53 protein-coding genes (2 of these 53 only partly in view) are annotated in these 55,193 nt (G+C 71.5%); 36 read left to right on the forward strand and 17 right to left on the reverse strand.

The genetic code is table 11. From position 1 onward, the window contains the following. From ACFQZY_RS04450 to ACFQZY_RS04495, 10 genes are all read left to right on the forward strand, one after another. A protein-coding gene (locus tag ACFQZY_RS04450) for an RBBP9/YdeN family alpha/beta hydrolase (protein WP_377413145.1) crosses the window boundary here: on the forward strand, nt 1-447 show its 3' portion. The gene continues 132 nt to the left of window position 1, outside the view; the window shows 447 of its 579 coding nt (coding positions 133-579); its start codon lies off the left edge, out of view; it ends in the stop codon at nt 445-447. A gap of 10 nt (nt 448-457) precedes the next feature. Beyond that, nucleotides 458-2,251, forward strand: a complete 1,794-nt coding sequence (locus ACFQZY_RS04455) for an acyl-CoA dehydrogenase (protein WP_377413147.1) — start codon at nt 458-460, stop codon at nt 2,249-2,251. A gap of 76 nt (nt 2,252-2,327) precedes the next feature. Next, nucleotides 2,328-3,512 (forward strand): beta-ketothiolase BktB, encoded by a 1,185-nt coding sequence (gene bktB, locus ACFQZY_RS04460; RefSeq protein WP_377413149.1) that lies wholly within the window; start codon nt 2,328-2,330, stop codon nt 3,510-3,512. Between the two features lie 5 nt (nt 3,513-3,517). After that, nucleotides 3,518-4,444, forward strand: a complete 927-nt coding sequence (locus tag ACFQZY_RS04465; RefSeq protein ID WP_377413151.1) for an SDR family oxidoreductase — start codon at nt 3,518-3,520, stop codon at nt 4,442-4,444. An 18-nt stretch (nt 4,445-4,462) separates the two neighbouring features. Further along, entirely contained in the window at nt 4,463-5,674 is a 1,212-nt protein-coding gene (locus ACFQZY_RS04470; protein WP_377413153.1) for an acyl-CoA dehydrogenase family protein, read from the forward strand. A 20-nt stretch (nt 5,675-5,694) separates the two neighbouring features. Next, a complete protein-coding gene (locus tag ACFQZY_RS04475) occupies nt 5,695-6,723 on the forward strand; it encodes a phosphotransferase (protein WP_377413155.1) in 1,029 nt (342 codons plus the stop codon). A gap of 29 nt (nt 6,724-6,752) precedes the next feature. Continuing rightward, the gene (locus ACFQZY_RS04480; protein ID WP_377413157.1) at nt 6,753-7,547 is read left to right on the forward strand and encodes an SDR family NAD(P)-dependent oxidoreductase; all 795 of its coding nucleotides are present in this window, start codon (nt 6,753-6,755) and stop codon (nt 7,545-7,547) included. Nucleotides 7,548-7,574: 27 nt separating this feature from the next. Continuing rightward, a complete protein-coding gene (locus ACFQZY_RS04485; RefSeq protein ID WP_377413159.1) occupies nt 7,575-9,695 on the forward strand; it encodes a 3-hydroxyacyl-CoA dehydrogenase NAD-binding domain-containing protein in 2,121 nt (706 codons plus the stop codon). A 171-nt stretch (nt 9,696-9,866) separates the two neighbouring features. Continuing rightward, entirely contained in the window at nt 9,867-11,654 is a 1,788-nt protein-coding gene (locus ACFQZY_RS04490) for a DUF1302 domain-containing protein (RefSeq protein WP_377413163.1), read from the forward strand. Nucleotides 11,655-11,685: 31 nt separating this feature from the next. Next, nucleotides 11,686-12,666 carry a Bug family tripartite tricarboxylate transporter substrate binding protein gene (locus ACFQZY_RS04495; RefSeq protein ID WP_377413165.1) on the forward strand — a complete coding sequence of 327 codons (981 nt, stop codon included), beginning with the start codon at nt 11,686-11,688 and terminating at the stop codon, nt 12,664-12,666. A gap of 25 nt (nt 12,667-12,691) precedes the next feature. On the opposite strand, the gene ACFQZY_RS04500 is transcribed toward ACFQZY_RS04495, so the two are convergent. Further along, on the reverse strand, nt 12,692-13,798 hold the full coding sequence (locus ACFQZY_RS04500) for an AraC family transcriptional regulator (RefSeq protein ID WP_377413167.1): 1,107 nt from the start codon (nt 13,796-13,798) through the stop codon (nt 12,692-12,694). A 118-nt stretch (nt 13,799-13,916) separates the two neighbouring features. Here ACFQZY_RS04500 and ACFQZY_RS04505 point away from each other — a divergent pair, with 118 nt between their 5' ends. From ACFQZY_RS04505 to ACFQZY_RS04575, 15 genes are all read left to right on the forward strand, one after another. Then, nucleotides 13,917-14,897, forward strand: a complete 981-nt coding sequence (locus ACFQZY_RS04505; protein WP_377413169.1) for a quinone oxidoreductase family protein — start codon at nt 13,917-13,919, stop codon at nt 14,895-14,897. Between the two features lie 36 nt (nt 14,898-14,933). After that, nucleotides 14,934-15,782 carry a TauD/TfdA dioxygenase family protein gene (locus ACFQZY_RS04510; RefSeq protein WP_377413171.1) on the forward strand — a complete coding sequence of 283 codons (849 nt, stop codon included), beginning with the start codon at nt 14,934-14,936 and terminating at the stop codon, nt 15,780-15,782. Nucleotides 15,783-15,812: 30 nt separating this feature from the next. After that, entirely contained in the window at nt 15,813-16,883 is a 1,071-nt protein-coding gene (locus tag ACFQZY_RS04515) for a 3-keto-5-aminohexanoate cleavage protein (RefSeq protein ID WP_377413173.1), read from the forward strand. A gap of 158 nt (nt 16,884-17,041) precedes the next feature. Continuing rightward, a complete protein-coding gene (locus tag ACFQZY_RS04520) occupies nt 17,042-17,845 on the forward strand; it encodes a GntR family transcriptional regulator (protein WP_377413175.1) in 804 nt (267 codons plus the stop codon). Nucleotides 17,846-17,855: 10 nt separating this feature from the next. Then, nucleotides 17,856-19,058: an ABC transporter substrate-binding protein gene (locus ACFQZY_RS04525; protein ID WP_377413178.1), complete on the forward strand. Its 1,203-nt coding sequence runs from the start codon at nt 17,856-17,858 to the stop codon at nt 19,056-19,058. 22 nt (nt 19,059-19,080) lie between these two features. Further along, complete coding sequence (locus ACFQZY_RS04530) at nt 19,081-19,953, forward strand: branched-chain amino acid ABC transporter permease (protein WP_377413180.1); 873 nt, start codon at nt 19,081-19,083, stop codon at nt 19,951-19,953. Then, nucleotides 19,950-20,924, forward strand: a complete 975-nt coding sequence (locus ACFQZY_RS04535) for a branched-chain amino acid ABC transporter permease (RefSeq protein WP_377413182.1) — start codon at nt 19,950-19,952, stop codon at nt 20,922-20,924. Before ACFQZY_RS04530 ends, ACFQZY_RS04535 begins: the two co-directional genes overlap by 4 nt. Beyond that, nucleotides 20,921-21,676, forward strand: coding sequence for an ABC transporter ATP-binding protein (locus ACFQZY_RS04540; protein WP_377413184.1), 756 nt, complete (start codon nt 20,921-20,923; stop codon nt 21,674-21,676). Before ACFQZY_RS04535 ends, ACFQZY_RS04540 begins: the two co-directional genes overlap by 4 nt. Continuing rightward, the gene (locus ACFQZY_RS04545) at nt 21,673-22,383 is read left to right on the forward strand and encodes an ABC transporter ATP-binding protein (RefSeq protein WP_377413186.1); all 711 of its coding nucleotides are present in this window, start codon (nt 21,673-21,675) and stop codon (nt 22,381-22,383) included. Before ACFQZY_RS04540 ends, ACFQZY_RS04545 begins: the two co-directional genes overlap by 4 nt. 16 nt (nt 22,384-22,399) lie before the next feature. Beyond that, nucleotides 22,400-23,374 (forward strand): tripartite tricarboxylate transporter substrate binding protein, encoded by a 975-nt coding sequence (locus ACFQZY_RS04550; protein ID WP_377413188.1) that lies wholly within the window; start codon nt 22,400-22,402, stop codon nt 23,372-23,374. A gap of 34 nt (nt 23,375-23,408) precedes the next feature. Next, complete coding sequence (locus tag ACFQZY_RS04555) at nt 23,409-24,701, forward strand: 3-isopropylmalate dehydratase large subunit (protein WP_377413191.1); 1,293 nt, start codon at nt 23,409-23,411, stop codon at nt 24,699-24,701. Next, nucleotides 24,698-25,204, forward strand: coding sequence for a 3-isopropylmalate dehydratase (locus ACFQZY_RS04560; protein WP_377413193.1), 507 nt, complete (start codon nt 24,698-24,700; stop codon nt 25,202-25,204). The genes ACFQZY_RS04555 and ACFQZY_RS04560 overlap by 4 nt, the downstream gene beginning before the upstream one ends. After that, entirely contained in the window at nt 25,201-26,673 is a 1,473-nt protein-coding gene (locus tag ACFQZY_RS04565; protein ID WP_377413195.1) for a dihydroorotase family protein, read from the forward strand. Before ACFQZY_RS04560 ends, ACFQZY_RS04565 begins: the two co-directional genes overlap by 4 nt. Before the next feature lie 5 nt (nt 26,674-26,678). After that, nucleotides 26,679-28,031 carry an FAD-dependent oxidoreductase gene (locus tag ACFQZY_RS04570; protein ID WP_377413891.1) on the forward strand — a complete coding sequence of 451 codons (1,353 nt, stop codon included), beginning with the start codon at nt 26,679-26,681 and terminating at the stop codon, nt 28,029-28,031. Further along, nucleotides 28,028-28,903 carry an oxaloacetate decarboxylase gene (locus ACFQZY_RS04575; RefSeq protein ID WP_377413197.1) on the forward strand — a complete coding sequence of 292 codons (876 nt, stop codon included), beginning with the start codon at nt 28,028-28,030 and terminating at the stop codon, nt 28,901-28,903. Before ACFQZY_RS04570 ends, ACFQZY_RS04575 begins: the two co-directional genes overlap by 4 nt. Before the next feature lie 21 nt (nt 28,904-28,924). Here ACFQZY_RS04575 and ACFQZY_RS04580 read toward each other — a convergent pair whose 3' ends face one another. The 5 genes from ACFQZY_RS04580 to ACFQZY_RS04600 form a co-directional block, all read right to left on the reverse strand. Continuing rightward, nucleotides 28,925-29,509, reverse strand: coding sequence for a hemerythrin domain-containing protein (locus ACFQZY_RS04580; protein ID WP_377413200.1), 585 nt, complete (start codon nt 29,507-29,509; stop codon nt 28,925-28,927). An 80-nt stretch (nt 29,510-29,589) separates the two neighbouring features. Continuing rightward, the gene (locus ACFQZY_RS04585) at nt 29,590-30,399 is read right to left on the reverse strand and encodes a sugar phosphate isomerase/epimerase family protein (RefSeq protein ID WP_377413202.1); all 810 of its coding nucleotides are present in this window, start codon (nt 30,397-30,399) and stop codon (nt 29,590-29,592) included. Nucleotides 30,400-30,409: 10 nt separating this feature from the next. Further along, entirely contained in the window at nt 30,410-31,036 is a 627-nt protein-coding gene (locus ACFQZY_RS04590) for an NIPSNAP family protein (RefSeq protein WP_377413204.1), read from the reverse strand. A 34-nt stretch (nt 31,037-31,070) separates the two neighbouring features. After that, nucleotides 31,071-32,810 carry an FAD-dependent oxidoreductase gene (locus tag ACFQZY_RS04595; protein ID WP_377413206.1) on the reverse strand — a complete coding sequence of 580 codons (1,740 nt, stop codon included), beginning with the start codon at nt 32,808-32,810 and terminating at the stop codon, nt 31,071-31,073. Then, nucleotides 32,810-33,640 carry an IclR family transcriptional regulator gene (locus ACFQZY_RS04600; protein ID WP_377413208.1) on the reverse strand — a complete coding sequence of 277 codons (831 nt, stop codon included), beginning with the start codon at nt 33,638-33,640 and terminating at the stop codon, nt 32,810-32,812. The genes ACFQZY_RS04595 and ACFQZY_RS04600 overlap by 1 nt, the downstream gene beginning before the upstream one ends. Nucleotides 33,641-33,760: 120 nt before the next feature. Between ACFQZY_RS04600 and ACFQZY_RS04605 the strand changes: the two genes are divergently transcribed. From ACFQZY_RS04605 to ACFQZY_RS04635, 7 genes are all read left to right on the forward strand, one after another. Then, nucleotides 33,761-34,576 (forward strand): shikimate dehydrogenase family protein, encoded by an 816-nt coding sequence (locus tag ACFQZY_RS04605; RefSeq protein ID WP_377413210.1) that lies wholly within the window; start codon nt 33,761-33,763, stop codon nt 34,574-34,576. Nucleotides 34,577-34,578: 2 nt separating this feature from the next. Next, nucleotides 34,579-36,402, forward strand: coding sequence for an FAD-dependent oxidoreductase (locus ACFQZY_RS04610; RefSeq protein ID WP_377413213.1), 1,824 nt, complete (start codon nt 34,579-34,581; stop codon nt 36,400-36,402). Between the two features lie 66 nt (nt 36,403-36,468). Next, nucleotides 36,469-37,599: an ABC transporter substrate-binding protein gene (locus ACFQZY_RS04615; protein WP_377413216.1), complete on the forward strand. Its 1,131-nt coding sequence runs from the start codon at nt 36,469-36,471 to the stop codon at nt 37,597-37,599. An 81-nt stretch (nt 37,600-37,680) separates the two neighbouring features. Beyond that, the gene (locus tag ACFQZY_RS04620; protein ID WP_377413219.1) at nt 37,681-38,556 is read left to right on the forward strand and encodes a branched-chain amino acid ABC transporter permease; all 876 of its coding nucleotides are present in this window, start codon (nt 37,681-37,683) and stop codon (nt 38,554-38,556) included. After that, nucleotides 38,553-39,545, forward strand: a complete 993-nt coding sequence (locus ACFQZY_RS04625) for a branched-chain amino acid ABC transporter permease (RefSeq protein ID WP_377413223.1) — start codon at nt 38,553-38,555, stop codon at nt 39,543-39,545. The genes ACFQZY_RS04620 and ACFQZY_RS04625 overlap by 4 nt, the downstream gene beginning before the upstream one ends. Continuing rightward, nucleotides 39,542-40,318: an ABC transporter ATP-binding protein gene (locus ACFQZY_RS04630; protein WP_377413226.1), complete on the forward strand. Its 777-nt coding sequence runs from the start codon at nt 39,542-39,544 to the stop codon at nt 40,316-40,318. The genes ACFQZY_RS04625 and ACFQZY_RS04630 overlap by 4 nt, the downstream gene beginning before the upstream one ends. Nucleotide 40,319: 1 nt before the next feature. After that, nucleotides 40,320-41,072, forward strand: coding sequence for an ABC transporter ATP-binding protein (locus tag ACFQZY_RS04635; protein WP_377413229.1), 753 nt, complete (start codon nt 40,320-40,322; stop codon nt 41,070-41,072). Between the two features lie 48 nt (nt 41,073-41,120). Here ACFQZY_RS04635 and ACFQZY_RS04640 read toward each other — a convergent pair whose 3' ends face one another. Both ACFQZY_RS04640 and ACFQZY_RS04645 read right to left on the reverse strand, forming a co-directional pair. Then, the gene (locus tag ACFQZY_RS04640) at nt 41,121-41,879 is read right to left on the reverse strand and encodes an IclR family transcriptional regulator C-terminal domain-containing protein (protein ID WP_377413232.1); all 759 of its coding nucleotides are present in this window, start codon (nt 41,877-41,879) and stop codon (nt 41,121-41,123) included. A gap of 13 nt (nt 41,880-41,892) precedes the next feature. Beyond that, complete coding sequence (locus ACFQZY_RS04645; protein ID WP_377413234.1) at nt 41,893-42,318, reverse strand: DUF1345 domain-containing protein; 426 nt, start codon at nt 42,316-42,318, stop codon at nt 41,893-41,895. A 157-nt stretch (nt 42,319-42,475) separates the two neighbouring features. Between ACFQZY_RS04645 and ACFQZY_RS04650 the strand changes: the two genes are divergently transcribed. Both ACFQZY_RS04650 and ACFQZY_RS04655 read left to right on the forward strand, forming a co-directional pair. Continuing rightward, nucleotides 42,476-42,796, forward strand: a complete 321-nt coding sequence (locus ACFQZY_RS04650; RefSeq protein WP_377413236.1) for an XRE family transcriptional regulator — start codon at nt 42,476-42,478, stop codon at nt 42,794-42,796. Then, nucleotides 42,789-44,006, forward strand: a complete 1,218-nt coding sequence (locus ACFQZY_RS04655) for a type II toxin-antitoxin system HipA family toxin (RefSeq protein ID WP_377413239.1) — start codon at nt 42,789-42,791, stop codon at nt 44,004-44,006. The genes ACFQZY_RS04650 and ACFQZY_RS04655 overlap by 8 nt, the downstream gene beginning before the upstream one ends. Before the next feature lie 10 nt (nt 44,007-44,016). Here the strand turns inward: ACFQZY_RS04655 and ACFQZY_RS04660 are convergent, their stop codons facing one another. The 4 genes from ACFQZY_RS04660 to ACFQZY_RS04675 all read right to left on the reverse strand — a co-directional run bounded on the left by ACFQZY_RS04660 (nt 44,017) and on the right by ACFQZY_RS04675 (nt 48,648). Next, on the reverse strand, nt 44,017-45,240 hold the full coding sequence (locus ACFQZY_RS04660; RefSeq protein ID WP_377413242.1) for an MFS transporter: 1,224 nt from the start codon (nt 45,238-45,240) through the stop codon (nt 44,017-44,019). Between the two features lie 68 nt (nt 45,241-45,308). Then, the gene (locus tag ACFQZY_RS04665) at nt 45,309-46,196 is read right to left on the reverse strand and encodes a polysaccharide deacetylase family protein (protein WP_377413245.1); all 888 of its coding nucleotides are present in this window, start codon (nt 46,194-46,196) and stop codon (nt 45,309-45,311) included. Further along, on the reverse strand, nt 46,197-47,222 hold the full coding sequence (locus tag ACFQZY_RS04670) for a tripartite tricarboxylate transporter substrate binding protein (RefSeq protein ID WP_377413247.1): 1,026 nt from the start codon (nt 47,220-47,222) through the stop codon (nt 46,197-46,199). A 64-nt stretch (nt 47,223-47,286) separates the two neighbouring features. Next, on the reverse strand, nt 47,287-48,648 hold the full coding sequence (locus ACFQZY_RS04675) for an amidohydrolase family protein (RefSeq protein WP_377413250.1): 1,362 nt from the start codon (nt 48,646-48,648) through the stop codon (nt 47,287-47,289). Between the two features lie 131 nt (nt 48,649-48,779). On the opposite strand from ACFQZY_RS04675, the gene ACFQZY_RS04680 reads away from it, so the two are divergent. Together ACFQZY_RS04680 and ACFQZY_RS04685 are read left to right on the forward strand one after the other, a co-directional pair. Continuing rightward, complete coding sequence (locus ACFQZY_RS04680; protein WP_377413252.1) at nt 48,780-49,562, forward strand: GntR family transcriptional regulator; 783 nt, start codon at nt 48,780-48,782, stop codon at nt 49,560-49,562. A 21-nt stretch (nt 49,563-49,583) separates the two neighbouring features. Beyond that, nucleotides 49,584-50,234: an aspartate/glutamate racemase family protein gene (locus ACFQZY_RS04685; protein WP_377413254.1), complete on the forward strand. Its 651-nt coding sequence runs from the start codon at nt 49,584-49,586 to the stop codon at nt 50,232-50,234. A 10-nt stretch (nt 50,235-50,244) separates the two neighbouring features. Here ACFQZY_RS04685 and ACFQZY_RS04690 read toward each other — a convergent pair whose 3' ends face one another. From ACFQZY_RS04690 to ACFQZY_RS04710, 5 genes are all read right to left on the reverse strand, one after another. Continuing rightward, nucleotides 50,245-51,078 carry an ABC transporter ATP-binding protein gene (locus tag ACFQZY_RS04690; protein WP_377413256.1) on the reverse strand — a complete coding sequence of 278 codons (834 nt, stop codon included), beginning with the start codon at nt 51,076-51,078 and terminating at the stop codon, nt 50,245-50,247. Nucleotides 51,079-51,082: 4 nt separating this feature from the next. Then, entirely contained in the window at nt 51,083-51,898 is an 816-nt protein-coding gene (locus ACFQZY_RS04695; RefSeq protein ID WP_377413259.1) for an ABC transporter permease, read from the reverse strand. A 4-nt stretch (nt 51,899-51,902) separates the two neighbouring features. Then, nucleotides 51,903-52,898 carry an ABC transporter substrate-binding protein gene (locus tag ACFQZY_RS04700; RefSeq protein WP_377413262.1) on the reverse strand — a complete coding sequence of 332 codons (996 nt, stop codon included), beginning with the start codon at nt 52,896-52,898 and terminating at the stop codon, nt 51,903-51,905. A gap of 129 nt (nt 52,899-53,027) precedes the next feature. Continuing rightward, a complete protein-coding gene (locus tag ACFQZY_RS04705; RefSeq protein WP_377413265.1) occupies nt 53,028-53,795 on the reverse strand; it encodes an aspartate/glutamate racemase family protein in 768 nt (255 codons plus the stop codon). 40 nt (nt 53,796-53,835) lie between these two features. After that, nucleotides 53,836-55,193, reverse strand: the 3' portion of a protein-coding gene (locus tag ACFQZY_RS04710) for an amidase (protein ID WP_377413267.1). Its footprint extends 58 nt past the window's final position; only the last 1,358 of its 1,416 coding nucleotides appear in the window; its start codon lies beyond the right edge, outside the window; it ends in the stop codon at nt 53,836-53,838.

A 55,193-nucleotide genomic window follows, 5' to 3' on the forward strand; every position in this document is an offset into this window, starting at 1 on the left:
CTCGACTGCGCGGCCCGCGTCGCCGCGATCGAACGCGCGATGGACGCCACCGAGGGCCCGGTGGTCCTGGTCGCCCACAGCGGCGGCTGCGTGATGGTGGCGCACTGGGCCCGGGTGACGCGCCATGCGGCCCGCGTGCGCGGCTGCCTGCTGGCCACGCCGCCCGACTTCGACCGCCCCCTGCCCGAGGGCTACCCCACGCTGGCCATGCTGGACGCCGGCGGCTGGCTGCCGGTGCCGCGCGAGCGGCTGCCATTCCGCAGCCTGGTGGCCACCAGCCGCAACGACCCGCTGGGCGACCACGACCGCGTGGTGGTCCTGGCCCGTGACTGGGGCAGCGAGATCGAGGACCTCGGCGAGGTCGGCCACCTCAATCCCGCCTCCGGCTTCGGCGAATGGCCCGCGGCCGACGCCCTGATCGATCGCCTGTCCCACCCCACCGCCTGAACCCGACACCATGAGCTACGTCGCCCCCCTCAAGGACATCCTGTTCAACCTGCGCCACCTCGCCGGCCTCGACGACCTCGCCGCGAGCATCCCCGAGTTCGCCGATGCCGGCCTGGACACCGCGCAGGCGGTGCTGGAGGAATGCGCCCGCTTCGCCCAGGACGTGGTGGCCCCCCTGAACACCGTGGGCGACCGCAACCCGCCGCGCCTGGAAGGCGGCCGCGTCACCACCGCGCCGGGCTTCGTGCCCGCCTACCGCCAGATGGCCGAGGGCGGCTGGCAGGGCCTGGAGCATCCGGCCGAATTCGGCGGCCAGGCCCTGCCCAAGTCCATCGGCGGCGCCTGCCTGGAGATCTTCAACAGCGCCAACGTCGCCTTCGCCCAGTGCGCCTCGCTCACCGACGGCGCGATCGAGGCGCTGCTGGTGGCCGGCTCGCCCGAACTGAAGGCGCGCTACCTGCCGCGCATGGTGCGCGGCGAGTGGGTCGGCACCATGAACCTCACCGAGCCCCAGGCCGGCTCCGACCTGGCCCTGGTGCGCACCCGCGCCGAGCCCGCCGGCGACGGTACCTACCGGATCTTCGGCACCAAGATCTTCATCACCTTCGGCGACCACGACATGGCGGACAACATCGTCCACCTGGTGCTGGCCCGGGTGAAGGGCGCGCCCGAGGGCGTCAAGGGCATCAGCCTGTTCGTGGTGCCCAAGGTGCTGGTCAACGAGGACGGCAGCCTGGGCGCGCGCAATGACGTGCGCTGCGTCGGCCTGGAGCACAAGCTCGGCATGCATGGCAGCCCCACCGCGGTACTGCAGTACGGCGACGAGGGCGGCGCGGTCGGCTACCTGGTGGGCGAGGAGAACCGCGGCCTCGAGTACATGTTCGTGATGATGAATGCCGCGCGCTACCAGTGCGGCATGCAGGGCATCGCCCTGGGCGAGCGGGCCTACCAGAAGGCGGTGCAGCATGCGCGCGACCGCGTCCAGTCCCGCCCGGTCGACGGCTCCTCGGCGAATGCCGTGGCCATCATCCAGCACCCCGACGTGCGCCGCATGCTGATGACGATGCGCGCCCTGGTCGAGGGCTGCCGCGCCATGGCCAGCGTGGCCGCCGCGGCCTGCGACGCCGCCCGCCACCACCCGGACCCCGAGGTGCGCCGCGAGCAGCAGGCCTTCTACGAATTCCTGGTGCCGCTGGTGAAGGGCTACAGCTCCGAGACCGGCCTGGAGGTCACCTCGCTGGGCGTGCAGGTGCATGGCGGCATGGGCTTCATCGAGGAGACCGGCGCCGCGCAGTACTACCGCGACGCCCGCATCGTGCCGATCTACGAGGGCACGACCGCGATCCAGGCCAATGACCTGGTGGGCCGCAAGACCCAGCGCGATGGCGGCGCCTTCGCGAAGTCGGTGGCGCGCCGCATCGCGCAGACCGAGCAGGCGCTGCGCGAGTCCGGCGACGCCCAGGCCCTGGCCGTGGCCGCCCGGCTCACCGAGGCCCGGGGGCTGTTCGAGCGCGCCGTGGACCATGTGGCCGAACACGCCAAGGCCCGGCCCAACGAGGTCTACGCCGGCAGCGTTCCGTACCTGATGCTGGCGGGCAACCTGGTCGCTGGCTGGCAGCTGGCGCGCGCCCTGCTCGCGGCCCAGGCCGCCGCCGCGCGTGGCGAGGACACCGCCTTCATGCAGGCCAAGGTCCACACCGCCCGCGCCTATGCGGACCAGATCCTGCCCCGCACCCATGCCCTGCATGTGGCCCTGGTGGGCGGTCACGCGGGCGTGCTGGGCATGGCGCTCGACGCCTTCTGAGGCCTGCCCGCAACCGATTCGAGAGCGGCGCCCACGCCGCCACCCCTTTCTTCCCTCCCACACAGGAACCCTTCCCATGACCCGTGAAGTCGTCGTCGTCAGCGGTGTGCGCACCGCCATCGGAACCTTTGGCGGCAGCCTCAAGGACACGCCCCCCGCCGAGCTCGCCGCTCGGGTGGTGCGCGAGTCGCTGGCCCGCGCCGGCGTCGCCGGCGCCGATGTCGGCCATGTGGTGTTCGGCCACGTGATCAACACCGTGCCGCAGGACGCCTACCTCTCGCGCGTGGCCGCCCTCAACGCCGGCTGCCCCGAGGGCACGCCCGCCTACAACGTGAACCGCCTGTGCGGCTCGGGCCTGCAGGCCATCGTCTCGGCCAGCCAGTCCATCCTGCTGGGGGACTGCGATGTCGCCGTCGGCGGCGGCGCCGAGAACATGAGCCGCGCGCCCTACCTGAGCGTGAACACCCGCTGGGGCGCCCGCATGGGCGACACCACGCTGGTGGACATGATGATCGGCGCGCTGCACGACCCGTTCCACAGCATCCACATGGGCGTGACCGCCGAGAACGTGGCGCGCGAGTACGGCATCAGCCGCGAGGACCAGGACGCCCTGGCCCTGGAGAGTCACCGCCGCGCCGAGCGCGCCTGGGCCGAGGACCGCTTCCACGGCCAGATCGCCCCGGTGACGCTCAAGACCCGCAAGGGCGAGGTCGCCTTCGACAAGGACGAACACTTCCGCCCCGGCGCGAAGCTGGAGGACTTCCAGAAGATGAAGCCGGTCTTCGTCAAGGAGAACGGCACCGTCACCGCCGCCAACGCCTCCGGCATCAACGACGCCGCCGCCGCCGTGGTGCTGATGGAAGCCGGCGCGGCCCGCGCCCGCGGCGCCCAGCCGCTGGCCCGCCTGGTCGGCTATGCCCACACCGGGCTGGACCCCAAGCTCATGGGCGTGGGCCCGATCTCCGCCACCCGCGCGGTGCTGAAGAAGACCGGCCTCACGGTCAACGACCTCGACGTGATCGAGGCCAACGAGGCCTTCGCCGCCCAGGCCTGCGCGGTCACCCGCGGCCTGGAGCTGGACCCGGCCAAGGTCAACCCCAACGGCTCGGGCATCTCCCTGGGCCACCCGGTGGGCGCCACCGGCGCGCTGATCACGGTGAAGGCGCTGCACGAGCTGCAGCGCGTCCAGGGCCGCTACGCCCTGGTCACCATGTGCATCGGCGGCGGCCAGGGCATCGCCGCGATCTTCGAGCGGTGCTGAGCGCCGTGGCGGCGACGCTCGAGGCGGCCGGGCCCCTGCGGGCCGGCAACACCGCCGTCATCACCGGCGCGGGCTCGGGCCTCGGGCTCGAGCTGGCCCGCCTTGCCGCGCGCCATGGCCTGCGCCTGGTGCTGGCCGACGTCCAGCAGGACGCGCTGGACCGCTGCGCCGAGGCGATGCGCGCCGCGGGCTGCGAGGTGCTGGCGCGCCGGGTCGACGTCTCCGACGCGGCCGACATGCAGGCGCTGGCCGATGCCGCCTTCGAACGCTTCGGCGCGCCGAACCTGGTGTTCAACAACGCCGGCGTGGCCTTCAGCGGCCTGGTCTGGGAAGCCTCTGCGGCCGACTGGGAGTGGGTGCTGGGCGTCAACCTCCGGGGCGTGGTCCATGGCGTGCGCCTGTTCACGCCGATGATGCTGGCGGCCGCGCGGCGCGACCCGGCCTGGCGCGGGCGCATCGTCAACACCGCCAGCATGGCCGGCCTCGTGACACCGCCCAACCTGGGCCTGTACAACGTGAGCAAGCACGCGGTCGTGGCCCTGAGCGAGACGCTGCACCACGACCTGTCCCTGGTCACCGACCAGGTGCGCGCCAGCGTGCTGTGCCCCTACTTCTTCCCCACCGGCATCCACCAGAGCCAGCGCAATCGCGCTGACGCGCCCGCCGCGCCGCCCACGGCCAGCCAGCGCGTGGGCCAGGCCATGTTCGACAGCGCGGTCCAGGGCGGCCAGGTCTCGGCCGCCGAGGTGGCGCAGCGGGCCTTCGAGGCCGTGGCGCAGGACCGCTTCCACGTCTTCAGCCACCCCGGGCTGCTGCAGCCGGTAGCCGACCGCGCCGAGGCCCTGGTGGCCGGGCGCAACCCGCCCGACCCGTTCGCCGCGCGCCCCGAGGTCGGTGCGCGCCTGCGCGCCGCCCTGCGCGGCGCCGAGTAACCCCTTCACGGACGATCCATGGACTTCCAGCACTCCCCGCGCGTGCAGGCGCTGCAGCAGCAGCTCACCGCCTTCATGCAGGACCACGTCTACCCGAACGAGCACCTGTTCGCCGAGCAGCTCCAGCAGGAACGCTGGAAGACGCCGCCGATCATGGAGCGCCTCAAGGCCCTGGCCCGCGAGCAGGGCCTGTGGAACCTCTTCATGCCGGGCCGCGAGCATGGCGGCGCGGGCCTGAGCAACCTCGAGTACGCGCCCCTGGCCGAGATCATGGGCCGCGTGTTCTGGGCGCCCGAGGTGTTCAACTGCAGCGCCCCCGACACCGGCAACATGGAAGTCTTCGCCCGCTACGGCACGCCGGCGCAGCAGGAGCGCTGGCTGAAGCCGCTGCTGGCGGGCCGCATCCGCTCCGCCTACGTGATGACCGAGCCGGCCGTGGCCTCCAGCGACGCGACCAACGTGGAACTCTCCATCCGCGCCGAGGGCGACGAGTACGTCATCGACGGCCGCAAGTGGTTCGCCACCGGCTCCATGCGCGAGACCTGCGAGGTCTTCATCGTCATGGGCAAGACCGACCCGGACAACCCGAACCGCCACCTGCAGCAGTCGCAGGTGCTGGTGCCGCGCGGCACGCCCGGCCTGAGCATCGTGCGGCCCCTCAGCACCTTCGGCTACTGGGAGGAGCCGGGCGGCCACGCCGAGCTGGTGTTCGACCAGGTGCGCGTGCCGCGCGCCAACATCCTCCTGGGCGAGGGCCGGGGCTTCGAGATCGCCCAGGGCCGCCTCGGCCCGGGCCGCATCCACCACTGCATGCGCGTGGTCGGCGCGGCGCAGCGGGCGCTGGAACTGGCCTGCAAGCGGGTGGAGGGCCGGGTCGCCTTCGGCAGGAAGCTCAGCGAGCAGGGCTCGGTGCGCGAGAGCATCGCCGTCATGGCCTCGAAGGTGGAGATGTGCCGCCTGCTCACGCTGCGCGCCGCCGACAAGATGGACCGCGTCGGCAACAAGGCCGCCATGGACCTGATCGGCATGGCCAAGATCATGGTGCCGCAACTGGGCTCGGAAGTGCTCGACATGGCGATCCAGATGCATGGCGCGGGCGGCCTCACCGGCGACTACTTCATGGCCGAGGCCTTCAACTACGCCCGCTGGTGCCGCCTCGCCGACGGCCCGGACCAGGTCCACATGATGGCCCTGGGCAAGCAGGTGATCCGCGAGCTGTCGGCCGCGTGAGCCCGGGGCCCGAGACCCGCATGGCCCACGCACCGAGCGACCCCCACGCCCTGGACCTGCCGCGCCTGCAGGCCTGGCTGCAGGCGACGCTCCCGGGCTTCGGGGACATCCAGTCCTGCGAGAAGTTCGCGGGCGGGCAGTCCAACCCCACGTACCGGCTCCAGACCCGCGAGGCGCAGTACGTGCTGCGCCGCAAGCCGCCGGGGCAGCTGCTGAAGTCCGCCCACGCGGTGGACCGCGAGTACCGCGTGATGCAGGCCCTGGCCGGCAGCGGCGTGCCGGTGCCGCGCGTCCACGCGCTGTGCGAGGACGAAGCCGTCATCGGCTCCCCGTTCTTCCTGATGGCGTTCGTCGATGGCCGCATCTTCTGGGACGGCGCACTGCCCGGGCAGGACCCCGCCTTCCGGGCCCGGGCCTACGAGGCGATGGTGGAGGTGCTCGCCGCCCTGCACCGGGTGAATGTGGACGCCGCCGGCCTCGCCGACTACGGCCGCCCCGGCAACTACTTTGCGCGCCAGGTGGCCCGCTGGAGCGAGCAGTACCGCGCCAGCGAGACCGGCCCCAACCCCGCGATGGAGGCGCTGATCGACTGGCTGCCGCGCCACCTGCCCGCGGACGACGGACGCGTGGCCCTGATCCACGGCGACTACCGCATCGACAACCTGGTGTTCCACCCCGCCGAGCCTCGCGTCCTCGCGCTGCTCGATTGGGAGCTGTCCACCCTCGGTCACCCCTGGGCCGACCTGGCCTACCAGTGCATGCAGCTGCGCCTGCCGCACGACGCGGCGATCCCCGGCCTGGGCGGCCTGGACCGCGCGGCGCTGGGCATTCCTTCCGAGGAGGCCCATGTGCGCCGCTACTGCGAACTCACCGGGGTGGACGCCATCCCCGACTGGAATTTCTACCTCGTGTTCAGCTTCTTCCGGCTGGCCGCCATCCTGCAAGGCGTGAGGAAGCGGGCCCTCGCGGGCAACGCCTCCAGCCGCCAGGCGACCGCGTACGGCGAGCTGGCGCGCCCGGTCAGCGAGATGGCGCTGCCGCTGCTCTGAGCCCCCACTGCCTTTCCTGGAGCCATGCCATGACGACGAACGAATCCCCCGTGCCGCCCCTGGCGGCCTTCTCCCTCCACGGCCGCCGTGCCCTGGTCACCGGCGCCTCCAGCGGCCTGGGCGAGCACATGGCCCGCACCCTGGCCGCGGCCGGCGCCACGGTGGTCCTGGCGGCGCGCAGCACCGAGCGCCTGCAGCTGGTGCTGCGCCAGGTGCGCGAGGCCGGCGGCCAGGCCGAGGCCCTGGCCCTGGACGTGCGCGACGCCGACCAGGTGCAGGCCGCGATGGCCGACCTGCACGATCGCGTGGGCGCGCTGGACATCGTGATCAACAACGCCGGCGTCGCCCGTTACCGCCCGATGCTGGACCAGTCCCCGGACGACTGGGACAGCGTGCTCGACACCAACCTGCGCGGCGCCTGGCTGGTGGCCTGCGCCGCGGCCCGCGCCATGGTCGCCGCCGGCCGGGGCGGGGCGGTGGTGAACATCGCCTCCATCCTGGGCGAGCGCGTGGCCGCCGGCGTCGGCCCGTACGCGGCCTCCAAGGCCGGCCTGATCCAGCTCACGCGCGCCATGGCGCTGGAGTGGGCCCGCCACGGCATCCGCTGCAACGCCATCCTCCCGGGCTACTTCGCCACCGACATGAACCGCGACTTCCTGGCCGGCGAGGCCGGCGAGCGCATGCGCCTGCGCGTGCCTTCGCGCCGTTTCGGCGCGCCCCAGGACCTGGACGGCCCGCTGCTACTCCTGTGCTCCGACGCCGGCCGCCACATCAATGGCGCGGCGCTGCCCGTCGACGGCGGCCACCTGGCCAGCACCCTCTGACAACCCCCACCCGCACGGAAGAACGACATGACCGCACGCTATGAACTGAAACACGACGTGGCCGTGATCCACCTCGACAACCCGCCCATGAACGGCCTAGGCCTGGCCACGCGCCAGGGCGTCATGGCGGGCCTGCGCCGCGCGCTGGAAGACCCGGCGGTGCGCGCCCTCGTGCTGGCCGGGGACCACGGCGTCTTCTCCAGCGGCGCCGACATCAAGGAGTTCGGCTCGCCCAAGGCCTTCGAGGAGCCGTTCCTGGGCAGCGTGATCGCGGCGCTCGATGCCTCGCCCAAGCTGGTCGTCGCGGCGATGCAGGGCGTGGCCATGGGCGGCGGCCTGGAGCTGGCCCTGGGCTGCCACTACCGCCTGGCCGCCCCCGGCCTGCGCGTGGCCCTGCCCGAGGTGAAGCTGGGCCTGATCCCCGGCGCCGGCGGCACCCAGGCCCTGCCGCGCGTGATCGGCGTCGAGCGCGCGCTGGACATGATCCTGGACGGCGAGCCGGTCACCGCCGAGGCCCTGGCCGCCATCCCCGGCCAGCAGCTGTTCGAGCGCATCGCCTCCGCGCCGCAGTTCCTGCTGGAGGAAGCCATCGCCTTCGCCCGCGAGCGCGCCGCCCGCCATGCCGCCGACGGCAGCGCCTTCCCCCGTGTGCGCAACCTGACGTGCCCCTCGCCCGGCGAGGCCTTCTTCCAGCAGGCCCGCGAGCGCGCCGCCGCCGCCGGCCGGGGCCGGCCGCTGCCCGCGCCGCGCCAGTGCGTGGAGGCGGTGGAGCGCGCCACCACCCGGGCCTTCGACGACGGCGTGGCGCGAGAGCGCGCGGCCTTCGTCGGCCTCATGGACACGCCCGAGTGCCAGGCCCTGCGCCATGTCTTCATGGCCGAGCGCGCGGCCTCGCGCATCCCCGACGTGCCGGCCGGCACGCCGCGGCGCGAGGTGCGCGCGGTGGCCGTGGTCGGCGCCGGCACCATGGGCGGCGGCATCGCCATGAACTTCCTCAACGTCGGCCTGCCGGTGAAGCTGCTGGAGATGAAGCAGGAGGCGCTGGACCGCGGCCTGGCCACCATCCGCAGGAACTACGAGGCCCAGGTGAAGAAGGGCAAGCTCGCGCAGGAGGCCTGCGAGCGCCGCATGGCCCTGCTGTCCACCACCCTGGCCTACGAGGACCTGGGCGAGGCCGACCTCGTCATCGAGGCCGTGTTCGAGGACCTGGGCGTCAAGCAGCAGGTGTTCGAGGCGCTGGACGCGGTGATGAAGCCCGGCGCCATCCTGGCCACCAACACCTCCACGCTCGACGTGGACCGCATCGCCGCCTTCACGAAGCGACCGCAGGACGTGGTGGGCCTGCACTTCTTCAGCCCCGCCAACGTGATGAAGCTGCTGGAGGTAGTGCGCGGCGCGCAGACCGCGAAGGACGTGCTGGCCACCGTCATGGCCCTGGCCCGCACCATCCGCAAGACGGCGGTGGTCTCCGGCGTGTGCGACGGCTTCATCGGCAACCGGATGGTCGAACAGTACCTGCGCCAGGCCTTCTTCCTGCTGGACGAAGGCTGCACCCCGGCCCAGGTGGACCGGGCCATCGAGTCCTTCGGCTTCGCCATGGGCCCGTTCCGAATGAGCGACCTGGCGGGCAACGACATCGGCTGGGCGATCCGCAAGCGCCGCTATGTCGACTACCCCGGCATGAAGTACAGCCGCATCGGCGACCTTCTCTGCGAGCAGGGCCGCTTCGGCCAGAAGACCGGCGCAGGCTGGTACGACTACCAGCCCGGCCAGCGCGAGGCGCTGCCCAGCGAGGCGGTGGCCACGCTGCTCGCGCAGCACCGCGCCGCGCTGGGCATCACGCCCCGCGCGGTGCCCGACGAGGAGATCGTGCAGCGCCTGCTGTTCGCCCTGGTCAACGAAGGCGCGCGCATCCTCGAGGAAGGCATCGCCGGCAAGGCCGGCGACATCGACGTGGTCTACCTCACCGGCTACGGCTTCCCCGCCTGGCGCGGCGGCCCCATGCACCACGCCGACAGCGTGGGCCTGGCCCGCGTGGCGGAGGCGATGGAGCGCTTCGCCCGCAACCCGCTGGACGACGCGGCCTTCTGGCAGCCCGCGCCGCTGCTGGCTCGCCTGGCCGCTGAGCACGGAAGTTTCAACGCCTGAACGCCGCCTCGGTGCGTGGCGCATAAAGGCAAATGAATGTCGTGAATGGATAAGTCGCGCCACGGCCATTTCAGAAGAATCGCGCTGGCCACGAAGGCGCACGGGCGTGCGCCGGTGCAAGTGCATCAAGTCCAACGAGTGAAGTCGGACCCATCCAACAGGAGACAACAGATGAAGTTCAACCAGAAGGCCTGGGCGCTGTCCGCGATCGCCGCGGCCTGCCTGCAGGCGCAGGCGTACGAGGTGAAGCTGGACAACGGCGTGCAGGTGAAGGTCAATGGCCTGGTCACCCTGGGCACCCAGATCCGCGCCAACGATCCCAGCCCCGACGGCTATTCCGCCGCCGTGTCCCCGTTCGTGGCCGGCGTGCCGCGCGGCAACCTGGCGGGCCAGAACGGCGGCCCCAACCTGAACTTCTCCAAGGGCGACCAGATCTCCACCGTCCTCAAGGGCGTCGTCGACGTGGACGTCAAGAAGGACAACATCGGCCTGTTCGTGCGCGCCGCCGCCTGGAAGGACTTCGCGCTGGGCGAGAAGAACGTCGCCTATGGCAACTACGTCAACGGCTTCACCCAGGGCGCGCCCCTGGGCGACACCGGCTTCGCCTCCAGCAACCAGTTCAGCAATGCCGAACTGCGCGATGCCTTCGTCTACGGCTCCACCACGCTCGAGGGCGGCAAGACCCTGTCAGGCCGCTTCGGCCGCCAGGTCCTGGCCTGGGGCGGCTCGCAGCTGTTCGCGGGCGGCATCGGCTCGGCCACGAACCCGGCGGACTTCGCCTCGCAGCTGCGCCCCGGCGCCCAGCCCATCGACGGCAGGCTGCCCCTGGGCATGCTCAGCGCCCGCCTGGCCGCCGGCACCGCCTGGAGCCTGGAGGGCTTCGCCGCCTACGAGCACCGCAACAACGTGTACCCGGGCTGCGGCACCTATTTCGACGTGGCCTCCTTCATCGCCGATGGCTGCAACATGATCTCGTTCGCCGGCGCTTCCGAGGCGCAGCGCCTGGCCACCGACCAGTACGTGCACCGCACGCCCGACATCGCCCCCGGCGTGCCCAAGCACTACGGCCTGGCCTTCGGCTTCAAGGCCGACCCGCTGGACGCCGACGTGAAGCTGTACGCGATGAACACCACCGCCTTCGCGCCGACCTACCGCATGACGGTCAATTCGACCACCCCGGGCGTCGCCTCCAACAGCAACTACGGGATGATCTACCCGGACAACGTGCAGGTCTTCGGCGCCTCGTTCACGAAGAAGGTGAACCCGCAGCTCACCACCTTCGGCGAGCTGGCCCTGCGCCACGGGCAGCCCCTGTCCTTCAACGCCTCGGACCTGCTGGGCGCGTTCTTCGGCCGCAGCCCCAATTCGCTGCTGGCCCTGCGCAAGAACATCACGGCCATTCCCGCGGGCGGCACCTTCGACGCCTACGACCGTTTCGACGTCGTCACCGGCAGCCTCGGCGGCACCCAGGTGTTCACCAAGGCCCTGGGCGCCGACCGCATCGCGCTGACCGGCGAGGTGGGCTTCAGCCACATCAACGGCCTGCCCAGCGCGGAGATGATCCGCTTCGGCCGCGGCACCGCCTACGGCGCCGCCGCCTACGTGGGCGCCAACGGCGCGCTGACCGCCTGCGTGGACCAGGTCACGGGCAAGACCTGCACCACCGACGGCTACACCACCAGCAACGCCTGGGGCGTGCGCATGGTGGCCTCGGCCACCTACTCGGGCCTGCCCACCGGCGCCACGATCACGCCCTCGCTGGCGGTGTTCAAGGACGTCAAGGGCTTCTCGTACGACGGCACCTTCTCCGAGGGCCGCACCATGGTCAGGCCTGCCGTGCGCGCCGAGTGGCGGCAGAAGTACTTCGCCGACCTGCAGTACAACCGCTTCTCCGGCGGCCGCTACAACCTGCTGGTCGACCGCAGCTACTGGGCCCTGACGGCCGGCCTGCGCTTCTGACGGCGGCTTCGCCCATCGTGGAGACAACGCCATGAACCCGATCCTGGACAAGCGCCAGTTTCGCAAGGCCCTGTGCGCGGCCCTCCTGGGGCTCGCGCTGCCGGCGGCCTTTGCCTGGACGGACAAGCCCGTCAAGCTCGTGGTGCCGGCGCCCGCCGGCGGCACCATGGACGTGATTGCCCGCCTGGTGGGCGAGCAGCTCGCCGCCGACATCGGCCAGCCGGTGATCGTCGAGAACCGCCCCGGCGCGGGTGGCGGCATTGGCGTGCAGGCGCTGCGCGCCGCGCCCGCCGACGGCCAGACGCTGCTGGTCACCGCCAGCAACGTGCTGACCGAGATCCCCCATGTGCTGAAGTCCGGGTTCGACCCGCTCAAGGACGTCAGGCCGCTGGGGGTGGTCGGCCGCTCGAACCTGGTGCTGGTGGCCGCGCCGAACGTGCCGGCCAAGGACCTCAAGGCCTTCGTGGCCCATGCGCGCAGCAACCCGGGCAAGCTCAGTTTCGCCTCGTACAGCGCGGGCTCCGCTTCGCACTACGCGGGCATGATCCTGAACCAGAAGGCGGGCCTGGACCTGCAGCACGTGCCGTTCCCCGGCTCGCCGCCGGCGCTGGCCCAGGTGCTGGGGGGGCAGATCCCGCTGATGTTCGATGGCTACGTCACCTCCCGCGCCATGATCAGCGCGGGCAAGCTGCAGGCCTATGCGGTCGCCGGCAAGAGCCGCCTGACCCAGTTGCCCGACGTGCCCACCATGACCGAGCTGGGCTACCCGGACGTGAGCTTCTCCAACTGGGTCGGCGTGGTGGCCTCCGCCGCCGTGCCGAACGAGGTGGCGGAGAAGATCCACGACGCGGTGGCGAAGGTCGCCCGCAACCCGAAATTCCGCGGGCGCATGTTCGCCGTGGGCTTCGAGGCGGGCGAGGAGCTGTCGCTCGACCAGTTCGCGCAGTCGGTGCGCACGGAGTACGAGCGCAATGCGGGGATCGTCAGGCAGTTCAACATCCAGTTGAACTGAGGCGGAGGCGGGGTCAGGTCTTGCATCAACGCGGCAGTCGCGCCGCCCGACCGGCCCCGGCCGGGACGGGTGCGCTCAGTGGCCGCCGCCGCGATGCAGCCTGGGCAGGTGGGTCCGGTCGCGTTGATGCAAGACCTGACCCCGTGCCCCGTGCCCGCCACCGCTGCGGCGGCTCGCCGAACTGCGTGGTGAACCAGCGCGTGAACGCGCTGGGCGAGCTGTACCCGAGCATCTGCGAGACCCGAACCAGGGAGTTGCGCGGGTTCTCGATGTAGCGCTGCGCCAGTTCGCGGCGCACTTCATTGAGCATGTCGGTGAAGCTGGCGCCGGCCTCGTCGAGCCGGCGCTGCATGGTGCGCACGCTCAGGCCCAGGCCCTGGGCGACATAGGCGCTGCTGGCATTGCCGCTGGCGAGCATCAGGTAGATGGCCTTGCGCACCTCCTGCACCAGCGAGGCGTCGCCGGCCTGGGGCAGGGTGTCCACGAAGCGCTGCGCGTGGCGGGCCAGGGCGGGCGCGGCCGCGGGGTTGGGCGCGTCGAGGTCGCCGGCACGGCACACCAGGCCGTTGAACTCGCTGCCGAACTCCAGCCGGCAGTCGAACACGCGCTTGTGCAGCGCCAGGTCCCTCGGCGCCGCATGGGTGAAGTTCACGCTGTAGGGCCGCCAGCCGGCCCCCAGCACCGCGGAACACAGGCGCATCACCACACCCAGGGCCAGCTCGATCGACTGGCGCGAGGCCAGCCCCCCCACCAGCTCCGCACGCACGGTCACGAAGGCGCCGGCCTCCTCCAGGTCCAGGGCCAGTGAATCGTTGATCAGGTGGCGGTAGGCGATGGTGGCGCGCAGCGCCTCGCGCAGCGTGGGCTGGTGCGAGATCAGCAGGCTCACCGCGCCGAAGTCCGAGACCTGCCGCGACTGCGCCAGCCGCAGGCCGAACTGCGGGTCCCCGCTGGCCTGCGCGGCCAGCTCCAGCAGGCGGATGGCCGCCTCCGCGGGAATGCGCTGGTCCGGGTCCTCCAGCAGCGCCCGGCTCAGGCCCACCTGCCGCAGCAGCGGCACCGGATTGAGCCCGCGCGTGCGCGCCACCTCGAAGAAGTTGGTCAGGGATGCCGCGCGGACCGAAATGCTCATGGCATGAAATGGTAAGGGCCTGGCGTCAACGGGAAAGCGGGGAAAACCCGTCCTGCCTACATTGCCCCATCGGCCGCCCGTACCGGCGCGGCCCCATTCCAGGACGAAGAGACAAGCCATGGCCACAGTGATTCGCATGCACCGCACCGGCGGACCGGAGGTGCTCCAGGTCGAGACGATGGAGGTCGGCGCGCCCGGCCCCGGCCAGGTGCTGCTGCGGCATGCCGCGGTGGGCCTGAACTACGCCGACACCTACTTCCGCAACGGCACCTACCCCGTGCCCCTGCCTGCCGGCATGGGCGTGGAAGGCGCCGGCACCGTGCTGGCGGTGGGCGAGGGCGTGGACAACGTGGCGCCCGGCGACCGCGTCACCTACACCGGCTTCCTCAACACCCTGGGCGCCTACAGCACGGAGCGCCTGGTGCCCGCCGCTCCCCTGATCAAGCTGCCCGACGCCATCGGCTTCGAGACCGCCGCCGCCATGACCATGCGCGGCCTGACCTCGGCCTACCTGATGCGCCGCATCCACCCGTTCAAGGCCGGCGACACCGTGCTGCTGCACGCGGCGGCCGGCGGCGTGGGCCTGATCGTCTCGCAGTGGGCGAAGCTGCTGGGGATCACCGTGATCGGCACCGTCTCCACCGAGGAGAAGGCCGCCGTCGCCCGCGCCCACGGCTGCGCCCACACCATCAACTACAGCCACGAGGACGTGGCCCAGCGGGTGCGCGAGATCACCGGGGGCCGCGGCGTGGACGTGGTCTTCGACAGCGTCGGCAAGAGCACCTTCATGGCCTCGCTGGACTCGCTGCGCCGGCGCGGCCTGATGGTCAGCGTGGGCACGGCCAGCGGCACCATCGACGGCTTCAACCCCAACCTGCTGGCGCAAAAGGGCTCGCTGTACCTCACGCGCCCCGCGCTGGCCGACTACATCGCCGACCCGGCGGAGAAGGCCGAACTCGCGGCCGAGGTCTTCGGCCATGTCGCCGCCGGCCGCATCCGCATCGAGATCAACCAGCGCTACGCGCTGGAGGACGCTGCCCAGGCGCACCGCGACCTGGAGTCGCGCAAGACCACCGGCTCGTCGATCTTCGTGATCTGACGCGCGCCCCCCGACGAGAGAACGAGGAGACACCCGATGAAGATCGAGCAACTGACCTGCGCCATCGGCGCCGAGCTGGTGGGCGTGAGCCTGGCCGACGCCGCCCGCGACGACGGCCTGTTCCAGGAGATCAAGGCCGCCCTGCTGAAGCACAAGGTGCTGTTCCTGCGTGACCAGGACATCAGCCGCGCCGACCACGTGGCCTTCGCCCACCGCTTCGGCCAGCTCGAGGACCACCCGGTCGCCGGCAGCGACCCGGACCACCCCGGCCTGGTGCGCATCTACAAGAACCCCGACCAGCCCAACGACCGCTACGAGAACTCCTGGCACACCGACGCCACCTGGCGCGAGTCGCCCCCCATGGGCTGCGTGCTGCGCTGCGTGGAGTGCCCGCCGGTGGGCGGCGACACCATGTGGGCCAACATGGCCCTGGCCTACGAGAAGCTGCCGGCCCAGGTGAAGGCCCAGATCGACGGCCTGCGCGCGCGCCACAGCATCGAGGCCACCTTCGGCGCGGCGATGCCGACCGAGAAGCGCCTGGCGCTGAAGGCCCAGTACCCGGATGCCGAGCACCCGGTGGTGCGCACCCATCCCGAGACCGGCGAGAAGGTGCTGTTCGTCAACGGCTTCACCACCCACTTCACCAACTTCCACACGCCCGAGAACGTGCGCTATGGCCAGGACTTCACGCAGGGCAGCGCGGCGCTGCTGCAGTACCTGATCAACCAGGCCATGGTGCCCGAGTACCAGGTGCGCTGGCGCTGGAAGCCCAACTCCGTGGCGATCTGGGACAACCGCGCCACGCAGCACTACGCCGTGATGGACTACCCGCCCTGCCACCGCAAGATGGAGCGCGCGGGAATCATCGGCGACAAGCCCTTCTGAAACCGAACGACCCCGAACCCGAAGCAAGCGATGAACTTCCTCGACGGCCACCTGTTCCCCGAGAACCAGCAACCCCTGATCATCACCGCGGCGCCCTACGCGCCCTCGTGGATGCCCTCCGACTTCCCGCAGGACATTCCGGTCACGATGGAGCAGCAGATCCAGAAGGCGGTGGACTGCTACAACGCCGGCGCCACCGTGCTGCACCTGCACGTGCGCGAGCTCGACGGCCGCGGCTCCAAGCGCCTGTCCAAGTTCAACGAGCTGATCGCCGGCGTGCGTGCCCGCGTGCCGGCGATGATCATCCAGGTCGGCGGCTCGATCAGCTTCGCCCCCGAGACCGACGGCGCCAAGGCCAAGTGGCTGTCCGACGACACCCGCCACATGCTCGCCGAGCTGGACCCCAAGCCGGACCAGGTCACGGTGACCATCAACACCTCGCAGATGAACATCCTGGAGCACATGGAGGACGGCGACCTCCAGGGCACCTCGATGGAGGACCCGGCGGTGTTCCAGGCCTACAAGGAGATGACGGTGCCGGCCCAGCCCGGGTGGGCCGAGGAGCACATTCGCCGACTCAGCGAGGCCGGCATCCAGAGCGCCTTCCAGTGCTACAACATCAACAGCTTCGAGTCGGTGGAGCGCCTGATGCGCCGCGGCGTCTACAAGGGCCCGCTGGTGATGAACTGGGTCGCCATCAGCGGTGGCATGGACGCCCCCAACCTGTACAACCTCTCCAACTTCGTGCGCGCCACGCCCGACGGCGCGGTGCTCACGGTGGAAAGCTCCATGCGCAACGTGCTGCCGATCAACATGATGGGCCTGGCCCTGGGCCTGCACGTGCGCTGCGGCATCGAGGACAACCTGTGGAACCAGGCCCGCGACGCCAAGATGTCCACGGTGGAACAGGTCGAGCAGCTGGTGCGCATGTCGCGCGAGTTCGGCCGCCCCATCGCCACCGCGAAGCAGGCGCGCGAGATCTGCAAGATCGGCGTGTTCTACGACACCGTCGAAGAGACCCTGGCCGCCAACGGCTTCGCCCCCAACCGCCCGGGCGCCAACCAGGGCTTCCTGCGCCGCACCGACAAGTCCATGGCCTGAGGCCCCCGAGGCGCGCCGCCGCCCGCGCACCCGCGTGAGGCGGCGCGCACCGGATCCGGGATTACCCGCACCCTATCCGGGCCGATTCCCGACAGGACATTCACGATTTCAAATGTCCTATTGACAGTACATTAAGACCGCGCCCATCATCCGCGGCCATGAAGTCCGCTCGCGCCGGGTTGCCGCTGCCGAAGTACCACCGGGTCTACCTGGTGCTGCGCCAGCACCTGGAGGAAGGCCGTTTCGCCGACGGCCTTCCGGGCGAGCACGCGCTGGTCGAGGAGTTCGGCGTGGCCCGCGTCACCGTGCGCCGCGCCCTGGAGCAGCTGGCGGCCGAGGGCCGCATCACCCGCCACCCGGGCCGCGCCACGCAGCCCACGCGGCCGACGGCGGCCGAGGCCGGGGCCGAGCCCCAGGCGGCTGCCCGCACCTCGCTGGGCGGCCTGTTCGAGAACCTCGTGAGCATGGGCCTGCGCACCTCGGTGCAGGTGGTGTCGCTGGCCACCCTGGCCGCGCCCGCGCCGGTGGCCGAGGCCCTGCGCCTGGCGCCCGGCGACAAGGTGCAGAAGGCGGTGCGCGTGCGCAGCACCGGCGAGGGGCCGCTCTCGTGCATCACCACCTGGGTGCCGACCGCGCTGGCCGGCCCCTTCACCAAGAAGGACCTGGCGAAGAAGCCGATCCTGGTGCTGCTCGAGGAGGCCGGGGTGAAGGTGGGCCGCGCCGAGCAGACCCTCACCGCGGTCCTGGCCGACGCCGAAGTCGCCGCCCGCCTGGACGTGCCGGTGGGCGCCGCGCTGCTCGCGGTGCGCCGCCTGATCCTCGACGCCGACGACCGCCCCGTGCAGTGGCTGCACGGCCTCTACCGGCCCGACCGCTATGAATACCAGATGCAGCTCTCGCGCGTGGGCGGCATCGACGCCAAGGTGTGGGTCAACAAGGAATTGTCCGCTCAGTTTCACTAAGGAGAACGCCATGAGCACTCGTCGCCACTTCATCTCCCAGACGGCCGCGGCCGCTTCCGCGATGGCCTTCCCGCTGGTGGGCGGGGCGCAGCCCAAGCCGATCAAGGTCGGTGTGCTGCACCCGGTCACCGGCGCGCTGGCGTACTCGGGCCAGCAGTGCCGCGAGGGCGCGCTGATGGCGATCGAGGACATCAACAAGGCCGGCGGCATCAAGTCGCTGGGCGGCGCCAAGATCGAGGCCCTGCTGGCCGACGCGCAGTCCACGCCGCAGGCCGGCGCCGCCGAGATCGAGAAGATCAACGAAGCCGGCGCCAGCGCCGTGGTGGGCGCCTTCGCCTCCGCCATCTGCCTGGCCACCACGCAGGCCGCCGCCAAGTACAACCTGCCGCACGTGGTGGACGTGGGCGTGGCCGACCAGATCGTCGAGCGCGGCCTGAAGAACACCTTCCGCTTCGGCCCCGGCTACCGCAAGTGCGCCGAGGTCGCGGTGGCCAACCTGCACGTGCTGAACACCGCCGCCGGCAAGCCCGCCAAGAGCGTGATGATCATCCACGAGGAGTCCCTCTTCGGCACCGGCACCGCCAACCTGCTCTCGCGCGAGCTGCCCGGGTACGGCTACGAGGTGAAGGAGGTGATCAAGCACGCCAACCCCACGCGCGACTTCAACAACATCGTGCTGCGCATGAAGTCCGTGAACCCGGACATCGTGATCCCCGCCAACTACTACAACGAGTACGCGCTGCTGGTGCGCACCATGCAGCAGCAGAAGGTGGTTCCCAAGGCGATCTACTCGGTGCTGGGCGGCGCGGCCTCCAGCTACAAGTTCGTCAAGGAGTTCCCGGACGCGGCCAACGGCATCATCGACTGCAACCACTGGTTCAACCCGAAGGACAAGCGAAGCGCCGAGCTGAAGAAGCGGGCCGAGGCCAAGGGCCTGTTCTTCTCATACGAGCTGTTCATGACGTACACCGCGATGCGCCTGCTGGCCGACGCGATCGAGCGCGCCAAGTCGTCCGACCGCGCCGCGATCATCGCGGCCCTCGAGTCGAGCACCTTCGCCGACCACATCATGCCGTACGGCCCCACCAAGTTCGTGAACGGCCAGAACACCGGCGCGCAGCCGCTGATGACGCAGGTGCACAAGAACGACATCAAGGTCATCATCCCGCGCGACTACCGCGAGGTCGACCCGATCTTCCCGCTGAAGGCCTGAGCGCCGGAGGACCGACCGCGCGATGTTCGACCTGTCCATCCTGTTCCCCGCCGTCCTGAACGGGCTGACCACGGGCGCGGTCTACGCGCTCGTGGCCCTGGGGCTCACCCTGATCTACGGGGTGCTCCACATCATCAACTTCGCGCACGGCGCGTGCCTGATGATGGCCCTGTACGGCGTCTACTTCCTCAAGCAGTCCCTGGGGGTGGACCCGTACCTGGCCCTGCCGGTCATGGTGCCCGCCATGTTCGCGGCGGGCTATGCGCTGCAGCGCGGCGTGGTGGAGCGCGCCAGCCATGGGAAGGACGAGAACATCCTGCTGGTCACCCTGGGCATCTCGATCGTCCTGGAGAACGTGGCGCTGCTCGCGTTCCGCTCCGACACCCGCACCATCGACACCGCCTACACCCTGGCCACGGTGGCGATCGGCCCGGCCATGATCTCGCTGCCCAAGGTGGTGGCCTTCTTCGGCGCCCTGGCCACCTCGGCGGCCCTGCTGTGGATCATGAAGCGCACCGACCTGGGCCGTGCGATCCGCGCGGTGGCCAAGGAGAAGCAGGGCGCCCGCCTCATGGGCATCAACGTCGAGCATGTCTACGCCATGAGCTTCGGCATTGGCCTGGCCTGCCTGGGCGCGGCGGCCTGCTTCCTGCTGCCGGCGTACTACGTGAACCCGCAGGTGGGCGGCGGCTTCGTGCTGGTGGCCTTCACCATCGTCGTCCTCGGCGGCATGGGCAGCTTCCCCGGTGCGCTGGTGGGCGGCCTCCTGATCGGGGTGGTCGAGTCGCTGGGCGGCCTGTGGTTCGGCGAGTCGCTGGGCCAGATCGGCATCTTCCTGATCTTCATCGCGGTGCTGCTGCTGCGGCCCCAGGGCCTGTTTGGAGCCAAGGCATGACGCTCGGCAAGGACCTCCTGTCGATCGCGGTGTTCGCGCTGGTGGTGGCGTGCATCCCGCTGGCCACGGCCTCCGGCGTGGCCCTCAACTTCGTGATGATGGTGCTGTTCGGCGCCCTCATGGCCCAGGCCTGGAACCTGCTGGGCGGCTTCGGCGGCCAGTTCTCCTTCGGCCACGCGCTGTTCTTCGGCACCGGCGCCTACGTGCAGGCCATCGCCCAGATGCGGTGGGGCCTGAACCCCTGGCCCGCCCTGGCCCTGGCGATGGCCGTGGCGGCGGGCGCCGGCCTGTTCTTCGGCGCGCTCTCCTTCCGCTACGGCCTCAAGGGCTCCTACTTCGCGCTGGTCACGCTGGCCTTCGCCGAGGTGCTGCGGGTGCTGGCGCTGTCGGTGGACTTCACCGGCGCCGGCGTCGGGCTGATGCTGCCGCTGCGCGAGGGCGCGGGCAACATGCAGTTCCCCACCCGCGCCGGCTACCTCTGGCTGGCCCTGGGCCTGCTGGTGGCGGCGCAGCTCGTGGCGGCCTGGCTGCGGCACTCGCGCTTCGGCGCCTGGCTGCAGGCCGTGCGTGACAACGAGGACGCGGCCCGCGCCATCGGCGTGGACCCGTTCCGGGTGAAGCTCGGCGCGATCGCCGTCTCGGGCGCGCTGATGGGCGCCGCCGGCGCGTTCTACGTGCAGGTGTTCCAGTACATCGACCCGGCCATCGCCTATGGCCCGCATGCCTCGGTGGAGGCCCTGGTGGCGGCCATCGTCGGCGGCCTGGGCACGCTGTGGGGGCCGCTGCTCGGCGCGGCCACGCTGCATCTGCTGTCCGACCTGACCCGCAACCTGTTCGGCAGCCTGCCGGGCATCAACATGATCATCTATGGCTGCGTGCTGGTGCTGATCGTCATGTTTGCGCCGCGCGGCGTGGCGGGCGTGGGGCGCTCCGTGATCTCGCTGTGGCGCTCGCAAGGAGAACGCAAATGACGACGGAGATGCTTCGCCTCGAAGGCGTCTCCAAGGCCTTCGGCGGCCTGCGCGCGGTGCAGGACGTGAGCCTGTCGCTGCCCGCCGGCCAGTTGAGCGCCCTCATCGGCCCCAACGGCGCGGGCAAGACCACGCTGTTCGCGCTGATGTCCGGCTTCCTGCGCCCCGACACCGGCCGCGTGTTCCTGGAGGGCGCCGACATCACCGGCCAGCCGCCGCACGCCAACGCGCGCCGCGGCATGACCCGCACCTTCCAGATCGTCCAGCCCTTCGCCGCGCAGACCGTGCGCGAGAACATCGCGGTGGGCGCGCACCTGCACTGCGCCAGCCGCTCCGAGGCGCTGGCGCAGGCCGAGGCGGTGGCGCAGCGCGTGGGCCTGGGGCCCCAGCTGGACAAGCCCGCCGGCGACCTCACCGTGGCCGGGCGCAAGCGCCTGGAGCTGGCGCGCGCGCTGGCCACCCGGCCGCGCCTGCTGCTGCTCGACGAGGTGCTGGCCGGACTGAACCCGCAGGAGGTGGCCGAGATGATTCCCGTGGTGCGCGGCATCGCCGGCGAGGGCGTGACCGTGCTGATGATCGAGCACGTGATGCAGGCGGTGATGAACCTGGCCTCGCACGTGTGGGTGCTGGCCCAGGGCCAGCTGATCGCCGAGGGCAGCCCGCAGCAGGTCACGCGCGATGCGCGGGTGATCGAGGCCTACCTGGGGCACGGCACCGCGAAGCGGCTGGCGGGGCAGGGGGCCGGGGCATGACGCAATTGCTGAAAGTCACTGGCCTGCGCAGCGGCTATGGCAGCGTGGAGATCCTGCGCGGCGTGGACCTCACGGTGAATGCCGGCGAGATCGTCGCCCTGCTCGGAAGCAACGGCGCCGGCAAGTCCACCTTCAACAACACGCTGTGCGGCATCGTCCCCGCGCGGGCCGGCGAGATCGGCTTCGACGGCCAGGCCATCGCGCACCGCCACTACCGCGACATCGTCGCCGCCGGCCTGGTCCAGGTGCCCGAGGGCCGGCGCATCTTCCCCAACCTCTCGGTGCTGGAGAACCTGGAGCTGGGCAGCTTCACCCGCGCGCGCGAGCGCCGGGCGCAGAACCTGGAGCGGGTGTTCGGCATCTTCCCGCGCCTGAAGGAGCGGCTGTCGCAGCTGGCCGGCACCATGAGCGGCGGCGAGCAGCAGATGCTGGCGATCGGCCGCGGGCTGATGGCCGAGCCGCGCCTCTTGATCCTCGACGAGCCTTCGCTGGGCCTGTCGCCCCTGCTGGTCGAGGAGATGTTCGGGCTGATCGGGCAGTTGAACCGGCAGGGCCTGTCCATCCTGCTGGTGGAACAGAACGTCGGGCAGTCGCTGGAGATCGCGCAGCGTGCCTACGTGATGGAGAACGGCGCGATCGAGTTCTCCGGCACCCCCGGCGAGCTGCTGGCGAGCGACCGCCTGCGCCGCGCCTACCTGGGCCTGTGAGGAAGGTCGTGACGCCATGAGCATCCGTTCCCCCTCCTTCTCGCGGCGAGATGCGGTGGTGCGCACCGCGCTCCTGGTGGCCGCGGCCCGGGCCCACGCGCAGGCCCAGCCGCCGGTGCGCATCCTGGTGGGCGCCCCCGCCGGCGGCACCAGCGACACGCTCGCCCGCATCCTCGCCACGGAGATGGCCAAGGCCCTAGGCCGCACCGTGGTGGTGGAGAACCGCCCGGGCGCCGGCGGGAACCTCGCCGCCGAGGCGGTGGCCCGCGCCGCGCCCGATGGCAACACGCTCCTCATGAGCTTCACCAGCCACGCGATCAACGCGTCGCTGTACCCCTCGCTGCCCTTCGACCCCGCGCGTGACTTCACCCCGCTCACGCTGGTGGCCACCTCGCCCGCGGTGCTGGTGGCGCACCCCTCGGTGCCGGTGGCCCATGCGGGCGACCTGATCCGGCTGGCCAAGGCGCAACCGGGCCGGCTGAACTTCGCCATCGGCGCCCTGGGCTCGTCGATCCACCTCGCCGGCGAGGCCTTCAAGATGATGGCGGGCGCCTACATCGTGAACATCCCCTACCGCGGTACCGCGCCGGCGGTGCAGGACGTGCTGGCCGGCCAGGTGGAGCTGATGTTCGCCAACATCGGCAACGTGCAGGCCCACATCCGCGCCGGCAAGCTCAAGGCGCTGGGCGTGACCAGCCCGAGGCGCCTGCCCGCCTTCCCGGAGGTGCCGGCGATCGCCGAGTTCCTCCCGGGCTATGAATCCAGCGCGTGGTTCGGCCTTTTCGGGCCGGCGCGCATGCCGCCCGAGCTGGCGCGCCGCGTCGCCGACGCCGCGCGCCAGGCGATCGCCACGCCCGAGGTGCGCCGGCGCATCGAGCTGGAGGGCGCCACGCCGGTGGGCAATGCGCCGCAGGAGTTCGCCCCCTTCGTCAGCGCCGAGATCGCGCGCTGGGCGAAGGTCGTCAAGTACTCGGGGGCGAAGCCGGAATGAGCCGGCCGCCCGCAATGACCTGGAGGGGCCGCACATGGCATCCGCACGCATGGCGATGACACTGGCGCAGAAGCTCGTGGCCCGCGCCGCCGGCCGCGACTTCGTGACCCCCGGCGAGGTGGTGACCTGCGAGGTCGACCTCGCCATGTTCCACGACTCCTCCGGCCCGCGCCGGCTCAAGCCGATGCTGGACCAGCTCGGCGCGAAGATCTGGGACCCGCAGAAGGTGGTGCTGGTGATGGACCACTACGTGCCCGAGCGCGACGACGAGGCGCGCCGCATCGTGCGCATCGCCCGCGACTGGGCGCGCGACGAGCGCCTGCCCCATGTCTACGACAGCCAGGGCATCTGCCACGTGGTGGTGCCGCAGCACGGGCACATCCGCCCCGGCATGTTCTGCGTGGGCGGCGACTCGCACTCGCCCACTGGCGGCGCCTTCGGCGCCTACATGTTCGGCGTCGGCAGCACCGAGATGCTGGGCGTGGTGGTCACCGGCGAGATCTGGCTGCAGGTGCCGCGCACCATCTCCATGGAGTGGTCGGGCCGGCTGCAGCCGGGCGTGACCGCCAAGGACATGATGCTGCACATGATCGGCCGCGTCGGCATGAATGGCGGCGCCTACCAGGCGGTGGAGTTTTCCGGCGATGCGGTGCGCGCGCTGTCGATGAACGAGCGCATGACCCTGTCCAACATGAGCGCCGAGATGGGGGCGCAGGCCGGCCTGGTGGCGCCCGACCAGGTCACCGTCGACTGGCTGCGCGCCGCCGGGGTGGACCCCGCGACGCTGGGCGACCTCTCGCACTGGCGCACCGACTCGGGCGCGCCGATCGAGCGCCATGCCTTTCACGCGCCGCTGCTGGCGCCGCAGGTGGCGGCGCCGCACAGCCCGGCCAACGCCGGCCCGGTGTCGAAGCACGAGGGCACGCCGGTGGACGTGGCCTACATCGGCGCCTGCACCGGCGCCAAGATCGACGACCTGCGCGCCGCCGCCTCGGTGCTGCGGGGGCGCCACGCGGCGCGGGGCGTGCGGCTGATCGTCGCTCCGGCCAGCATGCGCGACCAGCAGCAGGCCGAGCGCGAGGGCCTGATGCAGGTGCTGCGCGACGCCGGCGCCGAGGTGGCCGCCACCAGCTGCGGCGCCTGCGCCGGCTACGGCGACGCGCTGACCCACGCGAAGAACGTGATCTCCAGCACCGCCCGCAACTTCCGCGGCCGCATGGGCGCGGCCACGACCGATGTCTACCTGGCCTCGCCCTACACGGTGGCGGCCTCGGCGGTGACGGGCCGCATCCATGACCCGCGCGACATGCTCAAGGAGGTCGCATGACCACGACCCACCGCGTCTGGAAACTGGGCAAGGAGATCGACACCGATGCCCTGGCCCCCGGCGCCTACATGAAGCTGGGCCTCGAGGGCATCGCCCCGCACTGCCTGGAATCGGTGCGCCCGGGGTTCGCCGCGCAGGTGCGCCCGGGCGACGTGATCGCCGCCGGCCCCGGCTTCGGCATCGGCTCCTCGCGCGAGCAGGCCGCCGGCGTGCTCCGCCACCTGGGCGTGGCCGCGGTGATCGCGCCCTCGTACAGCGGCCTGTTCTTCCGCAACGCCTTCAACCTCGGCCTGCTGCTCCTGACCTGCCCCCTGGCCGACCGCCTCGCCGAGGGCGACACGGTCACCCTCGACCTGGAGCACCTGACCGTGGTCACCGCCAGCGGCCAGCGCCTGCCCTGCGAGCCCGTGCCCCATTTCCTGCTGGAGATGGTGCGCGCGGGCGGCCTCTTCCAGCTGCTCAAGCAGCGATTCGCACCCGACAAGACACCGGAGGACTCATGACCAAACCCATCTACGACCTGTTGATCAAGAACGTGCGCGTGGTGCGCCCGCACGGGAACACCGTGCATGAGGGCGACATCGCCATCCAGGGCGAGCGCATCGCCAAGGTGGCGCCCGGCATCGACGCGACGCTCGCCAGGAAGGTCTACGACGGCAAGGGCCGCCTGGCCTTCCCCGGCGTGGTCGACGCCCACATGCACTCCGGCATCTACTCGCCGCTGGCCGAGGACGCGGTGACCGAATCGAAGGCCGCGGCCATGGGCGGCGTGACCTCCAGCCTCAACTACTTCCGCACCGGCCAGTACTACCTGAACAAGGGCGGCCCGTATGCCAAGTTCTTCCCCGAGGTGCTGAAGATCTCGAAGAACCGCTTCCATGTGGACTACGGCTACCACCTGGCGCCGATGGACCGCAAGCACATCGAGGAGATCCCGATGCTGATCGAGAAGCATGGCGTGTCCAGCTTCAAGATCTTCATGTTCTACGGCTCGCACGGCCTGCACGGCGCCTCGAACACGCAGAAGGACTTCCTGATGATCGGGGAGGACGAGCGCTACGACCTGGCCCACTTCGAGTTCATCATGCGCGGCGTGCAGGCGGCGCGCGAGCGGTTCCCCGAGAAGGCCGACCAGATCTCGCTGTCGCTGCACTGCGAGACCGCCGAGATCATGACGGCCTACACGAAGATCGTGGAGAAGGACAAGTCGCTCAAGGGCCTGGCCGCCTACAGCGCCTCGCGCCCGCAGCACTCCGAGGGCCTGGCGGTGTTCATCGCCAGCTACCTGGCCAACGAGACCGCGCTGCCGAACATCAACCTGCTGCACCTCAGCTCGCGCAAGGCGGTGCAGGCCGCGATGATGATGGCCGACGTCTTCCCCCACATCAACTTCAAGCGCGAGGTGACCATCGGCCACCTGATGCTGGACATCACCTCCAAGGCCGCCGAGCAGGCCAAGGTGAACCCGCCGATCCGCCCGCGCGAGGACGTCGAGTTCCTGTGGGAGGCGCTGCTCGCCGGCGAGCTCGACTGGGTGGTGTCCGACCACGCCTGCTGCCGCCAGGAGCTGAAGATCCCCAAGCGCTACTTCGGCAACATCTGGATGGCCAAGAGCGGCTTCGGCGGCACCGAGTACCTGCTGCCCTCGCTGGTCTCCGAGGGCACGCGCCGCGGCATGAGCTACAACCACATGGCCCAGGTGCTGGCCTGGAACCCGGCGCAGCGCTACGGCCTGAACCACAAGGGCGACCTGGCCGAGGGCTTCGACGCCGACGTGGTGCTGGTCGACCCGAACCACACCTGGACCATCGCCGCCAAGGACTCGCCGTCGACCCAGGGCTACACCCCCTTCGAGGGCCTGGAGCTGTCGGCCCATGTGGACGCCACCTTCCTGCGCGGCGGCCTGATCTACGAAGACGGCAACCTGATCGGCAAGCCGCGCGGCCAGTACCTGCACCGTCCCACGGCGTGACCCACCTGAACGAGCCCGTCGTCCTGCCGGCCGAGCGGCTGGGGGCCGACGCGCCCGAAGTCCCGGTGGCCATCGTCGGCGGCGGCGCCTGCGGCCTGGTGGCGGCGATCGCGCTGCGCGACGCCGGCATCGACTGCGTGGTGCTCGAGCGCGACGAGCGCCCGAGCGGCTCCACCGCGCTGTCCTCGGGCTTCGTGCCCGCGGCCGGCACGCGGGCGCAGCGCGCCGCCGGCGTCACCGACGACTCGCCCGAGCGCTTCGCCGCCGACATCCAGGCCAAGGCCCGGGGCCGCGCCGCGCCGCACCTGGTACAGGCCTACACCGAGGCCATCGCCCCGGCGCTGGACCACCTCTCGGGCCACCACGGCATCACGCTGCAGGTACTGGAGGGCTTCCTGTACCCGGGCCACAGCGCGCTGCGCATGCACGCGGTGCCGGAGAAGACCGGCGCCGCCCTGATCTCGCAGCTGGAACGCGCGGCCGACGCGGCCGGCGTGATGCTGCTCACGCAGGCCACGGTGCGCGAGCTCTATGTGGACGAGGCGCGGCGCGTGCACGGCATCGGCTACCGCCGCCCCGACGGCCGCCTGGAGCAGCTTCGCTGCGGCGTGCTGGTGCTGGCGTGCAACGGCTTCGGCGGCAACCCGTCGATGGTGGAGGACCTGATTCCCGAGATGCGCGGCGCCACCTTCGGCGGCCACGTGGGCAACGACGGCAGCGCCATCCGCTGGGGCCGCCAGCTCGGCGCGCGCCTGGCCGACCTCACCGGCTACCAGGGCCACGGCTCCTGGGTGGTGCCGCAGGGCATCCTCATGACCTGGGCCGTCATGGCCGAGGGCGGCATCCAGCTGAACGCGCAGGGCCGGCGTTTCCATGACGAGACCGGCGGCTACTCCGAGGCCTCGGTGCACGTGCTGCAGCAGCCCGGGCAGGTCGCCTGGAACGTCTTCGACGACCGCCTGCTGGCGCTGGCCCGCACCTTCCCCGACTTCCGCGAGGCCGAGGCCGCGGGCGCGCTGCGCACCGCCGCCGACCGTGCCGGCCTGGCCCGGATCATCGGCTGCGACGAGGCCGGCCTCGACCCCGCGCTCGATCGCTTCACCGCGCCGTACCACGCGGTCAAGGTGACCGGCGCGCTGTTCCACACCCAGGGCGGCCTGGACATCGACGCGCGCTGCCGCGTGCTCGATGCCCAGGGCCGCCCCTTCCCCAACCTGCTCGCCGCCGGCGGCGCCGCGCGCGGCGTCTCGGGCGATGCGGTGTGGGGCTACCTCTCCGGCAACGGCCTGCTCAGTGCGGTGGCCGGCGGCTGGATCGCGGCGAAGACCGCAGCTTCCCTGGAGACAAGCCCCCCATGACCCCCGAGATCCCCGAGACCCTCCAGCAGCGGCTGGCCCGGCCCCAGGTGCTGCTGGCCCCCGGCGTGTACGACGCGCTCAGCGCCCTGGTCGCCGAGCAGGCCGGCTTCGAGGCGCTGTACCTCTCGGGCGCCTCGATCGCCTACACCCGCCTGGGCCGCAGCGACATCGGCCTGACCACCGCCAGCGAGGTGGCCGACACGCTGGCGCGCATCACCGAGCGGGTGGCCGTGCCGGTGATCGTCGATGCCGACACCGGCTTCGGCAACGCGCTGAACACGCAGCGCACGGTGCGCGAGTTCGAGCGCGCGGGCGCGGCCATGATCCAGCTCGAGGACCAGACCTTCCCCAAGCGTTGCGGCCACCTCGATGGCAAGGGCGTGGTGCCGGTGGCGGAGATGTGCGGCAAGCTGCGCGCGGCGCTGGATGCGCGCCGCAGCGAGCAGACCCTGGTCCTCGCCCGCACCGACGCGGTGGCGGTGGAGGGCTTCGACGCGGCCCTGGAGCGCGCCGAGCGTTACCTGGAGTGCGGGGTCGATGCGCTGTTCATCGAGGCGGTGCGCACGCCCGAGCAGATGGACGCCGCCTGCGGCCGCTTCGCCCACCGCATCCCGATGCTGGCCAACATGGTGGAGGGCGGCAAGACGCCGGTGCAGTCGGCCGGCGAGCTGGGTGCGCGGGGCTACCGCATCGTGATCTTCCCGGGCGGCACCGCGCGCGCGGTGGCCCACACCCTGCAGCAGTACTACGGCCGCCTGCAGGCCGACGGCACGACGGCGGCCCTGAAGGACCGGATGCTGGACTTCGACGGCCTCAATGCCGTCATCGGCACGCCGGAGCTGATCGCCCGGGGCAGGCGCTACGAGGGCTGAGGCCCTCGGCGCGTCACACGCTCACTCGGCGCCCAGCCCGATCGGCGCCGGGGCGGTGTTGGCGATGTGGGTCAGGAGCCTGTCCCACTCCGGCTTGCGGGCGCCGCCGGCCAGGGGGTCGAGGTCGTCGCGCAGGCGCGCGCCGATGCGGGACCAGTCGCTGGCGGTGAGGTGTTCCACCGCGGCGGGGAAGACCTGGGTTTCCTCGGTGTGCATGTGGTCCAGGTAGTGGCGCACATAGGTCTTGACCGCCTCGAGGAAGGCCTCGCGCCGGGACTCGCCCATGAACTCCCACGACATCAGCTGGTGCTGCAGCTGGTGCACCTTGCGCTCGCCGTAGCCATGCTCGCGCTCCAGCCGCTCGATCACCGGCCCCAGCGCCGGGGCGCGCTCGGCCACCAGCGGGAACAGCAGCTCGGACTCGTTGGGGTGGTGGCGCTTCTCCGGGAACTCGCCGATGTAGTAAAGCATCGCGCGCATCACATGGAAGAAGCGGTCCTCGTCGCCCTTGGGGCCGCGCTCGGCCAGGGCCACGACGGAGTGGAGCACGGCGCCCAGCGCCGAGTGCTCGTCGCGGATGTACTGGAGGGTGGGGTGGTTCTTCATGGCTTGGCTCCTGGGCCGCAGGATGGCCGAGCCCGGCGGCGCCGGCGTTGACATTCGTCAAGGCCCGGCGCACCCCCGCCTCAGACCCCGCACACCGCCCGGCTCGCCTCCAGGCAGCGCCGCGCCCATTCCACCGGCGAGGCCGTCTTCTCCCGCTCCAGGTGGATGATCTCCACGCTCACCGGCAGGTCCGCCGGCAGGGCCTGGAACAGGCCGGCCACGTCGATCGTGCCCTCGCCGGGCATCAGGCGCTCGCAGCGCGCGGTGTGGATCAACTGCTCGTTCGTGAACTGCGTGCCGGCCACCGCGTCGCAGGCCTGGGCATAGTGCAGCCACTCGCGCGGGATGGCGCGGATGTCGTCCAGCGTGGTGTCCGAGCGGCCGAAGTGGAGGGCGTCGATCAGGAGGCCGGCGTTGGCCGGCCGGCCCGCCTTCTCGATCACGCGCATCGCCGCCCGGGCGTCGCGCACCTCGGTCCAGGGCATGAACTCCAGGTCGGCCGTCAGGCCGAAGGGGCGCATCACCTCGCACAGGCGGGCGTAGCTGTCGGCCAGGCGCGACTCGTCCGGGTCGTCGGCCGCCACCAGCACCGAGCGGGCCTTCAGCGCGGCGCCGGCCTCGAACATCGCGTCCCAGGCATGCGGGTCGAACGCCGCGCCGATGCGCACGATCTCCAGGTCGAACACGCCCACGCCGGTGTCGCGCACCGCGGCCTGCGTCTCGCGCAGGGCCTGCGGGTCATCGACCAGCGCCTGCTTCGCGGCGCCCGCGCCATTGGGCCAGGGCCGCAGGCCGACGAACTCGTAGCCGGTCTCGGCCGCCAGCTGGATCGCCTCGGCGGCGGTGCAGCGGTGCGAGGTCAGGTAGGCCAGGGAGAAGGGACGAGCCATGGTCGCGACCTCATTTCATCGGGGAGACGGCGGTGGGCAGGGCGATGGTGGAGACCATGCGCGTGGTCAGGTTGGCCGGGCCGCCCTTGGGCGGCCAGATGCCCTGGGCCACCGCGTCGGCGCGGGCCTTGCTCCGGGCATTCAGGTCGGGGTAGGCCCAGATGTTGGTGAAGCGCGGCGCGCCGTCCAGGGCCACCATGGCCACCACGCAGGGCGAGAGCTTGTCGCGCGGGGGCAGGTACTCGGCCCACAGGTCGATGGTGGGCTGCACGCCGCCTGGCTTGATGCCGTAGGTGCGCACCTCGTACACCGGGCCGGTGACGCCGCTCTCGGCGCTCGGGCGGGCCGGCTTCATCCACGGGAAGCCCTGGTAGCTGTCGATCGTCAGGTCCTGGTACAGCTCGCCGCAGCCGTAGGGGCTGGCGCTGGCCTGGGTGCGGGCGCGCTCGGCCTGCAGCTGCTCCAGGGTCGCAAAGCCGCGCAGTACCAGCAGCTGGTTCAGCACGCCGATGTCGGTGAACCAGCAGGCCAGGAGTTCACCCTGGGCGCCCGGCTGCCTGCAGAAGGCGTCGACGTTCGTGGCGGCCTGCCCGGCGGTGCCGAAGGGCAGGGTCATGGTGGCGAGTTCGTAGTACATGCGTTCTTTCTTTCGGGGAGGGGTCAGTCGAGGTTCAGTCGGTGGCCAGGGCCCGGCCCGCCGCGTGGTGGGCCGCCAGGTAGCCGAAGGTCATGGCGGGGCCGAGGGTGATGCCGCCGCTGGGGTAATTGCCGCCCATCATGCTGCTCATGTCGTTGCCCGCGGCGTAGAGGCCGGCGATGGGTTCGCCCCGCGCATCGAGCACCTCGCCGTGCACGCCCACGCGCAGGCCGGCGAAGCTGCCCAGGCTGCCCATGACGAGCTTCACGGCGTAGAAGGGGCCGCGCTCCAGGGGCGCCATGCAGGGGTTGGGGTGGCGCGGCTCGGGCTCGCCCTGCACGCGGTTGTAGGGCGTGTCGCCCTTGCCGAAGTCGGCGTCGCGGCCCTCGCGGGCCATGGCGTTGTAGCGGTCCACCGTGGCCGCCAGCGCGCCGGCGTCGATGCCGCAGGCGGCGGCGAGCGCGGCCAGCGTGTCGGCGCGCTTCAGGTAGCCGCTGGCGAGCCACGGGCCCAGGGGCATCGGCGCGGGCTTCACCGCGCCCAGGCCGTAGCGGCGGATGAAGGCGTGGTCGCACACCAGCCAGGCCTCGGGCTTTTCGCCCGGCGGGGTGGCGCGCAGCAGGGCCTGCATGACGTCGTGGTACGAGTCGGCCTCGTTGCAGTAGCGCCTGCCGTCGCGGCGCACCGCGATCACGCCGGGCTTGGCGCGCTCGATCAGGTGCGGGAAGTGGCCGGTGCTGCCGTCGGCGCGCGGCACGAGCGAGACCGGCGCCAGGGCCATGGCCTGCACCAGGTCCTGCGCCACCTGGCCGCCGGCGGCCTCGCCCAGGCGCAGGCCGTCGCCGGTGTTGCCCCGGTTGGCGGCGGACCAGTGGCCGTGGCCCTCGCGCACATGCGGCACCAGCTGGCGCTGGCGGGTGGCGTCGTGCGGGAAGCCGCCGGTGGCCAGCACCACGCCGCGGCGCGCGCGCACCGTCACCTCGCCCTGCGGCGTGGACAGCACCGCGCCCTCGATGCGCTGACCGTGCCGCAGCAGGCGCTGCGCCGGGCTGGCGGTGAGGATCCGCACGCCGCGCTCCAGCGCCGAGGCGGCCAGGGCCGCGACCAGCGCGTTGCCGTTGACGACGCGGCTGGCGCGCCGGTGCGTCGCGTAGTCCCAGGCGTAGCGCATCACGCGCCGGGCCACGTACCAGAACGAGGCGGGCTTGCGCAGCGCGTTGAGGTAGTGCCGCAGCTCCGCGCCCGAGGCGATGCCCAGGCCCCACAGCGTGGTCTCGCGCAGCGGCGGCTTGAGGTCGTGCATGCGCGCGCCGAGGCGGCGGGCGTCGAACGGGGCGGCGCAGACCGAGCGTCCGCCCAGGGCAGCGCCGGGGCTGCGGCCATGGAAGTCGGGGATGGCGTTGCCGTCGATGAACTGCAGCGCGGTGTGGCGGCGGAAGAAGTCCACCATGCGCGGGCCGTGGGCCAGGAAGGCGTTGACGCGGGCCTCGTCGAACTGCGCGCCCAGCTCGTGGCGCAGGTAGGCGAGGGGGCCTTCGAGGTCCTCCTCGATGCCGGCCTCGCGCGCCAGGGGGTTGCGGGGGATCCACATCCAGCCGCCGGACCAGGCGGTGGTGCCGCCGAACTGCGGGTCCTTCTCGGCGACGATGACCTTCAGCCCGAGGTGGGCCGCGGTGGCGGCGGTGGCAAGGCCGCCGGCGCCGGAGCCGATGACCAGCAGGTCGCAATGGATCTCGTTCTTGCCCGCGGCGGTGGGGGAGGGCGTGGCCGTCATCAGTCTGCGTAGATGGGCTTGCGCTCGCCGGCGGCTTCGCCGGCGGCGTGCTGGCCCTGGTTGAAGAAGGGGGAGGAGCCGCTGGCCGCGGCGAGCTGCGCGGCGAAGTCCACCAGCTCAGGGCCCAGGGCCTCCATGCGCTCGCGGGTGAAGCGAACCGTGGGGCCGGCGATGGTCAGCACGCCCATGGCCGGCTGGCCGGCCAGGCGCACCGGCGCGGAGATCGCGCTCAGGCCGGCGGTGTAGGTGTCGACCGAGACGGAGAAGCCGCGCCGGCGGGTGTCCTGCAGGGCGGCCAGCACCTCGGCCAGGGTCTCGGGCGCGGCGGGGCCGAATTCGGCGCGCGGCCCCAGCCCCTGGCGGGCGACCAGGGCCAGCGCCTCGTCGTCGCCCAGGGTGCTGAGCCAGGCCCAGCCGGAAGAGGAGCAGGACAGGCGCGCGTCGCTGCCCATGTCCGGGTCGTAGCGCAGGCCCTGGCGGGCGCCCTGGGCGCGCGCGACCCAGGTGAGGCGCTCGCCGTCGACCACCGACAGCCGCACCAGCTCGCCCGAGCGCTCGGCCAGGCGGTTGAGCAGCGGCTGGGCGATGTCCACGATGCCGCTCTTGCTCAGGAACATCAGGCCGATCGAGACCAGCTTGGTGGTGAGGGTGTAGGCGCCATGGTCGCGCAACTGGCGCACGTAGCCGGCGGCGACGAGATCGGTCAGCAGCCGGTGCACCCCGCTGCGCGGGATGTTCAGGCGCTGCGCGATCTCGCCCAGCTCCAGGCCCTCGCCGTGCTGGGCGAGCAACTCGAGGATGCCGAGGGTGCGTTCCATCACGCCGCTCATGGGGTTCTTCTTTCCGGCTCGCGCCTGTGTTGGGGTCGGGATGACGGGGCAAGTATAGGGAAATATGGAACAACATTCAAAAGTTGAATGACATTCCACTTGTAGGTATCATCCGCCGCCATGCAAACGAACCCTGCCGCCGCCCTCGATGGCTCCACCCGCCTGCACTTCATCGTCGGCGACCCGATCGCCCAGGTGAAGTCGCCCGCCGGCGTGAGCCAGTCCTTCGCCGCCGCCGGCCTGAACGCCCTGTGCGTGCCGGCCCATGTGAGCCCCGCCCACCTCACGCAGTGGCTGCAGGGCGTCTCGCTGGCGCAGAACGTGGACGGGATCATCGTCACCGTTCCCCACAAGATCGACTGCCTGGCCCTGTGCGGCACCGCCACCGAGCGGGCCCGCTTCGTGGGCGCGGTCAACACCATGCGCCGCAACCCCGACGGCTCCTGGCACGGCGACATGTTCGACGGCGAGGGCTTCGTCCAGGCCCTGCGCGCCAAGGGCGGCGAGCTCCAGGGCCGCAGCGCCCTGCTGGTCGGCGCCGGCGGCGCGGGCTCGGCCATCGCCCATTCCTTCGTGCTGGCCGGCGTGAGCCGCCTGGCCATCCACGACCCCGACACCGCCCGCCGCGACGGGCTGATCGCGCGCCTCTCGGCCATGGGCCGGGGCCAGGTGGGGGTGGGCAGCCCCGACCCCACCGGATTCGACGTGGTGATCAACGCCACGCCCATGGGCATGCGCCCCACCGACCCCTTCCCGATCGAGGTGGACAAGCTGGCGGGCTCGCAGTTCGCCGGCTGCGTGATCACCGCGCCGCCGGTCTCGCCCTGGGTCGAGGCGGCCCGCGCCAAGGGCTGCAACAGCATGGTGGGCGCCGACATGTTCGCCCGCGTCCGCGACCTGATGGTCGATTTCCTCGTGGGCTCGCAGGAGCATTGAACATGGCACATCGCATGCAAATCCTCGCCAAGGGCGCCGTCCCGCAGGCCGAAGGCCGCAACTTCGACGTGGTGGTGGTCGGCGCCGGCGGCGCCGGCCTCGCCGCCGCCCTCTATGCCGCCCTCGACGGCGCCAGCGTGCTGCTGGTCGAGCGCACCGGCCTGGTCGGCGGCACCACCGCCTGGTCGGCCGCGACCACCTGGGTGCCCGGCACGCACCATGCCCAGGAGGTCAACCCCGGCGACACGCTGGCCGAGACCGCCCGGTACCTGGACCATGCGGTGGGCGAGCGCTCGCCGCGCGAGGTGCGCGACGCCTTCCTGCGCCATGGCGCCGCCGCGGTGAAGCACATCGAGTCCCGCAGCGAGGTGCAGTTCCGCCCCTACGCCAAGCACCCCGACTACATCAGCGACCTGCCCGGCTCCACGCTGTGCGGCCGCGCCCTCGAGCCGCTGCCGTTCGACGGCCGCCTGCTCGGCCCGCTGCTGCCCCTGGTGCGCCCGCCGATCCCGGAGTTCACCGTGCTGGGCGGCATGATGATCGACCGCTACGACATCCCCCACCTGCTGGCGATCACCCGCTCGTGGACCTCGTTCAAGCACTCGTTCAAGCTGATCGCCCGCTACGCGATGGACCGCCTCACGCACCCGCGCGGCACCCGCCTCGTCATGGGCAATGCGCTGGTGGGCCGCCTGCTGCACTCGCTCGCGCAGCAGCCCCACGTGACCCTGGCGCTGAACACCTCGCTGGCCTCGATCGAGCGCGACGACGGCGGCCGCGTGATCGGCGCGGTGCTGAAGTCGGACGCCGGCGAGGCCCGCGTCTCGGTGGGCAAGGCCCTGATGCTCGCCTCCGGCGGCTTCAACCGCGACCCGAAGCTGCGCGCCGAGCGCCTGCCCGGCATCTCCGAAGCCTGGTGCCCGGCGGCCCCCGGCCACACCGGCGAGGCCCAGGCCGCCGCGCGCCGCGCCGGCGCCACCGACGGCGAGGGCGCGATGAGCCCGGCCTTCTGGGCCCCGGTCTCGCTGCGCAAGCGCGCCGACGGCAGCGACGCCGTCTTCCCGCACTTCGTGCTCGATCGCGCCAAGCCCGGCATGCTCACCGTCAACCAGGCCGGCGAGCGCTTCGTCAACGAGAGCACCTCCTACCACCTGTTCGGCATCGCCATGCAGAAGGCCCACCAGGCCTCGCCCTCGATCCCGGCCTACCTCATCGCCGACGCCGCCGCCCTGCGCCGCTACGGCATGGGCATGGTGCGCCCGGGCGGCAAGGGCCTGGCGCCCTTCCTGGCCGACGGCTACCTCACCGAGGGCCGCACGCTCGACGAACTCGCCGGCAAGCTGGGCATCGATGCCGAGGGCCTCAAGCGCTCGGTGGCCCAGATCAACCAGTACGCCGCGACCGGGATCGACCCCGACTTCCACCGCGGCGAGACCGCCTACCAGCAGAACATCGGCGATGCCACGCTGGGCGGGCGCAACCCCAACCTCGGCGCGCTCACCGAGGCGCCGTTCTACGCGGTGCGCCTGTACCCCGGCGACATCGGCGCCTCCCAGGGCCTGCGCACCGACGAACACGCCAATGTGCTGGACGCCCGGGGCCAGCCGATCCCCGGCCTCTATGCGCTGGGCAACGACATGCATTCGATGATGGGCGGCACCTACCCGGCCCCGGGCATCACCGTGGGCCCCGGCCTGGTGTTCGCCTATGTCGCGACCCGGCACGCCCTCCAGCCGCAGGACCTGGTGCCCGCCTCCGGACAAACCCGGTATGCGTCTGATAATCGAACGAACCTGGGCGATCATCGAACTCAGGTCGCCGCCTGATTGGCGGCCCCGGCCCCACCCACCCCTACAGTCCGAAACCTTTCTTCCCCTCCCGAGGAACCCCCCATGAAGCACACCCTGAAGTCGATCGCCCTGGTCGCCGCCCTGGCCACCGCTGGTCTCGCCCAGGCCCAGGACATCAAGATCGCCAACATCGTCGAACTGTCCGGTCCCGGCACCACCGCCGGCACGCTGTTCAAGAACGGCGTGGAGCTGGCCATCAAGGAGATCAACGCCGCCGGCGGCATCCTGGGCCGCAAGGTCGCCTACACCACCGAGGACACGCAGACCAACCCGGGCGTGGCCAAGGGCCTGACCCAGAAGGCCGTGGACGCCGACGTCTTCGCCATCTTCGGCCCGGTGTATTCCGGCTCCATCATGGTCTCCATGGCCGAATCCAAGCGCGGCGAGGTGCCCAACTTCACCGGCGGCGAGGCCGCCGCCATCACCCAGCAGGGCAACCCCTACGTGTTCCGCACGGCCTTCGGCCAGAGCGTGTCCTTCCCCAAGCTGGCGCGCTTCATCAACTCGAAGGCCAAGACCCTGGCGGTGATCTACGTGAACAACGACTTCGGCAAGGGCGGCCGTGACACGCTGCAGAAGCTGCTGGAGGGCTCGCCCACCAAGATCGTGGCCGACATCTCCACCGACGCCGGCCAGGTGGACTTCTCCGCCGCCGTGCTGAAGGCCAAGCAGGCCAACGCGGACGCCATCTTCGTCTACACCAACGAGGAGGAGTCCGCCCGAGCCCTGCGCGAGCTGCGCAAGCAGGGTTGGACCAAGCCCGTGATCGGCGAGACCACGCTGACCGGCCAGAAGGTCATCGAGCTGGCCGGCGCGGCCGCCAACGGGGCCCAGGCCCACGTCGGCCTGACCGTCGACGCGCCCCAGCTCAAGGCCTTCGGCGCCAAGTACAAGGCCGAATACAAGGCCGACTCGGACCACAACGGCATCAAGGGCTACACCGGCGTCTACGTGCTGAAGGCCGCCATCGAGAAGGCCGGCAAGGTCGACCGCAAGGCCGCCGCCGCCGCCATCCGCAACAGCTGCTTCAGCGCCAAGCAGCACCCCGGCATCCTGCTGGACGTGTGCTTCGACGACAAGGGCGACCTGGACCGCGAAAGCTTCCTGGTGGAAGTGAAGAACGGCCGCCCCGAGGTGGTGGCGACGCTGCCCCCGGCCAACGCCAAGAAGTGACCCGAAGCCTGGCCGGCGCCAGGCGGCTGACCCCCGCCGCGCGCCGGCCGCGCAGCCCGCACCGGAAATGACCGCATCCCCATGACCGACTTCCTACAACTCCTCTTCAGTGGCATGGCCACGGGCAGCATCTATGCCCTGGCGGCCCTGGGCTTCACCCTGTTGTGGCAGGCCTCGGGCACCATCAACTTCGCCCAGGGCGAGTTCGTGATGCTGCCGGCCTTCATGATGGTGATCCTGCTCGCCTCGGGCATGCCGCTGATGCTGGCGTTCACCGCCAGCTGCCTGCTGTCGGTGCTCGTCCTGGGCTGGCTGTTCAAGCGCGGGCTGGTGGACCCCCTGTTCAAGTACGGCCTGATGCCGATCGTGGTGGCCACCATCGGCCTGTCGATCGCCATGCGCAACGGCGTGCGCGCCGGCTACAGCGCCGAGCCGCATCCGTTCCCGCAGGTCTTCCCCGACGAGGTCTACAACCTCATGGGCGTGACCGTCTCGGCCAGCGACATCGGCACCTTCGTCTTCGCGATGCTGCTGGTGCTGGGCGTGCAGTCGTTCCTGAACCGCACGGTCACCGGCCGCGCGATGCAGGCCGTGGCGCAGAACACCGAGAGCGCCTCGGTGCTGGGCATCAACGTGCCGCGCATGATCTTCTACACCTTCGCCATCAACGCCGTGCTGGCCGTGGCCGCCGCGCTGCTGGTGACGCCCACCTACCTCGCCAAGTTCGACATGGGCGAGTCCCTGGGCACCAAGGCCTTCTTCGCCGCGATCATCGGCGGCTTCAACAACTCCCGCGGCGCGCTCGTGGGCGGCCTGATCGTGGGCGTGTGCGAGAACCTCGCCGCCGCCTACATCTCGCCCGCCTACAAGGATGCCGTGGCCCTCCTGATCTTCATGATCGTGATCCTGTTCAAGCCCCAGGGCCTCCTGGGACGCAAGGAGGAGCGCAAGGTATGACGAAATCCAAGCTGCTCATGGGCGTGCTGCTGCTCGCGGCGCTCGCCGCGGTGCCCCCGTTCCTCAAGAACTACGGCATCCACATCTTCACCACCTGGCTGGTGTTCATCATCGCCACCATGGGCCTGAACCTCACCGTGGGCTACGCCGGCCAGAAGTCCCTGGGCCATGCGGCCTTCTTCGGCATCGGCGCCTACACCGTGGCGATCCTGCTCAAGGCCGGCATCAGCTTCTGGATCGGCCTGCCGGTCGCGGCGATCCTGTGCTTCGTCACCGGCCTGGTGCTGGGCTTCCCGGCGCTGCGCGTGCAGACCATCTACCTGGCCTTCGCCACCCTGGGCTTCAACACCGCCCTGTGGCTGGTGATGCGCAACGAGGAGTGGCTCACCGGCGGCACCTTCGGCATCAACAACATCGCCCGCCCCAGCGCCTTCGGCATCAGCTTCGACGGCAACCTGGCCTACTACTACCTGGTCTTCGGCTTCACCCTGGTGCTGGCCGCGCTGCTCTGGTACCTGCTGCGCTCTCCCTGGGGCAAGGCCTTCACCGCGCTGCGTGACAACCCGATCCGCGCCGAGAGCCTGGGCATCGACACCCGCAACTACACCCTCTTCAGCTTCGCCATCGGCGCGGTCTACGCGGGCATCGCCGGCGGCCTCTACGCCTCGCAGGTGCAGTTCATCGACCCCGCCCTGTTCACCGTGGGCCAGTCGATCATGATGTACCTGATGGTCGTCATGGGCGGCCCGGGCTACTTCCTCGGCCCGGTGCTCGGCTCCGCCGTCGGCGTGGTGCTGCCCGAGTGGCTGCGCTTCGCCCAGGCCTGGTACCTGTTCGTTTTCGGCACGGCGGTGGTGCTGCTCATGATCTGGCTGCCCGACGGCCTCCTGAGCCTGCCTGATCGCCTGAAGGCCCGCCGCCAGGCCCGCGAGGCCTCGGCCGCCCGCGCCGCGGCCGCCCAGGCCGCCCCCCAGAAAGGCATGGCATGACCCACGCGCATCACCACGACCGGCCCGCGGGCAGGCCCGTCCTCAAGGTCACCGACATCCGCAAGGCCTACGGCGCGATCCAGGCCGTCGGCGGCGTCTCCTTCGAGGTGCGCCCCGGCGAGATCTTTGGCGTGATCGGCCCCAACGGCTCGGGCAAGACCACCCTGTTCAACAGCATGCTGGGGCAGATCACGCCGGACAGCGGCAGCATCGAGCTCAATGGCGAGGACGTCACCCAGCTCGGCCCGCTGGAGCTCAATCGCCGCGGCGTCGGCCGCACCTTCCAGACCCTGCAGGTGTTCGGCAAGATGACCGTGCGCGACAACCTGATCGTCGCCGCGCAGGAACACCACGGCTCGATGTTCAGCCGCATGTTCGCGCCGTCCGACTCGGGCCTGGGCGCCAAGGCCGACGCGCTGATCGACCAGTTCCACATCCGCCACGTGGCCGACAAGAAGGCCGGCGAATTGAGCTACGGCCAGCAGAAGCTGGTGGACATCGCCATGGCCTTCATGAGCGACCCCGACCTGGTGCTGCTCGACGAGCCCTGCGCCGGCGTGAACCCCTCGCTGGTGGGCGGCATCAGCCGCCTGCTCAAGGAGTTGAACCAGTCGCGCCAGGGCAGCTTCGTGGTCATCGAGCACAACATGGAGTTCGTGATGGACCTGTGCCACCGCATCATGGTGATGGTGGAGGGCCAGGTGCTGGCCATCGGCACGCCCGACGAGATCCGCCGCAACAAGCAGGTGCTGGACGCCTACCTGGGGAACTGACATGACCGCCACGCCTTGCATCGAGTTCGACGACGTCGTCGCCGGCTACAAGGACTTCATGATCCTGAACAACCTGTCGTTCAGTGTCCGCCCCGGTTCCATCACGCTCCTGATTGGCCCCAACGGCGCGGGCAAGTCCACGGTCCTCAAGACCTTGTTCGGCCTGCTCAAGCCGCGCCAGGGGCGCGTGCGCCTGAATGGCGAGGACATCACCGGCGCCAGCCAGAAGGCGCTGCTGGCGCAGGGCATCGCCTTCGTGCCGCAGGGCCGCAACCTGTTCGGCCAGCTCTCGGTCTACGAGAACCTGGAGCTGGGCGGCATCACCCTGGGCATGAAGACCACGCACGAGCGTATTCCCGAGGTGCTGGAGTTCTTCCCGCGGGTGAAGGAGCGCATCCACTCGCGCGCCGCCTCGCTCTCGGGCGGCGAGCAGAAGCAGCTGGAGATCGGCCGCGCGCTGCTGCTGCGCCCGAAGGTGCTGCTGATCGACGAGCCCTCGATCGGCCTGTCGCCGATCGTGGTGCAGGACGTGTTCAAGCTGCTTCGCAAGCTGGCCGACCAGGGCACCACGGTGCTGATGGTCGAACAGAACGTCAAGAGCGCGCTGCGCTACTCGGACGACGCGATCGCGCTGGAGTCCGGCCGCCTGGTGCTGCACAAGCCGGCGGCGGAAATCCTGGCCGACCCGACGATGGAGCGTCTGTTCCTCGGCGGCGCGCACACCACCGGAGCCGCCGCGCCCGCCGCGGCCTGAGTCCCCGGCCTCGGCGCGTCTGCGTCGCGGGGACGCGCCCCGCGCCCCTCACAGCAGCGGGCGCAGGCTCTTGGCCGCCTCCTGGATCACCGGCAGCACGCGCCGCAGCGCGTGGTCGGTCTCCTCCTGGTTGATCGGCATGGTGATGCTGATGGCGGCATGCACCTGGTTGTGGCGATCCAGCAGCGGCACGCCGATGCCGCGGAAATTCAGCTCCAGCTGCTGCTCCGACAGCGAATACCCCACATGCCGGAAGCGCTCCAGCGCGGCGCGCAGCTCGGCCCGGGTGGCCAGCGTGTAGGAGGTGAAGGCGCGCGGCTCGCAGCCCGCGATCCAGGCGTCGGCCTCGGCCTCGGGCCGGCTGGCGAGGATGGCCAGGCCCACCGCCGTCACCTGCGCCGGCAGGCGCGTGCCCAGGGCGTAGCCGTGCGTGGGCTGGCGGGTGGCGCCGCTGCGGCCGATGAACACGGTGTCGGGGCCGTCCATCACGCCCAGGTAGGCGATCTCGCCCGTGCCCTCGTGAATCCGCTGCAGGAACGGCTGCACCAGCCGCGGCAGGCGGGCCGACTCCAGGTAGGCATGGCCCAGGCGCAGGATGCGGGGCATCAGCCAATAGAGCTTGCCGTCGGTGCCCACGTACCCCAGGTGGGCCAGGGTCTTGAGGTAGCGGCGCGCGGCGGTGCGCGTCATGCCGCAGCGCTCGCCGGCCTCGGTGGCGGTCAGGCGCGGGTGCTGGGCGTCGAAGGCCTCGATCACGGCGAGGCCCTTTTCGAGGCCGGCGATCCAGTCCTGGGGGGAGAGGGTCATGGGCGGTCGGTCGTCAGAGCAGGGTCCCGGCCACGACATTCACGGCCAGCGCGAGCAGGCTCGCGTTGAAGAAGAAGGCCACCACGCAGTGCAGCGTGCCGACGGGCCGCAGGGCGGGCCCCTGGAAGGCGATGTCGGCGGTCTGGGCGGAGGCGCCGTTCACGAAGGCGAAGTGGAAGAGGTCGGCGTAGGTCGGCTCCGGCGTGCCGGGGAATTCCAGCGGGTCGGGCTCGCCGCGGGTGCGGGCCGGGTAGAAGTCGTGCGCGTAGTGCAGGCCGAACACCACGTGCGTGAACAGCCACGAGGTCAGCACCGCGAGCGCCGCCAGCACCACCACCGTGAGGATGGCCGCGCGGTCCTCGTCCTGGCTCACCGCGTAGCGGCGGATCGCCTCGGCGCTGGTGGCGCGGGCCATGTGCCAGGTGAGGCCGAGCTTCACCAGCGCGCCCAGGTTCCAGGCGAGCAGGGTGGCGGCGGGCGCGGGGCGGGGGATACATGGGTGGGGCAGTCAGGGCGGACGGCAGTGGGATCATCCTACCTTCGCACAAAGACAACATGAATATTTATTTTCTTCGGTTTTAGATAACATATATGTTGTGTCTAAAGCCTCGCCTGTCATCGAAGCCCTCCCGTCTGCCGCCGCTGCCGCCCTGCGGCGGCTGGGGGGCGACCTGGGTACGGCGCGCAAGCGGCGCAAGCAATCGTTGAAGGACTGGGCCCTGCGCCTGGGGGTCTCCGTGCCCACCCTCTCGCGCATGGAAAAAGGGGACCCCTCGGTCTCGGCGGGCCTGTATGCCACCGCGCTGTGGATGATGGGACGGCACGAGGCATTGGGCGGCCTGGCTGACCCGGCGCAGGACCTCGCGGCCCTCGAGCATGAAGTGAACGAGGCGCGCGCGCGTTACCGCCGTGGCTAAGACCGAACCCGAGGCCTATGTCCCGCGCGAGGCGCTCCACCTGTGGTGGCTCGGCGATCCCGGGCAGCCGCGGCCGGTGGGCGAGATCCGGCTGGTGCAGGGCGGGCGCGGGGTGGGGCTGCGCTACGCGCCGGCCTGGCTGGCCGCGGGCTTTGCGTTGAGCGAAGACCTGCCCCTGGTCGACCAGTTGTTCCTCCCGGCCGAGCGCGACACCGCGGCCGGCTCGGTCGACGACGCACGCCCGGACCGCTGGGGCGAGCGCGTGATCCGGAAATTCGAGCGCACGCCTCGCCTGTCACTGCTGGAGTACTTGCTGTTTGCGGGCGGCGACCGCTATGGCGCGCTGGGCGTGAGCCTGGAGCCCGACGCCTGGGTGCCTTGGCGCAACCAGCCCACGCCGGAGTTCGAGCAATTGGGCGAAATGGCCGAGGCCGTGCGCAAGGTGCTGGCCAATGAGCCCGTGCCCGAGATGCAGCGGCGGCTGGTGAACCCGGGCGCTTCGTTGGGCGGGGCGCGGCCGAAGTCCCTGCTGCGGATGGAGGGGCGCCAGTGGCTGGTGAAGTTCAACGAGGACGACGAGTTCGACATGCCGCTGGTGGAGCATGCCTGCATGACGCTGGCCCGCGCCTGCGGCATCGAGACCGCAGCCACGCGCGCGCTGCGGCTGCCCCGTGGCCATGCCGTCGCCATCGAACGCTTCGACCGGATTGAGGGCGCCCGCCTGCACACGGTCTCGGCCCATGTGGCCCTGCGCGCGGCCGGTGAGTCCCTGGGCTACCCGGAGTTCGCGCAGTTGCTGCGCCGGTTTCTGCCAGCGCGCGAGATCGCTCGCCAGCAGGCGCAGTTGTTCCGCCGCATGGTGTTCAACATCCTCGTCGACAACACCGACGACCACGAAAAGAACCACGCCCTGCTGCGCCACCCCGACGGCAGCTACCACCTCGCCCCGGCATTCGACGTCCTGCCCACCGCGCAGGGCCTGGGCTACCAGCAGATGCGGGTGGGCGAGCAGGGCAGCGAGTCCACGCTGGGCAATGCCCTGTCCGCGAGCGCCCAGTTCGGCCTCAAGCCGAAGGCGGCCCGGGAGATCGTGTCCGAGGTCCGCACGGGGGTGGGGCAATGGGCCGCGCATTTCCGCGCCCACGGCGTGCGCCGACGCGACATCGACTACCTGGCGCGGTTCGTCGACCGCGATGCGCTGAAGGCGTAGGGGGCCCGCTTCAGGCGTGGAAGGCGTCGCGCCGTGCCAGCGAGGGAAACAGCTTCCACCAGGCCGCCACCACCAGCAGCGTGCCCACGCCGCCAGCGACGACCGAGCCCACCGGCCCGATCCACGCGGCCACCGCGCCGGACTCGAACTCGCCCAGCTGGTTGCTCGCGCCGATGAAGATCGAGTTGACCGCGCCCACCCGGCCGCGGATGTCGTCGGGCGTGTCCAGCAGCGCCAGGGTCTGGCGCACCACCACGCTGACCATGTCCAACGCCCCGGAGACCGCCAGCACGGCCAGCGACAGCACGAAGCTGGTCGACAGGCCGAACACCACCATGCACACGCCATAGGCGGCCACGCACCCGAACAGCCAGCGCCCCACGTGGCGCCGCAGCGGCTGGTGCGACAGCGCGATCGAGCAGGCCAGCGCGCCCACCGCCGGCGCGGCGCGCAGCGCGCCCAGGCCGGCCGGGCCCACGTGCAGGATGTCCTTGGCGAAGATCGGCAGCAGCGCGGTCGCACCCCCGAGCAGCACCGCCATCAGGTCCAGCGAGACGGCGCCGAGCAGCGTCTTGCTTTGCCAGACGAAGCGCACGCCCGCGAGCAGGGAGTGCAGCGTCACCGGCTCCTTCGAGGGCGGGATGCGCGGCGCGTGCATGCGCAGTGCCAGCGTGATCGAGACCAGCAGCAGGCCCAGGCAGGTGGCGTACACCGTGACGCCGCTGCCCATGTACAGCAGGCCGGCGAGGGCGGGGCCGCCGATCACCGCGACCTGGTTGCCGGCGGAACTCATGGCCGTGCCCCGCGAGAGCAGCCCGTGCGGCAGCAGCGCGCCGACCAGGGATTGCTGCGCGGGCATCTGGAAGGCGCGCGCCGCGCCCAGGGCCACCGAGACGCCGAAGATCAGTTCACGCGAGAGCGCCCCTTGCACGGTGGCGGCCAGCAGCAGGGCCGCGGCGAGCCATTGCAAGGCCATCGAGCCCGCGATGATGCGGCTGCGCGCATGGCGGTCGGCCACATGGCCCGCCAGCAGCGTGAACACCAGCACCGGCGCGAACTGGTACAGGCCCACCAGGCCCAGGTCCCAGGCGCTGCCGGTCAGGTCGTACATCTGCCAGGCAGCGGCCACCATCAGCATCTGGGTGGCCGAGCCGCCCATCACGCGCGCGCCGAGCAGGCGCAGGAAGTCGGGGTAGGGCGCGAAGGCGCGCAGGGCGGGGGGCAGGGAGGACATGCAGGAAATCGGCGGGCGTCCCGGGACGGCCGGGGCGCCCGATTGTCGCCGCTCGCAGGCCGGGCCGCTCAGGCCCCGGCGATCCCGAGCCAGTGCCGCGCGATCTCGTCGCGCCGCGCGAACCACACCTGCCCGCGTGCCTGCATGTGCGCCAGCATCTGCTCCAGCGCCCACATGCGCGCCGGCCGCCCCAGCATGCGCAGGTGCAGGCCCACCGACATCATGCGCGGCGCCGCCTCGCCCTCGCGCCAGAGCCAGTCGAAGGCGTCGTTCACGTAGCCGGAGAAGTCCTGCGCGCGCACGAAGCGGTGCGTGTGCTGGAACTGCATGTCGTTGGTGTCGAATGCGTAGGGCAGCACCACGTGGCGGCCGCCGCCCGGCGCGGGCAGCACATGGGGCAGGTCGTCGCCGTAGAAGTCGCTGTCGTAGAGGAAGCCGCCGTGCTCCATCAGCAGGCGGCGGGTGTTGAGCGTGCTGGCCGAGCGGGTGTGCCAGCCCACGGGCGCGATGCCGGTGGCCGCTTCGATGGCCCGCGCCGTGCGCGCGATGGCCTCGCGCTCCTCGGCCTCCCCCATGCGCGCATGGCTCTCCCAGCGCCAGCCGTGGGCCGAGACCTCGTGGCCGCGCGCCACCGCGTCCAGCGCCAGCTTCGGCGAGCGCTCCACGGCCAGGCCGCAGGCGCTCACGGTGCAGGGAACGCCGAAGCGCCCGAACACCTCCATGATCCGCCACCAGCCGGCGCGGGTGCCGTAGTCGAAGTGCGACTGCAGGCAGGGGTCGGGGATGCCCTCGAGCCGGTCGATCACCTCATAGACGGCCTCGTTGCGGTCGTCGCCCTCGGCGATGGCGAACTCCGCGCCCTCCTCGAAATTGAGCACGAAGGACACCGCTACCCGCGCCCCGCCGGGCCAGCGGGCATGGGGCGGGCGACCTGCATAACCGGCGAGGTCGCGCATTCAGTCCGCCTTCATGCCCGAGGCGCGGGCGACTTCGCCGAACCGGCGGATTTCGGAGGACACGAAGGCCTGCAGCTCCTGCGGCGTGCCATGGCCCGGCTCGGCGCCCATGGCGTGGTACTTGTCGCGCGTTTCGGGCAGGGCCATCACGCGCTGCACCTCGTCGTTCAGCTTCTTCAGAATCGGCGCCGGCAGGCCGCTGGGGGACAGCAGCAGGAACCAGGCGGAGAAGTCGTAGCCCGGCACGCCGGCCTCGGCCATCGTCGGCAGGTCCGGCGCGAGCGGCGAGCGCCTCGCGGTGCTGATCGCCAGCGCGCGCAGCTTGCCCGCCTTGATGTGCTGGGCAGAGGAGACCAGCGGGTCGATGATCATGTCGACCTGGCCGCCGATCAGGTCTGTGATGGCGGGTGCCGAACCCTTGTATGGCACGTGCACGAGGTTCAGCTTGCCCTGGCTCGCCAGCATCGCGCCGGCCACGTGGCTGGTGGTGGCGTTGCCGGAGGAGGCGTAGGTCAGCTTGCCGGGCTGGGCCTTGGCCAGCGCCAGCAGCTCGCCCACGTTGCGCGCCGGCACGTTCGGGTTGACCACCAGCACGCTGGGCAGGGTGGCGAGGCGGGCCACCGCCTGCAGGTCCTTCTCGGTGTCATACGGGAGCCTGGCGTGCAGGTGCGGGTTGACCGCGTGGCCCACCGTCACCACCAGCAGCGTGTATCCGTCGGCCGGCGCCTTGGCGGCGGCCTGGGTGGCCACGATGCCGCCGCCGCCCGGGCGGTTGTCGACCACCACGCTCTGGCTCCACGACTGCGAGAGCTTGTCGGCGACGAAGCGCGCGAAGGTGTCCGCAGCGCCGCCGGGCGGGAACGGCACGAGCAGGCGGATCGGCTTGCTCGGGTAGGCGGCGGCGGGCTCCTGCGCCTGCGCCGCGGGCGCCAGCGCGCCGAGTGCGAGCACCGTGGCCAGGGAGGCGGCGACGGCGATCCTGCGGCGCAGGCGCTGCGGGGAACGGGCGGGGGGCAACGGCTTCATCGGATCTCCTCGTGGGTGTGTCGGAGCCAGTCCTCTTGCAATCTCGATGCCAGGGCGGGTGGGGTCAGTAGGGCTTGCCCTCGGCCGCCCACAGCTCGCGCGCGGCCGCCTCGCCCTCGCGGCAGACGGCCTCCAGGTTCACCCGCGTGGGCAGGCCGCCCTCGACCAGCACCTCGCCGTCGACCAGCACCATCTCCACGTCGCGGCCCTGGCCGCAGTGCACCAGCGAACCCAGCGGGCTCACGTGCGGGCGCAGGTGCGGCCGGCGCGCGTCGAACACCACCAGGTCGGCCTTCTTGCCCAGGGCCAGGCTGCCGATCTCGGCGTCCTGCCCCAGCGCCATCGCGCCGCCCAGGGTGGCCATGTGGAACACGTGGTGCGGCTGCCAGTCGTCGGCGACGCCGCCTTCCTGCACCCGCGCGGTGGCCAGCGCCCAACGCATCAGCTCCACCATGTCGCCATGCTGGGTGTCGGTGGCCAGGGCGATGTTGACGCCGGCGCGCTTGAGGGCCGGCGTGGGCGCGAGCCGGCCCGAGGCGGCGTTGCACTTGGGGATGTGGACGGCATGCGCGCCGGCGCGCGCCAGCCGCTCGATGTCCGAGGGCGTGACGTAGATGCAGTGCCCGCCCATGAGGCGGTGATTGAGCAGGCCGGTCTCCTCCAGCACCTCGGTGGAGGTGCGGCCGGTGCGAGCCTTCACCCGCTCGACCTCGACCACGCTCTGGCCCAGGTGGGTGGAGACCACCAGGTCGTGCCGCGCCGCGGCCTGGGCCACCTCGCGCAGGAAGCCTTCGGAGCAGGTGTCGACCGCGTGCGCGGCGAGGTTCACCCGCACCCGGGGGTGGTCCTTCCAGCGTTCGAGAAGTTCCAGGCCGGCCTGCAGCGTGCGCGCGCCGATGGCGGGGTCGTGGTGCCAGTCGCCGTGGGCCACGCGGGCGAAGTCGACGTCGTGAATGCGCCAGCTCGGGCACAGGCGCACGCCGAGGTCCGCCATCGCCTCGGCGGTGATGTCGGCATGGACGAAGTTGTCGCCGATCACAGTGCTGCCGGCGAGCAGGGCCTCCAGCGCGCCGAGGCGGGCGAGGGCGCGGGCCTGCTCGGGGTTCACCTGGGTGCCCTTGGGGATGCCGGGCGTGTACGAAGGCGCGAAGCCCAGGTCGGCGGCGACGCCGCGCACCATGACCAGGATCGCGTGCAGGTGCGTGTTGACGAAGCCGGGGGTGACGATGCGGTCCTGCAGCGAGAGCGTGCGCCGGGCCTCGAAGCGCTCCGGCGGTTCGGCGGCCAGCCAGGTGATGCGGCCGCCCTGGATGCCGATGCAGCCGCCGCGCAGCAGGGGCTGGGCCGGGTCGGCGGTGAGGACCAGGGCGTCCCGCAGCAGCAGGTCGAACACCGGCAGGTCGGCGGGCAGGGGCGAGGCGGTCATGCGGATCCCGTTCATGGTGCTGGCGCACCACCCCGGGGCGAGTGGTGCACCAAATTGGATGACAAAGAAAACAATATTTGGTTAACCATTATTGCGACGGGATCGGCACAATGCAAACGACAATCGACGCCATGAGTCCCGCCACCCCTGCCCGCAAGACCCCCGCCGCCCGGGCGCGCCGGTCGACCGCCCCGGCCCCCGCGCCCGAAGCCGCCGCGCCGGCGCCGACCCGCGCCGCCGAGGAGGCCCTGCATGCCGCCATCACCCGCGCCCTGCTCGCCGGCCAGCTGCGTCCCGGCACGCCGCTGCGCGAGCGCTACCTGGCCGAGGAGTTCGGCGTGACCCGTGGGTTGGTGCGCAAGGTGCTGCTGCGCCTGGGCCAGGAGGGCAAGCTGGAGATGCATGCGAACCGCGGCGCCTTCGTGCCGCAGCCCACGCCGGAGCAGGTGCGCCAGGCCTATGGCGCGCGCCAGGCCGTGGAGGCCGGCCTGCTGGCGCTGCTGGGTCAGGACCTGAAGGCCGACCAGCTCGCCCGCCTGAAAGCCCACCTGAAGGCCGAGCGCGCCGCCAGCCGCCAGGCCCGGCGCGACGAATCCGTGCGCCTGGCCGGCGACTTCCACCTGCTGCTGGCGGACGTGGTGGGCAACCCCGAGCTGCGCGCCATCCTCGAGCGGCTGGTCGCCCGCACCCAGATGTTCGTGGCGCTGTTCGAGCCGGCGCAGTCCTCCGACTGCGCGCCCGAGGAGCATGCGCCCGTCGTCGAGGCGCTGGAGCGCGGCGACGCGCCCGGCGCGGTGGCGGCAATGCTGCGCCACCTGCGCCAGGTGGAGCACCGGGTGCTGGCCGCCATGCGCGCGCCCGAGGAGCCAGCGGTGGCCGAGATCCTGCGCGCCGCGCTCACCGGCGCGCGCTGACGACCTGTCGAAGGCCCTGGCATGAAGCTGCTGCTGGTCAATCCGAACACCTCCACCTTCGTCACCGAGCGCATGGCCGCCGCCGCGCGCGCCAGCCTCGGCGCGGCGGCCGAGGTGGTGGGCGTGACCGCCACCGAGGGCCCTTCCATCGTGGCGGACCGTGCAGGCAATGCCCGGGCCGCCCAATCCACCCTGGCGCTGGGCCTGGCCCAGGCCGAGGGCTTTGACGCTGTGATCGTGGGCATCTCCACCGACGCCGGCCTCGACGCGCTGCGTCCCGCGCTGCGGGTGCCGGTGGTGGGCATGCTGGAGGCCGCGCTGATCACCGCCTGCCAGCGCGGCGAGCGGGTCGGCCTGATGACGCTGGGGCCGCAGATGCTGCCCCTGTACCAGGAGCGAGCCGCCGCCCTGGGCTTCGGCGCGCGCATGGCGGGCTGGGCCGCGCCGGTGCTGCCGGCGGCCTATGGGCCGGCGCCGGACGACTCCGTCTACGAGGCCCTGGCGGACCATGCCGCCGCCCTGGTCGCCGAGTCCCGGCTCGACGTGCTGGTGCTGTGCGGGGCGGTGCTGGCTGGCAGCCGGCCCCGCATCGCGCGCCACCTGCGGGTGCCGGTGGTCGACGCGCTGGAGGCGGCCGCCTGGCAGGCCGTGGCGCTGGCGCGCCAGGCCTGAGGCGCCGACGTCAGGCCGTCTCGGTCGCCGGCGCCGGCGAGGCGGCCGGCGCGGCGTGCGGAGCCTGCGAGGCCGAGGCGGCGCCCAGCGCATCCTGCGGCCGCAGCAGCTGCAGGATGTGGCGCTTGTAGTCGTTGAAGCGCGGCGAGGTCGGGTCGCGCGGGCGCTCCAGGTCGATCGGCAGCAGCTCGCGGATGCGGCCCGGTCGGGCCGACATCACCGCCACGTGCGTGCCCAGGGCCAGCGCCTCGTCGATGCCATGGGTGACGAAGACGATGGTGCTCTGGCTCTCGCGCCAGATGCGTACCAGCTCGGCGTGCATGTCCATCTTGGTCTGCTCGTCGAGCGCGCCGAAGGGTTCGTCCATCAGGATCACCTCCGGGTTCATCAGCAGCGCCCGGGCGATGCCCACGCGCTGGTTCATGCCGCCCGAGAGCTCGCCGGGGAAGTGGTTCTCGAAGCCGCGCAGGCCCACCATGTCGATGAAGCGCTGCGCCCGCTCGCGGCGCTCGGCCTGCGGCGCGCCCACCATGGTCAGGTGGAAGGCCACGTTCTCCCACACCGGCAGCCAGGGCATCAGCGTGGGCTGCTGGAACACCACGCCGCGGTCGGCGCCGGGCGCGGTGACGACCTGCCCGCCCACGCTCACCGTGCCCGAGGTCGGGTGGTCGAAGCCGGCGATCATGTTCAGGAGGGTGGACTTGCCGCAGCCGCTGGGCCCGAGCAGGCACAGGAACTCGTTGCGGCCCACGCTGAGGCTCACGTCCTGCAGCGCGGTGACGGCCTGGCCCCGCTTGGGGTCCTGGTACAGGCGGGAGACGCGGTCGATCGTGATCAGGGTCATGGGGTCAGCCCTCCTGGGCCTGCAGGGTGGAGCCGCGCTGCCAGCGAAGCAGGTGGCTGGCGAGGGACTTGATGCCGTAGTCGCTGAGGAAGCCGAGCAGGCCGATGCTGGCCATGGCGGCGATCACCAGGTCGTAGCGCAGGAAGTAGTAGGAGTCCCACAGCACGTAGCCCACGCCGCTCTTGACGGCCACCATCTCGGCGGTGACGGTCACCATCCAGGCCGAGCCGATGGCGATGCGCAGGCCCGAGAAGATCGAGGGCAGGGCGGCGGGGAAGACGATGCGGCGCACCAGCGTGCCCGGCTTGCCGCCGGCCATGGCGCCGGCGCGCAGCAGGTTGCGGTCGCAGGTCTTCACGCCGTGGATGGTGGACAGCAGCACCGGGAAGAAGGAGCCGACGAACACCAGGAAGATCGCCGGCTTGTTGGCGATGCCGAACCAGATGATGGCCAGCGGGATCCACGACACCGGCGGCACCGGCCGCAGGATCTGCAGCGTGGGCTCGACCAGCTTCTCGAAGCGCCGGGACCAGCCGATGGCCATGCCCAGCGCGATGCCCAGCGTGGTGGACAGGGCGAAGCCCGCCGCCACCCGGCTGGCGCTGGCGGCGACGTCGAACACCCAGTGGGCGGTGTAGGTCTGGGTGTTGCCGTCGGTGCCGAAGATCCAGTCGGCCCAGGCCACCATCACCTGCGAGGGCGCGGGCAGCAGCGCGGCGGGCAGCACGCCCGACCGCGAGAACAGTTCCCAGCCGGCCAGCACCAGCACCGGCACGAGGGCGCGGTCGATGCGGGCGAGGAGCGTGCGCAGTGCCTGCATGGCGTCAGTACCCGAGCTGGGCCTTGGGCTTGCCGGTGGCGGCCTCGAGGAAGCGGTAGTCCATGTTCTGCTGGATCTTGGCCGCCACGTCGCCGTTGATGTACTTCAGGTCGCGCATCATGTTGCCGATGGCCACGGCCTCGGCGCGGTGCATGGCGATGTCCGGGTACAGGTTCTCGATCGCGCCGGTGGCGATGGCCTTGTCCAGGCCGGTCACCTTGGAGATGGTGTCGACCCACAGCGGCTTGTTGGCGGCCACGGTGGCATTCACCTTGGCGATGGCGCGCACCACGCCTTCCAGGCCCTTGGGGTTGGAGGCGATCACGTCGGGGCGGGTGACGACCAGGTTGGTCAGCTTGCCGGCGGCCTGGTCGTACGGGAAGGCGAAGGGCTTGGCGGCCTTGGTCTGGCGGATCTGGGTGGCGAAGGGCTCCACCGTGCACACCAGCTCGATCTCGCCGCGGCGCAGGGCCTGCAGGTGGTCGGAGGGGTTGGGTATGTTGACGAACTGCACGTCCTTGTTCACGTCGATGCCGTGCTTCAGGAAGGCGCCGCGCATGTGGATGTCCTGCGCGTTGCCGCGGGAGGCGGCGACGCGGAACGGCTTGCCCTGGGCCTTGTAGTCGGCGATCAGCTTCTTCAGGCCGGCCCAGTCGTTCTCGGCCAGGGGCAGGTCATTGCCCACCACGATCTGCGAGCCGCCATTGATCTGGCCGGAGATGGCCACCATCTCGAAGCCCTTGTCCAGGGCGGTGGCGTAGTGCAGGTAGGTGACCTGGGCCACGTCCACGCTCTTGGACAGCAGCGCGGTCATGGCGTCGTTGCCGGTGTTGAAGGGGATGGCCTCCACCTTCACGCCCTGGGCGTACTCGGGCACCAGGGACAGGGGCACGCAGTGCGCGCACTTGGGAAACGCGAGCTTCACCGGTTCCTGGGCCGAGGTGGCCAGGGGCATCAGCGCCGCCGAGGCGAGCGCCAGCAGGGCAACGAGTTTCTTCATGGGTTCTCTCCGTCTAGTGATAGGCCACGGGGTGTGGCTCCGGGGAGAACGTCGCAACAAGCGTGCCTGATCCTGTATCCAATTTCAGCCGGTCTTGGAGCCAGGATGCACGGGGATCGCGCACCGGCCTCAGCCGCCTGCGCCGCGCTGGTGCCGTGCCTGGGCGAGCAGCGCCACGATCTCGGGCGTGAGGCCCTGGTGGGCCTTGGCCGGGGGCGGGGCGAAGCTGCCGGTGCGCGCCAGGCCGGCGTTCATCCTGACCAGGGTCTCGGCATGGCGCACCGCGCTGGACACGCCGTCCACCGCCGGCACCGGGATGCGGCCCTGGATGCTGCGCGCCAGGCCCGCCAGCGGCGCGCCGGCCAGCACGATCACGTCGGCGCCGTCCTCGCGCACGCAGCGCTCGGCTAGCTGCACCAGGCGCTCGCCCTGGTCGCCCTGCACGTTGCCGATGTCGGCCAGTGGCTCGTCCAGCCCGCGGATGCTGGCCAGGCGGGAGGCGAGGCCGTAGGCCTGCACCGTCTCGGCGTACCAGGCCCGAATGCGCTGCGAGATCGCGACGATCGAGAAGCGCTGCCCCAGCAGGCAGGCGCTGGCGAGCGCCGCCTCGGTCAGGCCGGTGACGGGGCAGGGCAGCACCTCGCGCAGCGCCATCAGGCCGGGGTCGCCGAAGGCGGCGACGATGACCGCGTCGGCCTGCGCATGGTGCTGGGCGGCGAGCTGGGCGGCGGCGTGCGCGCCCAGCATGGCCTCGAAGCGGGTTTCGATGTAGGCCACGCCGGCGGCGGCGGTGACCACCTGCACCTCGGTGCCGGGGGAGGCGCTGCGCTGCGCCTCCTCGCGAATCAGCTGCGAGACGCTGTCGGAGATGTTGGGGTTGATCAGGAGCAGTTTCATTGGGCGTGACGGTGGCGGGCGGGTGGCGGGCAGTTGGCGCTCAGGCCTCGGTCCAGAGGGCGGGGCGGGATTGCGGGCCGGCCAGGCGCTCGAGGTGGGCGGCCATGGCCAGCACGCCGGCGTCGTCGTAGCGGCGGCCCACCACCTGCAGGCCCACCGGCAGGCTGCGCGCGAGGCCGGCCGGCACCGAGCAGGCCGGGGCCTGGGCGTAGTTGAACAAGGGCGTGTACACCGCATGCCCGCGCGGGCCGGCGGGCTGGCCGCCGATCTCGGCGGGGCCGAGCTGGTCCACCGGCCACGACACGGTGGGCGTGGTGGGGCACAGCAGCAGGTCGTAGCGGGTGAAGAAATCGGCGTAGGCGGCGTAGATGTGCTCGCGCAGGGTCAGGACCTGGGCGATGTCCACCGCGCTGTGCTGGCGGCCCAGGCGCACCTGGGCGGCGATGTCGGGGTCGAGGAGGTCCGGGTCGGCGTCCAGCGCCGCGCCGTGCAGGGCGGCGAGGCCGGCCTGCTGCAGCTTCAGCAGCGGGTACTCGCGCACGCCGGCGGGCCAGGCGGGTGCGGCCTCGTCGATGGCGTAGCCGTCGGCCTCGAGGCGGCGCACCAGCGCCTCCAGGGTGGCGTGCACGTCGGCGTCGATGGCGAAGCCGCAGCCCAGGTCGGGGCTCCAGGCGATGCGCAGGGTGCGCGGGGGCGGGGCCTCCAGGGCGGGGCGCGCGGCGCGCGCCGCCTGCGAGCCCCAGTCGCCGTGCGAGTAGCCCTGGAGCTGCTCCCACATCAGCGCGACGTCGGCGACGTCGCGGCCGATCTGGCCCATGACCGAGAGGCCGAAGTTCGGCTCGTCGAAACCCGGGCCGCAGGGGATCAGGCCGAAGCTGGGCTTCATGCCCACCAGCCCGGTGTGGGCGGCGGGGCGCCGGGTGGAGCCGCCGGCATCGGTGGCCAGGGCCAGCGCGCCGATGCCGGCAGCCGTGGCGCTGACCGCTCCGCCGGAGGAGCCGCCAGGGGTGAGCCGCAGGTCCCAGGGCGAGCGGGTGATGCCGTGGACCTTGTTGTTGGAGACGCCCTTGCAGGCGAACTCCGAGCAGTTGGTGATGCCGACGATGACCGCGCCCAGCGAGGCCAGGCGCTCCACCGACCAGGCGTCGCGCGGGGCGATGAAGTCCTTGAAGGCGAGCGAGCCCTGGGTGATGCGGCGCCCGCCGACCCAGATGTTGTCCTTCACCGTGACCGGCACGCCGGCCAGGGGCAGCATCTCGCCGGCGGCGAGGCGGCGGTCCACGGCCTGCGCCTGGGCCAGGGTCCAGGCGGCGTCATGGCCGATGACGGCGTTGAGCCGGGGGTTCACCGCGTCCAGCCGCTGCAGCACGCTGCGCGCGACCTCCTCGGCGCCCAGCT

Source organism: Ramlibacter sp. GCM10027632, assembly GCF_042675325.1.
Lineage (GTDB): Bacteria > Pseudomonadota > Gammaproteobacteria > Burkholderiales > Burkholderiaceae_C > Ramlibacter.

Bases quoted from the DNA above. Each gene is read 5' to 3' on its own strand.
- ACFQZY_RS04550 (WP_377413188.1), top strand. From the start codon at position 22,400: ATGAGCATCCGTTCCCCCTCCTTCTCGCGGCGAGATGCGGTGGTGCGC.
- ACFQZY_RS04480 (WP_377413157.1), top strand. From the start codon at position 6,753: ATGACGACGAACGAATCCCCCGTGCCGCCCCTGGCGGCCTTCTCCCTC.
- ACFQZY_RS04545 (WP_377413186.1), top strand. From the start codon at position 21,673: ATGACGCAATTGCTGAAAGTCACTGGCCTGCGCAGCGGCTATGGCAGC.
- ACFQZY_RS04505 (WP_377413169.1), top strand. From the start codon at position 13,917: ATGGCCACAGTGATTCGCATGCACCGCACCGGCGGACCGGAGGTGCTC.
- ACFQZY_RS04475 (WP_377413155.1), top strand. From the start codon at position 5,695: ATGGCCCACGCACCGAGCGACCCCCACGCCCTGGACCTGCCGCGCCTG.
- bktB (WP_377413149.1), top strand. From the start codon at position 2,328: ATGACCCGTGAAGTCGTCGTCGTCAGCGGTGTGCGCACCGCCATCGGA.
- ACFQZY_RS04520 (WP_377413175.1), top strand. From the start codon at position 17,042: ATGAAGTCCGCTCGCGCCGGGTTGCCGCTGCCGAAGTACCACCGGGTC.
- ACFQZY_RS04605 (WP_377413210.1), top strand. From the start codon at position 33,761: ATGCAAACGAACCCTGCCGCCGCCCTCGATGGCTCCACCCGCCTGCAC.
- ACFQZY_RS04675 (WP_377413250.1), bottom strand. From the start codon at position 48,648: ATGACCGCCTCGCCCCTGCCCGCCGACCTGCCGGTGTTCGACCTGCTG.
- ACFQZY_RS04640 (WP_377413232.1), bottom strand. From the start codon at position 41,879: ATGACCCTCTCCCCCCAGGACTGGATCGCCGGCCTCGAAAAGGGCCTC.
- ACFQZY_RS04560 (WP_377413193.1), top strand. From the start codon at position 24,698: ATGACCACGACCCACCGCGTCTGGAAACTGGGCAAGGAGATCGACACC.
- ACFQZY_RS04470 (WP_377413153.1), top strand. From the start codon at position 4,463: ATGGACTTCCAGCACTCCCCGCGCGTGCAGGCGCTGCAGCAGCAGCTC.
- ACFQZY_RS04700 (WP_377413262.1), bottom strand. From the start codon at position 52,898: ATGAAGAAACTCGTTGCCCTGCTGGCGCTCGCCTCGGCGGCGCTGATG.
- ACFQZY_RS04495 (WP_377413165.1), top strand. From the start codon at position 11,686: ATGAACCCGATCCTGGACAAGCGCCAGTTTCGCAAGGCCCTGTGCGCG.
- ACFQZY_RS04660 (WP_377413242.1), bottom strand. From the start codon at position 45,240: ATGTCCTCCCTGCCCCCCGCCCTGCGCGCCTTCGCGCCCTACCCCGAC.
- ACFQZY_RS04690 (WP_377413256.1), bottom strand. From the start codon at position 51,078: ATGACCCTGATCACGATCGACCGCGTCTCCCGCCTGTACCAGGACCCC.
- ACFQZY_RS04615 (WP_377413216.1), top strand. From the start codon at position 36,469: ATGAAGCACACCCTGAAGTCGATCGCCCTGGTCGCCGCCCTGGCCACC.
- ACFQZY_RS04510 (WP_377413171.1), top strand. From the start codon at position 14,934: ATGAAGATCGAGCAACTGACCTGCGCCATCGGCGCCGAGCTGGTGGGC.
- ACFQZY_RS04530 (WP_377413180.1), top strand. From the start codon at position 19,081: ATGTTCGACCTGTCCATCCTGTTCCCCGCCGTCCTGAACGGGCTGACC.
- ACFQZY_RS04515 (WP_377413173.1), top strand. From the start codon at position 15,813: ATGAACTTCCTCGACGGCCACCTGTTCCCCGAGAACCAGCAACCCCTG.
- ACFQZY_RS04600 (WP_377413208.1), bottom strand. From the start codon at position 33,640: ATGAGCGGCGTGATGGAACGCACCCTCGGCATCCTCGAGTTGCTCGCC.
- ACFQZY_RS04635 (WP_377413229.1), top strand. From the start codon at position 40,320: ATGACCGCCACGCCTTGCATCGAGTTCGACGACGTCGTCGCCGGCTAC.
- ACFQZY_RS04580 (WP_377413200.1), bottom strand. From the start codon at position 29,509: ATGAAGAACCACCCCACCCTCCAGTACATCCGCGACGAGCACTCGGCG.
- ACFQZY_RS04565 (WP_377413195.1), top strand. From the start codon at position 25,201: ATGACCAAACCCATCTACGACCTGTTGATCAAGAACGTGCGCGTGGTG.
- ACFQZY_RS04585 (WP_377413202.1), bottom strand. From the start codon at position 30,399: ATGGCTCGTCCCTTCTCCCTGGCCTACCTGACCTCGCACCGCTGCACC.
- ACFQZY_RS04455 (WP_377413147.1), top strand. From the start codon at position 458: ATGAGCTACGTCGCCCCCCTCAAGGACATCCTGTTCAACCTGCGCCAC.
- ACFQZY_RS04540 (WP_377413184.1), top strand. From the start codon at position 20,921: ATGACGACGGAGATGCTTCGCCTCGAAGGCGTCTCCAAGGCCTTCGGC.
- ACFQZY_RS04535 (WP_377413182.1), top strand. From the start codon at position 19,950: ATGACGCTCGGCAAGGACCTCCTGTCGATCGCGGTGTTCGCGCTGGTG.
- ACFQZY_RS04485 (WP_377413159.1), top strand. From the start codon at position 7,575: ATGACCGCACGCTATGAACTGAAACACGACGTGGCCGTGATCCACCTC.
- ACFQZY_RS04555 (WP_377413191.1), top strand. From the start codon at position 23,409: ATGGCATCCGCACGCATGGCGATGACACTGGCGCAGAAGCTCGTGGCC.
- ACFQZY_RS04625 (WP_377413223.1), top strand. From the start codon at position 38,553: ATGACGAAATCCAAGCTGCTCATGGGCGTGCTGCTGCTCGCGGCGCTC.
- ACFQZY_RS04630 (WP_377413226.1), top strand. From the start codon at position 39,542: ATGACCCACGCGCATCACCACGACCGGCCCGCGGGCAGGCCCGTCCTC.
- ACFQZY_RS04610 (WP_377413213.1), top strand. From the start codon at position 34,579: ATGGCACATCGCATGCAAATCCTCGCCAAGGGCGCCGTCCCGCAGGCC.
- ACFQZY_RS04680 (WP_377413252.1), top strand. From the start codon at position 48,780: ATGAGTCCCGCCACCCCTGCCCGCAAGACCCCCGCCGCCCGGGCGCGC.
- ACFQZY_RS04685 (WP_377413254.1), top strand. From the start codon at position 49,584: ATGAAGCTGCTGCTGGTCAATCCGAACACCTCCACCTTCGTCACCGAG.
- ACFQZY_RS04575 (WP_377413197.1), top strand. From the start codon at position 28,028: ATGACCCCCGAGATCCCCGAGACCCTCCAGCAGCGGCTGGCCCGGCCC.
- ACFQZY_RS04590 (WP_377413204.1), bottom strand. From the start codon at position 31,036: ATGTACTACGAACTCGCCACCATGACCCTGCCCTTCGGCACCGCCGGG.
- ACFQZY_RS04620 (WP_377413219.1), top strand. From the start codon at position 37,681: ATGACCGACTTCCTACAACTCCTCTTCAGTGGCATGGCCACGGGCAGC.
- ACFQZY_RS04695 (WP_377413259.1), bottom strand. From the start codon at position 51,898: ATGCAGGCACTGCGCACGCTCCTCGCCCGCATCGACCGCGCCCTCGTG.
- ACFQZY_RS04705 (WP_377413265.1), bottom strand. From the start codon at position 53,795: ATGAAACTGCTCCTGATCAACCCCAACATCTCCGACAGCGTCTCGCAG.
- ACFQZY_RS04595 (WP_377413206.1), bottom strand. From the start codon at position 32,810: ATGACGGCCACGCCCTCCCCCACCGCCGCGGGCAAGAACGAGATCCAT.
- ACFQZY_RS04500 (WP_377413167.1), bottom strand. From the start codon at position 13,798: ATGAGCATTTCGGTCCGCGCGGCATCCCTGACCAACTTCTTCGAGGTG.
- ACFQZY_RS04670 (WP_377413247.1), bottom strand. From the start codon at position 47,222: ATGAAGCCGTTGCCCCCCGCCCGTTCCCCGCAGCGCCTGCGCCGCAGG.
- ACFQZY_RS04525 (WP_377413178.1), top strand. From the start codon at position 17,856: ATGAGCACTCGTCGCCACTTCATCTCCCAGACGGCCGCGGCCGCTTCC.
- ACFQZY_RS04665 (WP_377413245.1), bottom strand. From the start codon at position 46,196: ATGCGCGACCTCGCCGGTTATGCAGGTCGCCCGCCCCATGCCCGCTGG.
- ACFQZY_RS04490 (WP_377413163.1), top strand. From the start codon at position 9,867: ATGAAGTTCAACCAGAAGGCCTGGGCGCTGTCCGCGATCGCCGCGGCC.